The sequence below is a fragment of the Pseudomonas sp. PS01298 genome (assembly GCF_029959745.1).
Classification (GTDB): domain Bacteria; phylum Pseudomonadota; class Gammaproteobacteria; order Pseudomonadales; family Pseudomonadaceae; genus Aquipseudomonas; species Aquipseudomonas aylmerensis.
This window is the reverse complement of sequence record NZ_JASCPP010000054.1, coordinates 1-42,572: the sequence shown is the minus strand read 5'-3', so window position 1 is coordinate 42,572 and position 42,572 is coordinate 1. Positions and strand designations below refer to the sequence as shown.

38 protein-coding genes are annotated in these 42,572 nt (G+C 60.7%); 19 read left to right on the top strand and 19 right to left on the bottom strand.

The window, feature by feature from the left end; translation table 11 throughout:
- Positions 1-115 precede the first annotated feature (115 nt).
- The 5 genes from QMX97_RS18990 to QMX97_RS18970 all read right to left on the bottom strand — a co-directional run bounded on the left by QMX97_RS18990 (position 116) and on the right by QMX97_RS18970 (position 4,268).
- On the bottom strand, positions 116-862 hold the full coding sequence (locus QMX97_RS18990; RefSeq protein ID WP_065908837.1) for a YebC/PmpR family DNA-binding transcriptional regulator: 747 nt from the start codon (positions 860-862) through the stop codon (positions 116-118).
- A 135-nt stretch (positions 863-997) separates the two neighbouring features.
- Complete coding sequence (aspS, locus tag QMX97_RS18985) at positions 998-2,773, bottom strand: aspartate--tRNA ligase (protein ID WP_056858570.1); 1,776 nt, start codon at positions 2,771-2,773, stop codon at positions 998-1,000.
- 107 nt (positions 2,774-2,880) lie between these two features.
- A complete protein-coding gene (locus QMX97_RS18980) occupies positions 2,881-3,102 on the bottom strand; it encodes a zinc ribbon domain-containing protein (protein ID WP_048727052.1) in 222 nt (73 codons plus the stop codon).
- A 170-nt stretch (positions 3,103-3,272) separates the two neighbouring features.
- Entirely contained in the window at positions 3,273-3,614 is a 342-nt protein-coding gene (locus QMX97_RS18975) for a ribbon-helix-helix domain-containing protein (RefSeq protein WP_065908831.1), read from the bottom strand.
- 180 nt (positions 3,615-3,794) lie between these two features.
- A complete protein-coding gene (locus QMX97_RS18970) occupies positions 3,795-4,268 on the bottom strand; it encodes a Dps family protein (protein ID WP_003193874.1) in 474 nt (157 codons plus the stop codon).
- Positions 4,269-4,698: 430 nt separating this feature from the next.
- Between QMX97_RS18970 and QMX97_RS18965 the strand changes: the two genes are divergently transcribed.
- Entirely contained in the window at positions 4,699-5,301 is a 603-nt protein-coding gene (locus QMX97_RS18965; RefSeq protein ID WP_065908829.1) for a cold-shock protein, read from the top strand.
- A 70-nt stretch (positions 5,302-5,371) separates the two neighbouring features.
- Here QMX97_RS18965 and QMX97_RS18960 read toward each other — a convergent pair whose 3' ends face one another.
- Together QMX97_RS18960 and QMX97_RS18955 are read right to left on the bottom strand one after the other, a co-directional pair.
- Positions 5,372-5,578, bottom strand: coding sequence for a SlyX family protein (locus QMX97_RS18960; RefSeq protein WP_015885618.1), 207 nt, complete (start codon positions 5,576-5,578; stop codon positions 5,372-5,374).
- 3 nt (positions 5,579-5,581) lie between these two features.
- Positions 5,582-6,007, bottom strand: a complete 426-nt coding sequence (locus QMX97_RS18955; RefSeq protein ID WP_065908824.1) for an HIT domain-containing protein — start codon at positions 6,005-6,007, stop codon at positions 5,582-5,584.
- A gap of 741 nt (positions 6,008-6,748) precedes the next feature.
- On the opposite strand from QMX97_RS18955, the gene QMX97_RS18950 reads away from it, so the two are divergent.
- The gene (locus QMX97_RS18950) at positions 6,749-8,047 is read left to right on the top strand and encodes an OprD family porin (RefSeq protein WP_106802744.1); all 1,299 of its coding nucleotides are present in this window, start codon (positions 6,749-6,751) and stop codon (positions 8,045-8,047) included.
- A 191-nt stretch (positions 8,048-8,238) separates the two neighbouring features.
- On the opposite strand, the gene QMX97_RS18945 is transcribed toward QMX97_RS18950, so the two are convergent.
- Together QMX97_RS18945 and QMX97_RS18940 are read right to left on the bottom strand one after the other, a co-directional pair.
- Positions 8,239-9,081, bottom strand: a complete 843-nt coding sequence (locus tag QMX97_RS18945; RefSeq protein WP_106802743.1) for a mechanosensitive ion channel family protein — start codon at positions 9,079-9,081, stop codon at positions 8,239-8,241.
- A 134-nt stretch (positions 9,082-9,215) separates the two neighbouring features.
- Positions 9,216-9,701 (bottom strand): YajQ family cyclic di-GMP-binding protein, encoded by a 486-nt coding sequence (locus QMX97_RS18940; protein ID WP_003193880.1) that lies wholly within the window; start codon positions 9,699-9,701, stop codon positions 9,216-9,218.
- 123 nt (positions 9,702-9,824) lie between these two features.
- Here QMX97_RS18940 and QMX97_RS18935 point away from each other — a divergent pair, with 123 nt between their 5' ends.
- Genes QMX97_RS18935 through QMX97_RS18925 form a run of 3 tightly spaced genes read left to right on the top strand, consistent with a single transcriptional unit; the run spans position 9,825 to position 13,406 of the window.
- Positions 9,825-10,742 carry a putative 2-dehydropantoate 2-reductase gene (locus QMX97_RS18935; protein ID WP_120449727.1) on the top strand — a complete coding sequence of 306 codons (918 nt, stop codon included), beginning with the start codon at positions 9,825-9,827 and terminating at the stop codon, positions 10,740-10,742.
- Positions 10,743-10,788: 46 nt separating this feature from the next.
- A complete protein-coding gene (locus tag QMX97_RS18930; RefSeq protein WP_065908815.1) occupies positions 10,789-12,825 on the top strand; it encodes an ATP-binding protein in 2,037 nt (678 codons plus the stop codon).
- Between the two features lie 2 nt (positions 12,826-12,827).
- Positions 12,828-13,406, top strand: a complete 579-nt coding sequence (locus tag QMX97_RS18925) for a cob(I)yrinic acid a,c-diamide adenosyltransferase (RefSeq protein WP_065908812.1) — start codon at positions 12,828-12,830, stop codon at positions 13,404-13,406.
- Positions 13,407-13,533: 127 nt separating this feature from the next.
- Here QMX97_RS18925 and QMX97_RS18920 read toward each other — a convergent pair whose 3' ends face one another.
- From QMX97_RS18920 to secA, 3 genes are all read right to left on the bottom strand, one after another.
- Positions 13,534-14,478, bottom strand: coding sequence for a Nudix family hydrolase (locus QMX97_RS18920; protein ID WP_120449729.1), 945 nt, complete (start codon positions 14,476-14,478; stop codon positions 13,534-13,536).
- 19 nt (positions 14,479-14,497) lie between these two features.
- Positions 14,498-15,715 carry a bifunctional glutamate N-acetyltransferase/amino-acid acetyltransferase ArgJ gene (gene argJ / locus QMX97_RS18915; RefSeq protein WP_106802738.1) on the bottom strand — a complete coding sequence of 406 codons (1,218 nt, stop codon included), beginning with the start codon at positions 15,713-15,715 and terminating at the stop codon, positions 14,498-14,500.
- A 123-nt stretch (positions 15,716-15,838) separates the two neighbouring features.
- Positions 15,839-18,574: a preprotein translocase subunit SecA gene (gene secA / locus QMX97_RS18910; RefSeq protein ID WP_065908805.1), complete on the bottom strand. Its 2,736-nt coding sequence runs from the start codon at positions 18,572-18,574 to the stop codon at positions 15,839-15,841.
- 305 nt (positions 18,575-18,879) lie between these two features.
- Between secA and QMX97_RS18905 the strand changes: the two genes are divergently transcribed.
- Positions 18,880-19,335 (top strand): DciA family protein, encoded by a 456-nt coding sequence (locus QMX97_RS18905; RefSeq protein WP_065908804.1) that lies wholly within the window; start codon positions 18,880-18,882, stop codon positions 19,333-19,335.
- Between the two features lie 4 nt (positions 19,336-19,339).
- On the opposite strand, the gene QMX97_RS18900 is transcribed toward QMX97_RS18905, so the two are convergent.
- Complete coding sequence (locus QMX97_RS18900; RefSeq protein ID WP_065909853.1) at positions 19,340-20,818, bottom strand: helicase HerA-like domain-containing protein; 1,479 nt, start codon at positions 20,816-20,818, stop codon at positions 19,340-19,342.
- Positions 20,819-21,022: 204 nt separating this feature from the next.
- On the opposite strand from QMX97_RS18900, the gene QMX97_RS18895 reads away from it, so the two are divergent.
- From QMX97_RS18895 to QMX97_RS18880, 4 genes are all read left to right on the top strand, one after another.
- Entirely contained in the window at positions 21,023-22,912 is a 1,890-nt protein-coding gene (locus QMX97_RS18895; RefSeq protein ID WP_282397384.1) for a methyl-accepting chemotaxis protein, read from the top strand.
- 134 nt (positions 22,913-23,046) lie between these two features.
- A complete protein-coding gene (locus tag QMX97_RS18890; RefSeq protein WP_282397383.1) occupies positions 23,047-24,168 on the top strand; it encodes a glycosyltransferase family 1 protein in 1,122 nt (373 codons plus the stop codon).
- Positions 24,161-24,904 (top strand): polysaccharide deacetylase family protein, encoded by a 744-nt coding sequence (locus QMX97_RS18885; protein ID WP_282397382.1) that lies wholly within the window; start codon positions 24,161-24,163, stop codon positions 24,902-24,904. The genes QMX97_RS18890 and QMX97_RS18885 overlap by 8 nt, the downstream gene beginning before the upstream one ends.
- Positions 24,901-26,010: a lysylphosphatidylglycerol synthase transmembrane domain-containing protein gene (locus QMX97_RS18880; RefSeq protein ID WP_282397381.1), complete on the top strand. Its 1,110-nt coding sequence runs from the start codon at positions 24,901-24,903 to the stop codon at positions 26,008-26,010. Before QMX97_RS18885 ends, QMX97_RS18880 begins: the two co-directional genes overlap by 4 nt.
- Before the next feature lie 127 nt (positions 26,011-26,137).
- Here QMX97_RS18880 and purU read toward each other — a convergent pair whose 3' ends face one another.
- Positions 26,138-26,986, bottom strand: a complete 849-nt coding sequence (purU, locus tag QMX97_RS18875) for a formyltetrahydrofolate deformylase (protein WP_106802733.1) — start codon at positions 26,984-26,986, stop codon at positions 26,138-26,140.
- A 349-nt stretch (positions 26,987-27,335) separates the two neighbouring features.
- Between purU and mvaT the strand changes: the two genes are divergently transcribed.
- Positions 27,336-27,710: a histone-like nucleoid-structuring protein MvaT gene (gene mvaT / locus QMX97_RS18870; RefSeq protein WP_005790963.1), complete on the top strand. Its 375-nt coding sequence runs from the start codon at positions 27,336-27,338 to the stop codon at positions 27,708-27,710.
- A gap of 90 nt (positions 27,711-27,800) precedes the next feature.
- Here mvaT and sbcB read toward each other — a convergent pair whose 3' ends face one another.
- The gene (sbcB, locus tag QMX97_RS18865) at positions 27,801-29,228 is read right to left on the bottom strand and encodes an exodeoxyribonuclease I (RefSeq protein ID WP_106802731.1); all 1,428 of its coding nucleotides are present in this window, start codon (positions 29,226-29,228) and stop codon (positions 27,801-27,803) included.
- A gap of 167 nt (positions 29,229-29,395) precedes the next feature.
- On the opposite strand from sbcB, the gene QMX97_RS18860 reads away from it, so the two are divergent.
- Genes QMX97_RS18860 through QMX97_RS18835 form a run of 6 tightly spaced genes read left to right on the top strand, consistent with a single transcriptional unit; the run spans position 29,396 to position 36,066 of the window.
- Positions 29,396-30,088 (top strand): RDD family protein, encoded by a 693-nt coding sequence (locus tag QMX97_RS18860; RefSeq protein WP_065908793.1) that lies wholly within the window; start codon positions 29,396-29,398, stop codon positions 30,086-30,088.
- Entirely contained in the window at positions 30,085-31,065 is a 981-nt protein-coding gene (locus QMX97_RS18855; RefSeq protein WP_213553317.1) for a stage II sporulation protein M, read from the top strand. The genes QMX97_RS18860 and QMX97_RS18855 overlap by 4 nt, the downstream gene beginning before the upstream one ends.
- Positions 31,052-32,581 (top strand): DUF4129 domain-containing protein, encoded by a 1,530-nt coding sequence (locus tag QMX97_RS18850; protein ID WP_282397380.1) that lies wholly within the window; start codon positions 31,052-31,054, stop codon positions 32,579-32,581. The genes QMX97_RS18855 and QMX97_RS18850 overlap by 14 nt, the downstream gene beginning before the upstream one ends.
- The gene (locus tag QMX97_RS18845; RefSeq protein ID WP_282397379.1) at positions 32,578-33,735 is read left to right on the top strand and encodes a DUF4350 domain-containing protein; all 1,158 of its coding nucleotides are present in this window, start codon (positions 32,578-32,580) and stop codon (positions 33,733-33,735) included. The genes QMX97_RS18850 and QMX97_RS18845 overlap by 4 nt, the downstream gene beginning before the upstream one ends.
- Positions 33,732-34,727, top strand: coding sequence for a MoxR family ATPase (locus tag QMX97_RS18840; protein WP_282397378.1), 996 nt, complete (start codon positions 33,732-33,734; stop codon positions 34,725-34,727). Before QMX97_RS18845 ends, QMX97_RS18840 begins: the two co-directional genes overlap by 4 nt.
- A gap of 7 nt (positions 34,728-34,734) precedes the next feature.
- Positions 34,735-36,066: a DUF58 domain-containing protein gene (locus tag QMX97_RS18835; protein ID WP_282397377.1), complete on the top strand. Its 1,332-nt coding sequence runs from the start codon at positions 34,735-34,737 to the stop codon at positions 36,064-36,066.
- 69 nt (positions 36,067-36,135) lie between these two features.
- Here the strand turns inward: QMX97_RS18835 and QMX97_RS18830 are convergent, their stop codons facing one another.
- Together QMX97_RS18830 and QMX97_RS18825 are read right to left on the bottom strand one after the other, a co-directional pair.
- A complete protein-coding gene (locus QMX97_RS18830) occupies positions 36,136-36,495 on the bottom strand; it encodes a PilZ domain-containing protein (RefSeq protein WP_213553325.1) in 360 nt (119 codons plus the stop codon).
- A gap of 226 nt (positions 36,496-36,721) precedes the next feature.
- Entirely contained in the window at positions 36,722-37,096 is a 375-nt protein-coding gene (locus QMX97_RS18825; RefSeq protein ID WP_282397376.1) for a tetratricopeptide repeat protein, read from the bottom strand.
- A 175-nt stretch (positions 37,097-37,271) separates the two neighbouring features.
- On the opposite strand from QMX97_RS18825, the gene pyk reads away from it, so the two are divergent.
- A complete protein-coding gene (gene pyk, locus QMX97_RS18820; RefSeq protein ID WP_025854788.1) occupies positions 37,272-38,723 on the top strand; it encodes a pyruvate kinase in 1,452 nt (483 codons plus the stop codon).
- A 175-nt stretch (positions 38,724-38,898) separates the two neighbouring features.
- On the opposite strand, the gene QMX97_RS18815 is transcribed toward pyk, so the two are convergent.
- Both QMX97_RS18815 and QMX97_RS18810 read right to left on the bottom strand, forming a co-directional pair.
- Positions 38,899-39,648, bottom strand: coding sequence for an enoyl-CoA hydratase-related protein (locus tag QMX97_RS18815; protein WP_106802726.1), 750 nt, complete (start codon positions 39,646-39,648; stop codon positions 38,899-38,901).
- A gap of 30 nt (positions 39,649-39,678) precedes the next feature.
- Positions 39,679-40,611: an iron-sulfur-binding ferredoxin reductase gene (locus tag QMX97_RS18810; protein ID WP_213553327.1), complete on the bottom strand. Its 933-nt coding sequence runs from the start codon at positions 40,609-40,611 to the stop codon at positions 39,679-39,681.
- Positions 40,612-40,827: 216 nt separating this feature from the next.
- On the opposite strand from QMX97_RS18810, the gene QMX97_RS18805 reads away from it, so the two are divergent.
- On the top strand, positions 40,828-42,351 hold the full coding sequence (locus QMX97_RS18805) for a fumarate hydratase (RefSeq protein WP_010208051.1): 1,524 nt from the start codon (positions 40,828-40,830) through the stop codon (positions 42,349-42,351).
- Positions 42,352-42,572: the final 221 nt, after the last annotated feature.

Genomic DNA, 42,572 nt, shown 5'->3' with positions numbered 1-42,572 from the left:
GCATAGAACCCTGTGGGCGCTGGCTTGCCTGCGCTGCGCGCGCCCCGGTGTGTCAGTGGCACCGCGGTGATGCTTTCGCAGGCAAGCCAGCGCCTACACTGGATTTCCATGGATCTTAAGAGAGCTGTTCGGCTACTGATTCAGGGATGTCGGCGTTGGAGTACACGTTCTGCACGTCATCGAGGTCTTCGAGCATATCCAGCAGCTTCAACACTTTCTGCGCGCCGTCCAGGTCCAGCTCGGCGCTGGTGGTCGGCAACATCACGATTTCCGCGTCGGTGCCCTTGAAGCCAGCAGCTTCCAGCGCGTTACGCACGGCATAGAAGCCAGCAAAGGAGGTGAACACGTCGATGGAGCCGTCTTCGTTGCTCACCACGTCGTCGGCATCCGCCTCCATGGCAGCCTCGATCAACGCATCTTCGTCCACACCTGGCGCGAAGGAGATCTGCCCCTTGCGCTCGAACAGGTAGGCCACCGAGCCATCAGTGCCCAGGTTGCCGCCGCACTTGCTGAACGCATGGCGCACGGCAGCAGCAGTCCGGTTGCGGTTGTCGGTCATGCACTCGACCATGACGGCCACGCCGCCCGGGCCGTAGCCTTCGTAGGTCAGCTCGACCATGTCGTCGGTATCGGCTGCACCGGCGCCACGAGCCACCGCACGATCAATGATGTCGCGGCTCATGTTGGCGCCCAGCGCCTTGTCCAGCGCCAGGCGCAGGCGCGGGTTGGAACCTGGGTCGCCGCCGCCCTGGCGGGCAGCGACGGTCAGCTCGCGGATCCACTTGGTGAAGATCTTGCCTTTCTTGGCATCCTGACGCTCTTTGCGGTGCTTGATGTTCGCCCACTTGGAATGGCCAGCCATAACACAACTCCGAAATTCTGTAGAAACCTTATCAACCCCACCCCAGGTGGGATACAACCCTTGTAACGCAAAGGCGCATCCGAAGATGCGCCTTTTTAGACTGCGTAAACCTCAGTGCGCTTTCACGCAGCGGCCTTACTCAGCCTTCGGCGTCTCGCGCAGACGGATGTGCAATTCGCGCAGAGCCTTGGCATCCACCACACCTGGAGCCTGGGTCATGACGTCCGCAGCACTCTGGGTTTTCGGGAAGGCAATCACTTCACGGATCGACTGGGCGCCGGTCATCAGCATCACCAGGCGGTCCAGGCCGAAGGCCAGGCCACCGTGCGGCGGCGCGCCGTATTTCAGGGCGTCGAGCAGGAAGCCGAATTTCTCTTCCTGTTCCGCTTCGTTGATACCCAACAGGCGGAACACCGCTTGCTGCATCTCTTTGCGGTGGATGCGGATCGAACCGCCACCCAGCTCGGTGCCGTTCAACACCATGTCGTAAGCGCGCGACAACGCGCCTGCCGGGTTGGCTTCCAACTCTTCAGGCGAGCACTTCGGTGCAGTGAACGGGTGGTGCAAGGCGCTGAAGCTGCCGTCGTCGTTCTCTTCGAACATCGGGAAGTCGACAACCCACATCGGTGCCCACTTGCAGGTCAGCAGGTCCAGGTCGTGGCCCAGCTTGATCCGCAGCGCGCCCAGGGCTTCGCTGACGATCTTGGCTTTGTCGGCACCGAAGAACACGATGTCACCGTCGACCGCGCCGACGCGATCGAGGATCGCGTTGAGGTTGTCCAGCGGAATGTTTTTCACGATCGGCGATTGCAGGCCGTCAACGCCATTGGCGCGCTCGTTGACCTTGATGTAAGCCAGGCCCTTGGCGCCGTAGATGCCGACGAACTTGGTGTAGTCGTCGATCTGCTTGCGCGGCATGCTCGCGCCGCCAGGAACGCGCAGGGCGGCGATACGGCATTTAGGGTCGTTGGCCGGGCCGCTGAACACCTTGAAGTCGACTTCCTTGAGCTGGTCGGCCACGTCCACCAGTTCCAGCGGAATACGCAGGTCGGGCTTGTCGGAACCGTAGCGGCGCATGGCTTCTTCGAAGGTCATGTGCGGGAACTCGCCGAACTCCAGGTCCAGCACTTCCTTGAACAGGTTGCGGATCATTTGCTCGGTCAGGCCCATGATCTCTTTCTCATCGAGGAAGCTGGTCTCGATGTCGATCTGGGTGAATTCCGGCTGGCGGTCGGCGCGCAGGTCTTCGTCACGGAAGCACTTGGCGATCTGGTAGTAGCGGTCGAAGCCGGCGACCATCAGCAGTTGCTTGAACAGCTGTGGCGATTGCGGCAGGGCGAAGAACGAACCCGCGTGGGTACGGCTCGGCACCAGGTAGTCACGCGCACCTTCCGGGGTAGCCCGGGTGAGGATTGGCGTTTCGACGTCAAGGAAGCCGTTTTCGTCGAGGAAGCGGCGGATGCTGGTGGTCATGCGCGAACGCAGGCGCAGCTTCTCGGCCATTTCCGGACGACGCAGGTCCAGGAAGCGGTAGCGCAGGCGGGTTTCTTCGCCGACGTCGGAGTATTCGTTGAGTGGGAACGGCGGGGTTTCCGACTCGTTCAGCACTTCCAGCTCGTAGCCCAGCACTTCGATTGCGCCGGAGGCCATGTTCGCGTTCACGGCACCGGCCGGACGCAGGCGAACCTTGCCAGTGATCTTGACGACGTACTCGCTGCGCACGCGGTCGGCGGCGGCGAAGCTCTCGGCGCGGTCCGGGTCGAACACCACCTGGGCCAGACCATCACGATCACGGATATCGAGGAAGATCACCCCGCCGTGGTCGCGGCGACGGTGAACCCATCCGCAAAGGGTGATTTCCTGACCATCCAGGGTCTCGTTCAGTTGGCCGCAATAGTGGCTGCGCATCATGGTAGTGGTTTCACTTCTCGTAATTCGAAATTCGGTGGAGGCCTGCCTCGTCACCGTACATTTAAGCAGGGGACGGATAATGCAGGAGCCTGCGCATGGAGTTCAACTCAGTCTGCTTTGTCGCCGCCGGCCAGATTCTTCTTCGAGCCGGTCTTGAAATCAGTCTCGTACCAGCCGCTGCCGCTCAGGCGGAAGCCCGGCATGGACAACATCTTCTTGAGCTCTGGCGCCTTGCAGGCCGGGCAATCGACCAGCGGCGCGGCGCTGATCTTCTGAATGGCTTCCAACTGATGACCACAGGAAGCACATTGATAGTCGTACATGGGCATGGAGATGTCTCGGCGATCAGAACGTTACTGCGCCACGCCTGCCCCAGGGATAAAGCCCCGGCATGCGCAGCAAAGCGCGGGATTATATCTGGTAAATCGAGGCAGCGCAGCCGGCTTTCTGACCAGGGCCCTGCCCACCTCGACGGCAGGCCAGCCCCGGCGCCGGCCGATTACTCAGGGTTCGGCGTACTCACCCGGTCTTTCAAGGCGTGAACGACACACACCACCCTGACCAACCCGCTGAAGTTCTTCACCCCGCCATGGCGCAAGTGCACTTCCCGATCGACATAAGACAGCAACGCACTGACCGAGCAGGCGTTGATCCTGGCTATTTCCGCCAGGATGTTCCAATACACCTGCTCAAGTCGCAGGCAAGTGGAAAACCCATTGAGGCGCACCGACCGCGACAATGGCTTGGCCAGCCCCATATCAAACCCCTTCGCAAAGGGGTCGACCGTTATCCTGTGAAAACCACCGGTTTCCATTACTCCGTTACCCACTCCACGTGACATACACCTGACACTCCATTGCCAAACAGCAGCCCACGGGTTCTCCCATTGGGCAGTGGCCCTATAAAACAGCAGGCAGAGACAGGCAGCCAGAAGACGCGGAGTTGATCGACGTAGGACAACGCCAGGAAATGCACGGAAACAAGCGAGCGGCGCCAGGACGGCGCCACTCAAGGCGGGTGTTTATTGGTTTTCGAGCAGGGACCGCAGCATCCACGCGGTTTTTTCGTGAACCTGCATACGCTGGGTCAACAGATCGGCAGTCGGTTCATCGCTGACTTTGTCCAGCAACGGGAAGATACCGCGCGCGGTGCGCGTGACCGCTTCCTGACCCGCCACCAGTTGCTTGATCATCTCTTCGGCACTGGGCACACCTTCTTCTTCCTTGATCGAAGACAGGCGCGCGTAGATCGAATAAGCGCCCGGCGCCGGGAAGCCCAGGGCACGGATACGCTCGGCAATGGAGTCCACCGCCAGCGCCAGCTCGTTGTACTGCTCTTCGAACATCAAGTGCAGCGTACGGAACATCGGCCCCGTGACGTTCCAATGGAAGTTGTGGGTCTTCAGGTACAGTACATAGGTATCGGAAAGCAGTCGCGAAAGCCCGTCGACGATGGATTTACGATCTTCTTCACTGATACCGATATCGATTGCCATGTTTATCCCCTTCAATTGACAAGCATTCATTGATCAGGTGCAGCTCCACTCTAGCAAGAGTACCGGTGGTGCGCAGCCCGACACGCCCAGGTGAGGTGCGGCAAATCGCCCCTGCGTAACCTGCCAGCCGGTGCTGCGCAAGCCTTCACACGCAACGGGAAAACTTCCCCGCACGCCGCTTGAAAACCCTGCACCTGTCTAGGACAAGCGTTTGACGCAGAAATGCCGTGCCCCTTGCAACACCCGGAAATGCTTGATTTGAGTAGGCACAGCCTTTGCTGTTAAATAGGCGGCGTGTCGCTGCCGTTAATTTCCGCGGCAGCCGGCATAGGCTGATACCCGCGCACGTGCCCAACGCCTCCCATTGTTCAGAAGCGAACCGTGCCAGTCAGCTCTTCCTTGTGATCCGTCTTAACGTGAGTTAATCAAAATGTTGAAAATCGTCCACCTGCTAACGGGCGTTGCAGCTTTGCTGCTGTCCTTTATACCGAGCTTGCAACAGGGAAGCCCTCCCTACCTGGAACAACACGACGCTCTGTACCTGGCCTTGTTCGGCCTTCTTAACCTGACGCTGGCACCGGTGATCCCTTACTGGAACAAAGGCACTCGTCATCAACTGCAAAACCTGGTCAGCGCGCTGCTGGTTCTGACCGTTGTCGTACAAACCCTCACCCTCCTGGCACCTATGCCTGAAGTGGGCGGCCACCCGGCCATCCTGCTCAGCCTGGTGATTGCTGTGGTCGCCATCGTTCTTCACCTGGCCATCAGCTTCTACCGTTCGTCCCCGGCGGCCGCGTCGCAAACTTATGACATGACCAATCGGGATACCGGTACCGTCAAGTGGTTCAACACGTCCAAAGGCTTCGGCTTTATTTCCCGCGATTCGGGCGACGATATCTTCGTCCACTTCCGGGCTATTCGCGGTGAAGGCCATCGCGTCCTGGTGGAAGGCCAGCGCGTGGAGTTCTCCGTGATGAATCGCGATAAAGGCCTGCAAGCCGAAGACGTGATCGCTGCCCTGCCGCGTCGCTGATCCCAGCCTTCGCAGCAAAAAAAACCGCGATCCAGCGTTGACTGGATCGCGGTTTTTTATTGCCGGCTATTTAGTAGTGAGGCGGCGGCGCTTCTTCTTCCGAGGTTTCGAACTGCCCGCCCATTTCTTCCTGGCGCTTGAGCAGCGCGGTCATCTGCAACTGCAGGCGTTCGACGGCCCGCTGCTGGGTGACGAGGATGTCATTGAGGGTCTCGATGGTGTCGTCCTGGAAGGCCAGGCGGCTTTCCAGGTCGGTGACGCGGTCTTGCAGGTCCATGGTTCAGCCCTGGGTAAAGATGAAGTCGGCGGGCAACAGCTCGCGCAGGCGGGTGCGGATAGCGGCGACCTGCTCTGCAGTATAAGGCTGCGCCGGATGCTTGCCCCATACCGGCGCAGGCCAGGCGGCATCATCGCGTTTGCGCACGATCACATGCACGTGCAACTGGCTGACCACATTGCCGAGGGCGCCGATGTTCATCTTGTCGGCGTTCAAGCCCTCATTGAGCAACTGCGCCAACGCCGTGGTTTCCTGCCATAGACGCTGCTGGTCGGCGACATCCAGTTGAAACACTTCGCTGATACCGTTGATGCGTGGCACCAGGATGAACCACGGGTAGTTGGAATCATTGGACAGCAGCAGGCGGCATAGCGGGAAGTCCCCAATGGCCAGTGTGTCTTGTTGCAGGCGTTGATCTAAGGCGAACACGCGGGCACTCCGTTTTTGCAGGTCGATTTCAGACGCCCAGCATACCTTCGAATGCTCAAGGCTTCACGGCGAATGCGGCGAGCCGCGATGCAAGTGGAGAAAAATACGCACCCTTTCGAGGCAGCCAGATATTTGAGCTACGCTAATCCGGGCCTGAGCGGGATGCACCAAAATGACCCACTTGTGCATCAAAGGGATCCGCCGATTACCCACTCATGGGGGTGAACCGGTAACGTTTTGCCCGGACCGGGTGTTTTTGTGCCTTCTCACAGGTGTGACACCAAAGCGTCAAGGCCAAACAAAACGACGTAAAAAGCCCGTGCTTATGCGGTTTTTACACGGCCGTAACGTTTTTCACGAAAAAATGACATTCGGTTACCGCTTTGTGCACGCTTGTTGCATTCACACCCACATCGTCGGCAACGGCACCCGTTTGGAAGCAGGTGTTTCGCGATAAAAACACAAGCGTTTCAATACGCATCAAGGAAGACTTCAAACTTTGAAACGGGTTTGAAAACAGTATTGAAGTTGTCAGTCCGGTTACAGGTGGACTGTGAATTTGCGACACGGAGATAGCAATTTACGACAGCCTCGTAAAGAAGCTGAAAGGATAGATGGGCAAGTATCGTCAATAGAGTCTGCGTGATATAACTTTGCGCCGACACAAAAAAGAAAGAGCCGCCCAGATAAAAATACAGGTGGGACGGCAGTACTCTTCCTAAACCAAAGGAGCAAATCACGATGCGCGTGATGAAGTGGAGCATGATCGCCCTGGCTGTTTCAGCAGGCACCTCGCAGTTCGCAATGGCCTCTTCCCAGGACGACGCCAAGGGCTTTGTTGAAGACAGCACTTTCAGCATTAATACTCGCGCGCTGTATTTCAGCCGTGACAAGCGCAACAATGACACTGGCCAGAGCCGTAGCGAAGAAACCGGCCTGGGCTTCAACGGCCTGTACCAGTCGGGCTTTACCCAAGGCACCATCGGTGTGGGTGTCGACGCCATTGGCCTGCTGGGCGTCAAGCTCGACAGCGGCAAGGGTCGCGCCGGTACCGGCCTGTTCCCTGCCGGTTCTGACGGTCGCTCGCAAGACGACTACTCCAAGGGCGGCGCAGCCATCAAGTTCCGTATCTCCGATACCGTCTTGAAAATTGGCGACCAGTACACCACTGCTCCTGTATTCGCCTCTGACGACAGCCGCTTGCTTCCTGAGCTGCCACAGGGCGTGTCGATCACGAGCAACGAGATCAAGGGCCTGAAACTCGAAGCCGGTCACTTCACCTCGATCGTCGCACAGTCTCAAACCTACAAAGACAGTATCAGCGACAGCAACGACCCAAGCCATACAGGCCTGAAAGAAGCTAACTTCGTCGGTGGCGTCTACTCCTGGACCCCAGAGTTCACCACCAGCCTGTACTACTCGAAAGTCGAAGACTACTGGCGCAAATACTACGCCAACGTCAACTGGACTCACGCGCTCAGCGATGACCAGTCGTTGGCTTTCGACTTCAACATCTACGACACCAAGAGCGAAGGTGCCGGCCTGCAACGCGCAGAAAAAGACGGTACTACCAAGCTTGATAACCGTGCGTTCAGCCTGCAGGGTGCCTACACCATCGGCGCTCACACCTTCACCCTGGCAGCCCAGAAAGTTACCGGCGACGGCGACTATGGCTACGGCATCGACGGCGGCGGCTCGGTTTTCCTGGCCAACTCCATCGCTCGTTCCGACTTTAACGCCGAAGACGAGAAGTCCTACCAGGCACGTTACGACATCAACATGGCAACCTTTGGCGTTCCTGGCCTGAGCTTCATGACTCGTTACGTAACCGGTAGCGGCGCTAACACCGCCAGCACCTCGAACGGTAAAGAGTGGGAACGCGACATCGAAGCCAAGTACGTGATCCAGAGCGGCCCAGCCAAAGACCTGAGCCTGCGCGTACGTCAAGCAACTTACCGTTCGTCTGACGGCGTGTACTACGGTTCGGCGTCCATCGACGAACTGCGTCTGATCGCGCAATACCCGTTGAACATCTTGTAATTGGCAGTTTGATTACAGTGATGACTTAAGGCCTCGGCCTTAACTAAAAAGCCGCTCCCCTGTTTGCAGGGGAGCGGCTTTTTTATTGCAGTTTTGTTTCACCGGAAAAATAACTAGCAAGCTAACTAACGAGATTGCAGTTTCTGCATCGAACCTGACCTATCCGCCAAGTTCGACGCTGTTGTTTGTGCTTACTTAGACGCCGTTTCCTGCATCACGCGAATAACCCGCTGTGGAAACGGAATATCAATATTCGCCGCCTTCAAACGGTCGCGTGCCATTTCATTAAGCATAAACACCACGTCCCAATAATCCGCGGTCTTGGTCCAGCAACGCAGGGACACGGTGATCGAGCTGTCACCCAGGGTCGACACCACGGCCGCCGCCGCCGGATCCGCCAGTACGCGTGGATCTTTTGCCAGCTCCAGCAACACTTCACGGGCTTTCTGCAGGTCCGCGTCATAGTCCACACCCACGTCGAACACCACCTTGCGGGTTGGCTGACGGTTGGTGTTGGTGATGATGCCGTTGGACAGGATGCCGTTCGGGACGATCACCGTCTTGTTGTCGCCGGTCCGCAGCACCGTGTGGAAGATCTGGATGCTGTCGACGGTGCCCGAGGTCCCTTGGGCTTCGATCCAGTCACCAATGCGGAACGGGCGGAACAACAGGATCAGCACGCCGCCGGCAAAGTTCGCCAGGCTGCCTTGCAATGCCAGGCCGATAGCCAGGGTAGCGGCACCAATCGCGGCGACGAACGAGGTGGTCGCCACGCCGATCATCGAAGCCACGCTGACAATCAGCATCACCTTCAGCGCAATGTTCGCCAGGCTGGTGATGAAGTGCTGCAAGGCCAGGTCGGCGTTACGGATGGCCAGCAAGCGCCCCACTCGGTGGGTCAGGCGGTTGATCAGCCACCAGCCGATGGCCAGGGTGATCACGGCCAGCAACACGCGGCTGCCGTATTCCATAATCATCGGGATCCAAGACTGCGAGGTCTTGATCAAGTGATCCAGTTCAGCATTCAAATCCATCTACATTCTCCTGGTTACCGGATGTTCGGCGTAGTGAGTGCCCAAAATGCAATTGAGCCCCGGAGGGCTCAAGAGTAGGCGCAGGTTCTGGGGCGTGGGACGTCAAAAACCCCCGCAGGTTCCCCAAGGGGCCATCAGTCGCGGAAGTTATTGAACTGCAGCGGCATATCGAAGGTTTTCGCACGCAGGGCAGCAATCGCCTCTTGCAAGTCATCACGCTTCTTGCCGGTAACGCGTACCTGCTCGCCCTGGATGGCGGCCTGGACTTTGAGCTTGGCATCCTTGATATGCGCAACGATCTTCTTCGCCAGCTCCTTGTCGATGCCTTCCTTGAGCACGGCTTCCTGCTTCATCAGCTTGCCGGAGGCGTAGGCGTCCTTGACTTCAAGGCACTGCACGTCGATCTTGCGCTTGACCAGGGCCAGCTTGAGGATCTCGATCATCGCTTCCAGCTGGAAATCGGCTTCAGCGGTCAGGTTGACGGTCAGTTCCTTTTCCTTGAATTCGAAGCTGCCCTTGCCTTTCAAGTCATAGCGACGGTCCAGTTCCTTGACGGCGTTCTCGACGGCGTTGGTGACTTCGTGTTTGTCCAGTTCGGATACCACGTCGAACGAAGGCATGTCATATCTCCAATATAAGGGGCGGGCTCAGTAGAGATGGAGCGCGCCCGAGCTAAAATGCCGGGGCATTATAGCGGTTCTTTCGTCCCGTTCACTGTGAGCGATCCTACGGAGCAAAAACTGATGTCGACCACCTGGCATATTCTCGGCGCCGGCAGCCTGGGCACACTCTGGGCCACCCGACTGGCGCGCGCCGGCGTGCCCGTGCGGTTGATCCTGCGTGATGAAGCACGCCTGGCGAGCTATCAGTCGAGCAATGGGCTGACCCTGGTGGAACACGGCGTAGCACATACCTACCCGGTCAGCGCAGAAACGCCCCACAGTCCGGAGCCGATTCATCGTCTGCTGGTGGCGTGCAAGGCCTACGACGCCCAGAGCGCCGTCGCACAGCTGCAGCACCGACTGGCACCCGACGCGGAGCTGATCCTGCTGCAGAACGGCCTCGGCAGCCAGGACGCGGTGGCCGCACAACTGCCCCAGGCTCGCTGTATCTTTGCCTCCAGCACCGAGGGTGCGTTCCGCGATGGCGACTGGCGCGTGGTGTTCGCAGGCCATGGCTACACCTGGCTGGGCGACGTGAGCCAGCCGACCCCGCCGCTGTGGCTGGATGACCTGCACGCTGCCGGCATCCCCCACGAATGGAGCACCGACATTCTTACGCGCCTGTGGCGCAAACTGGCGCTCAATTGCGCGATCAACCCGCTGACCGTGCTCTACCAGTGCCGCAACGGCGAACTGCAGAGCCATCAATGTGAAGTCGCAACCTTGTGCGCCGAACTCGGCGAACTGCTCGAATGCTGCGGCCAACCGGCTGCCGCGCTGGACCTGCAGCACGAAGTCGAGCGCGTGATCCAGGCCACCGCCGCGAATTACTCCTCCATGTACCAGGACGTGGCCAACGGGCGCCGTACCGAAATCAGCTTTTTGTTGGGCTATGCTTGCCAGGCGGCAACACGTCACCAGTTGAACCTGCCCCATGTGCAACAACTGCAGGTACGCCTGGTCGACCAGTTACTTGCACGCGGATTGCCCCGCGACTGAGCCACGCGCTACCCTGCCCGCCTGTCTATCACCTGGGAAAACCCTGATGCCGCTGCGCCAGCGTCTAGAAAACCTACCGGTCGGGCAGAAACTGCTCGCCGCCTTGCTGGTGTTGCTGACCACCGTATTGCTGGTGGCCAACCTGACCTTTATCAGCGCCGCCTATTGGATCTCGCAGGAAAGCATGGCGCCCCAGGCCCTGCAGGCCATCGGCCGGCTGGTGTCCAACCCGGCCCTCGCCGCCGAGGCTCTCGAATCCCCCGCTAAAGCCGACGCGCTGCTGAATGAGCTGACCAGCTATTCGCCGTTGCGCGCCGCAGCGCTGTACGACGGCGAGGGCAACCGCCTGGCGCAGATGCAACACGGCGACCGCCTGCACCTGCCGGACAACTACCGGCATATCGAGGCCTGGCGGGTGACTGAATTTCGCAGTAACCAGATCATCACCCTGCCCCGCGCGGGCCAGCCATCAGGGCATCTGCTGCTGGTGGCCAGCAGCGAACTGCCGGTGGCCTTCTACACCGGCACGCTGACGGCCAGCCTCGGCATCCTGATTTTCAGTGTGCTGCTGTGGCTGGTCATCGCCCGGCAAATCAAACGCCTGATCACCCGGCCGATCCATGAACTGGAAGAACTCTCACGCCAGGTCACCCGCGAAGAGAACTACGCCCTGCGCGCCGGGCGCGGCAACCACGATGAAATCGGCAGCCTTGCCGAAGCCTTCAACACCATGCTGTCGCGCATCGAAGCCCGCGAGCAACAGCTCAAGCGCGCCCGCGACGACTCCCAGGCCGCCTACGATCAGGCACAGGGCCTGGCCGAAGAGACGCGCCACACCAACCGCAAGCTCGAACTGGAAGTCCAGGTTCGCAGCAAGATCGAGAAAAAGCTCACCGGCTTTCAGAATTATCTGAACAGCATCATCGACTCGATGCCGTCGGCGCTGATCGCCCTGGACGAGCAGCTCTACGTCACGCAGTGGAACCAGGAAGCCAGCGCGCTCTCCGGCACGCGCCTGGATGAAGCCTTGAACCAGCCGATCTACCTGGCCTTCCAACCGCTCAAGCCGTACCTGCCGCAGATCAAGGCCACGGTCGAACAACACACAGTGGAGCGCATCGAACGCGTCACTTGGATCAAGGACGACGAGCCCAAGCACTACGCCCTGACCTTTTACCCGCTGACCGGCGGTGCCGGGCGCGGCGTGGTGATCCGTATCGACGACATCACCCAGCGCCTGTCCCTGGAAGAAATGATGGTGCAGTCGGAGAAGATGCTTTCCGTGGGTGGCCTGGCTGCCGGCATGGCCCACGAAATCAACAATCCGCTGGGGGCAATCCTGCACAACGTGCAGAACATTCGCCGCCGGCTGTCATCCGATCTCCCCAAGAACCTGGAGCATGCGGAACAGGTGGGCATTGAGCTGGAGAGGGTCAATCGCTACCTGCAAAGTCGCGAAGTGCCGCAACTGCTCGACGGCATCCAGCAAGCGGGCGCGCGGGCGGCGAAGATCGTCACCCACATGCTCAGCTTCAGCCGCCGCAGCAACCGACAAATGGCGCCTTGCGACCTACCGGCGCTGATCGACCAGGCGGTGGAAATTGCCGGCAACGACTTCGACCTGACCATCGGTTTCGACTTCAAGGGCCAGGCCATCATCCGCCAGTTCGACCCGCAACTGGGCCCGGTACCCGGCACGGCCAACGAGCTGGAACAAGTGCTGCTCAACCTGCTGAAGAACGCCGCCCAGGCCATTCACCTGCGCGAAGACGACAGCGAGCCGGGGCGCATCATCCTGCGCACGCGCCTCAACCCGCCGTGGGCGGAGATCCAGGTCGAAGACAACGGCATCGGCATGAGCGAAAACGTGCGCAAACGGACCTTCGAGCCGTTCTTCACCACCAAGGAAATCGGCCAGGGCACCGGGCTCGGGCTGTCAGTGTCATATTTCATCATCACCAACAACCACAAGGGCCAGATGGAAGTGCATTCCACCCTCGGCCAAGGCACCTGTTTCACCCTGCGCCTGCCCTTGGCCGGCAGCCAACTGCCACCTTACGAACTAACCGAACTGGAGCACTGACCATGGGCTTTCGCCTGTCGAAGATCTACACCCGCACTGGCGACAAGGGCGAGACCGGCCTCGGCGATGGCCGCCGCGTGCCCAAGGACCACCCGCGCGTGGAGGCGATTGGCGAAGTCGATACGCTCAACAGCCAGCTGGGTTTGCTCCTCGCCAGCCTGGAAGAGCAAAGCGGCCAGCACCCGGCGCTCAAGGAGGTGATCGAGGTGCTGAGCCCGTGCCAACATCGCCTGTTTGACCTGGGCGGTGAACTGGCCATGCCGGTGTACAAGGCGCTGAATGCAGCAGAGGTGGATCGGCTGGAAGCAGCGATCGATCGCTGGAACGAGGAAGTCGGGCCGCTGGAAAACTTTATCTTGCCCGGTGGCTCGGCGTTGATCGCTCAGGCCCACGTGTGCCGTAGCCTGGCGCGCAGCGCGGAGCGGCGGTGTCAGCATCTGAATGCGATGGAGCCGCTGGAGGGGGTGGGGTTGGCGTATATCAATCGGCTGTCGGATTTGCTGTTTGTGGCAGCCAGGATAATCGCCAAGCGCCAGGGGGTAGCCGAGATTCTGTGGCAGGCAGCGGCGAAGCCACACTGATGATTATTTAGCGCCTGGTTGGCCCTGTCGCAGGCAAGCCCGCTCCCACATTTGAATGCATTCCAGCGTTGGAATCCGATCGAATGTGGGAGCGGGCTTGCTCGCGAAGAGGCCCGTCAGAACAGCTTCAAACCTGCGGCCAGAACGCCCGAATTCCAGCCACACCCTGAGCCCCGGCTTCCCAAGCTTGTTCCCGCTCAGCAGGCCCTACCCCGCCCAGCAGAAACACCGGCTTGCTGAACCCACGGATCAACTCTGCCGCCTGCTCCCAACCCAAAGGCTGGGCATCAGGATGCGTCTGCGTCGGCTGCACGGGCGACAGCGTGACAAAATCCACGTCCATCATTTCTGCCAGCGCCAACTCTTCGGCGTTGTGGCACGAGGCTGCCAACCAGCGATCCTTCGGCAGTGGCCGCCCCTTACTGGCGTACTTGCGCAGCTGCGCCGAGGTCATGTGCCAACCGGCTGCAGGGAAATCCCCCAGCCATTCAAATGGACCCTTGAGCATCAGTTGCGCCTTGCCCGCACACAGGCCCACCGCATCCACCGCCAGATCACGGTATTTAGGGTCGTAGCCGTTGGGTGCACGCAATTGGATCAGCTTGATGCCGCCAGCGATGGCTTTCTGGATGCCGCGCAGCAACGTCGGGGTTTCCAGCTCGCCCGGGGTGATCAGGTACTCGGCCGGCAAGCGCGCAGCAGCCACGATGGGCGCGTTCGCTGCGGGAAACTCATAGCTGAGCAAATCCCGCGGGGCCACCCACTCCAGCGGCTGCCCTTCAGCACCATGAGGCTCGCCGGTAAACGCCGAGACATCCCAGACATCCAGCAACACCTGCTTGTCCGGGTAGTCGTGCTGCACCTTGATCAGCGGCCGCGCCGCGGTGACCTGGATACCCAGCTCTTCCTGCAATTCGCGCGACAGCGCGGTGGCGACCGACTCATCGGCCTCCACCTTGCCCCCGGGAAACTCCCAGAGGCCGCCCTGATGCTGGGTATCGGCACGGCGCGCGAGCAGGATCCTGCCATCGACACCGCGGATCACCGCTGCTGCTACATGCACTCGTTTCACCGCGCTTTCCTCTTTGCTATCAGGTGCGGTATTCCGCATTGATCTTCACGTACTCGTGGGACAGGTCGGTGGTCCAGATGGTTTCGCTGCACGCGCCGCGCCCCAACTCGATACGGATAGTGATTTCTTCCTGCTGCATCACCGCCGAGCCCTGGGCTTCGGTGTAGGTTTCGGCGCGGGCGCCACGGCTGGCAATGCACACGTCGCCGAGGAACACGTCGATCTTGCTCACGTCCAGGTCCGGCACGCCGGCACGGCCGACGGCGGCGAGGATCCGGCCCCAGTTCGGGTCGGAAGCGAACAGCGCAGTCTTGATCAGCGGCGAGTGGGCCACGGTGTAGCCGACATCCAGGCATTCCTGGTGGTTGCCACCGCCGTTGACTTCAACTGTCACGAACTTGGTCGCACCCTCACCGTCGCGCACGATGGCCTGGGCCACGTCCATGCACACTTCGAACACGGCCTGCTTCAGGGCAGCGAACAGCGGGCCTTCGGTAGAGGTGATTTCCGGCAGGTTGGCCTGGCCGGTGGCAATCAGCATGCAGCAGTCGTTGGTCGAGGTATCGCCATCGATGGTGATGCGGTTGAACGACTTGTTGGCGCCGTCCAGCATCAGGCGCTGCAGCACGTCGCGGGAGACTTTGGCGTCGGTGGCGATGTAACCGAGCATGGTGGCCATGTTCGGGCGGATCATGCCTGCACCCTTGCTGATGCCGGTCACGGTGACGGTCACGCCATCGTGCACGAACTGGCGACTGGCGCCTTTTGGCAGGGTGTCGGTGGTCATGATGCCGGTCGCCGCTGCGGCCCAGTTATCCACAGACAGGTCGTCCAGCGCGGCTTGCAGGGCGCCTTCGATTTTTTCCACCGGCAGCGGCTCGCCGATCACACCGGTAGAGTACGGCAGCACCTGGCTGGCATCCACGCCGGTCAACTGAGCCAGCTTGGCGCAGGTACGTGCAGCGGCCACCAGGCCCGGCTCGCCGGTACCGGCGTTGGCATTCCCGGTGTTGGTCAGCAGATAACGGATCGGGCCGGCAACGCGTTGCTTGGCCAGGATCACCGGTGCAGCGCAAAAAGCGTTGAGGGTGAATACACCCGCGACAGTCGAGCCTTCGGCACAGCGCATCACCACTACATCCTTGCGCCCTGGGCGCTTGATGCCGGCCGAAGCGATACCAAGCTCAAAACCGGCAACCGGGTGCAATGTGGGCAAAGGACCAAGACCAACAGCCATGAATGCGCTCCTTAAAAATAGGTGATGTCTGTGCCGTCGCGATCGACGGTGAAATTAATGGCAAAACGCCGCGACGGCAAAAGCCGGTCGCGGCGCGAGGTGTTGCAGCGTCAGGCAAAAATCTTAGTTGATTTCGCCGTGGCAGTGTTTGAACTTCTTGCCCGAACCGCACCAGCACAGCTCATTGCGGCCCAGCTTCTGCTCGTTGCGCACCGGGGTTTGAGCCAGGGCCACATCGACCTCTTCGCCCAATACCTCAGGGGCTTCCAGGCCCGGCGCTTCGTCGTGCTGGAACTGCATGCGCGCCGCCAGTGCCTCGGCTTCCTGACGCAGGCGAGCTTCTTCCTCGATCGGGTCTTCGCGACGCACCTGAACGTGGGACAGCACGCGAATCGAATCGCGCTTGATCGAATCCAGCAGCTCGGAGAACAGCGTGAACGACTCGCGCTTGTACTCCTGCTTCGGGTTCTTCTGGGCGTAGCCACGCAGGTGGATACCGTGACGCAGGTGATCCATGGTCGACAGGTGGTCTTTCCACAGGTCGTCCAGCACGCGCAGAACGATTTGCTTCTCGAAGGTGCGCAGTGCTTCGGCACTCGCCTGCTCTTCTTTCTCGTTGTACGCGGCCAGCAATTCGGCCATCAGTTTTTCGCGCAGGGTTTCTTCATACAGGTGATCGTCTTCGTCGAGCCACTGCTGAACCGGCAAGTCGACACCGAAGTCGCTCTTCAACGCCGCTTCCAGGCCGGCGACATCCCACTGCTCAGGCAGCGATTGTGGCGGGATGTGTGCGCTGACGGTGGCGTTGAGCACGTCCTGGCGGAAATCGGCAATGGTCTCGCCAATGTTGTCGGCGGCCAGCAACGTGTTACGCATGTGATAGATCACTTTACGCTGTTCGTTGTTGACGTCATCGAACTCGAGCAGCTGCTTGCGAATGTCGAAGTTGCGGCCTTCAACCTTGCGCTGGGCCTTCTCGATGGCGTTGGTCACCATGCGGTGCTCGATCGCTTCACCGGACTGCATGCCCAGGGCCTTCATGAAGTTCTTCACCCGGTCCGAGGCGAAGATACGCATCAGGCTGTCTTCCAGGGACAGGTAGAAGCGGCTGGAACCGGCGTCACCCTGACGGCCGGCACGACCACGCAGCTGGTTGTCGATACGACGGGATTCGTGACGTTCGGACGCGATCACCTGCAAGCCACCGGATTCCAGTACGGCCTGGTGACGTTTCTGCCAGTCAGCCTTGATCTGGGCGATTTGCTCAGGGGTCGGGTTGTCCAGCGAGGCCACTTCCACTTCCCAGTTGCCGCCCAACAGAATGTCGGTACCACGACCGGCCATGTTGGTGGCGATGGTCAGTGCGCCTGGGCGACCGGCCTGGGCGATGATCTCGGCTTCTTTTTCGTGGAACTTGGCGTTGAGGACCTTGTGCTCGATGCCTTCCTTGTTGAGCAGGTTGGACACGTGCTCGGAAGTCTCGATGGTGGCGGTACCCACCAGGATCGGACGGCCCTGGGCCATGCCGTCCTTGATGTCGTTGATGATTGCCGCGTACTTCTCTTCGGCAGTCAGGAACACCAGGTCGTTGAAGTCTTTACGCGCCAGAGGCTTGTTCGGCGGAATGACCATGACGGCCAGGTTGTAGATCTGGTGGAACTCGAACGCTTCGGTGTCAGCTGTACCGGTCATGCCGGACAGTTTGTTGTACAGACGGAAGTAGTTCTGGAAGGTGGTGGACGCCAACGTCTGGCTTTCGGCCTGGATGTTGAGGTTTTCCTTCGCTTCGATGGCCTGGTGCAGGCCCTCGGACAGGCGACGACCCGGCATGGTACGACCGGTGTGTTCGTCGACCAGCACAACCTGGCCGTCCTGGACGATGTACTCGACGTTGCGATGGAACAGCTTGTGGGCGCGCAGGCCGGCATAAACGTGGGTCAACAGGCCCAGGTTGTGTGCCGAGTACAGGCTTTCACCCTCGGCCAGCTCACCGATCTGGGTCAGCATCTCTTCGACGAACTGGTGACCGGCTTCGTTGAGTTCGACCTGGCGGGTCTTCTCGTCGATGCTGAAGTGACCTTCTTTGGTCACCACGCCTTCCACTTCCTCGATGTGCTGCTCCAGGCGCGGGATCAACTTGTTGATCTCGGTGTACAGGCGCGAGCTGTCTTCGGCCTGGCCGGAGATGATCAGTGGGGTACGGGCTTCGTCGATGAGGATGGAGTCGACTTCGTCGATCACGGCAAAGTTGAGTTCGCGCTGGAATTTTTCTTCCATGCTGAACGCCATGTTGTCGCGCAGGTAGTCGAAACCGAATTCGTTGTTGGTACCGTAGGTGATGTCGGCAGCGTAGGCGGCGCGCTTCTCTTCCGGCGGCTGGAACGGCGTTACCACGCCGACGGTCAGGCCGAGGAATTCATACAGCGGGCGCATCCAGTTGGCGTCCCGGCGAGCCAGGTAGTCGTTCACCGTCACAACGTGCACGCCCTTGCCGGACAGTGCGTTGAGGTAAACGCCCAGGGTTGCCACCAGGGTCTTGCCTTCACCGGTACGCATTTCGGCAATCATGCCTTCATGCAAGGTCATGCCACCGATCAACTGGACGTCGAAGTGGCGCATGCCCATGACACGCTTACCGGCTTCACGGGCAACCGCAAAGGCTTCGGGAAGCAGCTTGTCGAGGGTTTCACCTTTGGCTATGCGGGCCTTGAACTCTTCGGTCTTGGCGCGCAATTGCTCGTCCGAAAGGGCAACCATCTGCTCTTCGAAGGCATTGACCAGCTGCACCGTCTTGAGCATGCGTTTGACTTCGCGCTCATTCTTGCTTCCAAAAAGTTTCTTTAACAAAGGCGCAAACATATCGGCAGGTTCTTCCACACATAGGGATGGAGGGCGCACCGTCAGTGGCCCGAGCAGCCCTCACGGCCGCATGCGAACGCGCATTCTACCCGGATTCGTGGGTGAGGAAAGTGGCGTTGTTCCCCGATGCTGGCATGGGGCTGTGAGAGGGCTTGTTTAAAATAAGGGCTTTTGGCGGAACTTCAACCCATCGGATGCAGAAGTTACCTATTGATTTGCCGGGCACGGCCCCGGCGATGCATTGCCTGGGGGCGTGCAGACGCTTTCTGCTAAGATGGCGGCTCTGTTACTTAAGGTGTCTAATCATGGCATTTCGCCCTCTTACAGCCCGCGCTCCCGGCGTGTTGCTTCGCGAAGCCAAGCCGTTGAAAGCCATCTTTGGCCACGCGCAACGCTTGGGCCATTTGCAACGCCTGCTCGAAAGCCAACTGCAACCGGCCGCACGTGAACATTGTCATGTGGCGTCCTGGCGTGAAGGTAATTTGCTTTTAATCGTCACTGACGGCCATTGGGCGACCCGTTTGCGCTATCAGCAAAAACGCCTGCAGCGTCAATTGATGGCGTTTGATGAGTTCGCCAGCCTGATGCGCATCCAGTTCAAGGTGCAACCGCCCACCGTCCAGCAAGGCGCGGTGGGGCATACCATGGATTTGTCGGCCAATGCCGCCGAAACCATTCAGGCAACGGCCGACGGCATCAGCGACCCGGGCCTGCGCGCTGCGCTTGAGCGCCTGGCCGCCCACGCCAAGCCCAAGGCCTGAGCCGTTACTTGCGCTTGCTGCCGCCCAGCAACGAGCCCAACAACCCACGTACCAACTGCCGCCCCATCTGATTGGCGGCTTGCTGCATGGCCGATTTCAGCGCTTTGCCTGCCGTGGTCCCCAGGAACGCGCCGGCCTTGTCGGTAAAGCTCGGCTCCTCGGCGGCGGGCTTGGCCTCTTCGGTCGGCCCCAGCTCCTTGCGCGCCATCAACACTTCGTAGGCAGACTCCCGGTCGATCGGCTTGTCGTAGCGCCCCAGCAGCGGTGAACTGGCGACCAGCGCGGCGCGCTCGGCCTCGCTCAGTGGTCCGATCCGCGATTGCGGCGGCGCGACCAGCACACGCTGGACGACTTCCGGCGTGCCCTTTTCCTGCAAGGTGCCCACCAAGGCCTCACCCGTGCCCAACTCCGTCAACACCGCCAAGGCATCGAATGCCGGGTTTGGCCGGAAACCCTCCGCGACGGCGCGCAGGGATTTTTGCTCTTTGGTGGTGAACGCCCGTAAGCCATGCTGGATGCGCAGGCCGAGCTGGGCCAGCACGCTGTCCGGCAGGTCGCCCGGCGACTGGGTGACAAAATACACGCCAACGCCTTTGGAACGAATCAGTCGCACGACCTGCTCCAGGCGGTCCTGCAAGGCCTTGGGCGTATCGGCGAAGAGTAAATGCGCCTCATCGAAAAACAGCGCCAGCAGCGGTTTGTCCGCATCACCGCGTTCGGGCAGTTGCTCGAACAGTTCCGCCAGCAGCCACAACAGGAACGTCGCGTACACCTTCGGCGCCTCATGCACCAGGCGGCTGGCATCCAGCAGATGAATGCGCCCGCGCCCGTCGCCCGTGGGCTGCAGGATATCTTCAAGCTGCAGCGCCGGTTCGCCGAACAACGCCTCCGCGCCCTGCTGCTCCAGCACCGCCAGGCGCCGCAACAGGGCCTGGCTGGAACCGGTGGTCATCAATGCTGCGTCTTCGCCGAGCAGTTCCGGGTGATAACGCAGGTGGTTGAGCAGTGCCTTGAGGTCCTTGAGGTCCAGCAACAACAAGCCTTCGCGGTCGGCCACTTTAAAGGCCGCGTAAAGCGCCGACTGCTGGCTGTCGGTGAGTTCCAGCAAACTGCCGAGCAGCAACGGCCCCATTTCGCTGATGGTCGTACGCAACGGATGACCGGACTGCCCGTGGATATCCCACAACGTCACCGGATAGGCCTTGGCCGTGTAATGGAGGAACGGCATCCCGGCGATCCGCTCAGCCACCTTGCCCTGGGGGTTCGCCGCCGCACCCAGGCCACACAGGTCGCCTTTGATATCTGCGGCAAACACCGCAACGCCCGCGTCACTGAAAGCCTCAGCCAGGCGTTGCAACGTGACGGTCTTGCCCGTGCCGGTAGCGCCGGCGATCAGCCCGTGGCGGTTGGCCAGGCGCATGGCCTGGGCAATCGGCTGGCCAGACAGGTCTGCGCCAATGAGGAGTTGCGAGGAGTCAGGCATTTCGTCACCCATGGTTAATCTTTAGTGTCGCCAGGTCGATACAGGCAAGTGTGAGACCCACAAAGTCCAAAAATAGGTCAGATAGTTCCTACAGGGACCCTTAGCGCTACCGCAAGAAGTATCACACCTTTTTTGACGCTGCCATTTTGCGCCTCCCATAAGGACGCGCTTCGGATATTAAGACCTTAGCGGACCCTACAAGCCATGAATAAAAATCTGCGTTTCAGCCACAAAATCCTGCTTGCAGCCTCCCTTATCGTCATCGCCGCGTTCGCGGTGTTTACCCTCTACAACGACTACCTGCAGCGCAACGCCATTCGCGACAATCTCAACAATTACCTGCATGAGATGGGAAATGTCACTGCCAGCAACATCCAGACCTGGCTGAACGGGCGCATCGCCCTGGTGGAAAACGCCGCACAGAACATCGCCACCAACCCCGAACCATCTGTGGTCGCCAGCCTGCTGGAGCAGAAAGCACTGACGAGCGCCTTCATGGCAACCTACGTCGGCGACAGCCAGGGCGCGTTCACCATCCGCCCCGACACCAAGATGCCGGACGGCTTCGATCCGCGCGTGCGGCCTTGGTACAAAGGTGCGCAGAGCAGCAACGGCTCGACCTTGACCGAGCCCTACATCGATGCCGCCACCGGCAAGTTGATCATTTCCGTGGCCACCCCAAGCAACCGGGGCAGCCAGAGCATCGGCGTGGTCGGCGGCGACCTGAGCCTGCAGACACTGGTGGATAACATTGGCGCGCTGAACTTCGGCGGCACAGGCTATGCGTTCCTGGTGAGTGCCGACGGCAAGGTGCTGGTGCACCCGAACAAAGACCTGGTGATGAAAACCCTGGCCGATGTGTATCCAAAAAACACGCCGAAAATCAGCAGCGATTTCAGCGAAGTCGAGGCCAACGGCAAAGACAACATCGTGACCTTCATCCCGATCAAGGGCCTGCCCTCGGTGAACTGGTACCTGGGTATTTCGGTGGATAAAGACAAATCCTTCGCCATGCTCAGCGAATTCCGCACCTCGGCGGTGATCGCGACGATCATTGCGGTGGCGATCATCATCGCCCTGCTGGGCATGCTGATCCGCGTACTCCTGCAACCGCTGCACGTGATGACCCGCGCCATGCAGGACATTGCCGACGGCGAAGGTGACTTGACCCGCCGCCTGGCGATCCAGAACAACGACGAGTTCGGCACCCTGGGTAACGCGTTCAACCGCTTCGTGGAGCGGATTCACACATCAATCCGCGAAGTGTCCTCGGCCACCGAACAGGTCAATGAAGTGGCACTGCGGGTGGTCAGCGCGTCCAACTCCTCGATGGTCAACTCCGATGAACAGGCCAACCGCACCAACAGTGTGGCCGCCGCCATCAATGAACTCGGGGCCGCCGCCCAGGAAATCGCGCGCAACGCCGCACAGGCCTCCAGCCAGGCCAGCGACGCCAGGCACCTGGCCGAGGACGGCCAACAGGTGGTGGAGCGCAATATCAAGGCGATGACAGAGCTGTCGGCGATGATCAGCGCCTCCAGCGGCAACATCGAAGCGCTCAACAGCAAGACCGTGAATATCGGCCAGATTCTTGAGGTCATCACCAGCATTTCCCAGCAAACCAACCTGCTGGCCCTCAACGCGGCCATCGAAGCCGCCCGCGCAGGCGAGGCTGGCCGTGGTTTTGCGGTGGTGGCCGATGAAGTGCGCAACCTGGCGCATCGCACTCAGGAATCGGCACAGCAAGTGCAAAAAATGATCGAGGAGCTTCAAGTCGGGGCCCGCGACTCGGTCAGCACCATGAGCCAAAGCCAGCGCCACAGTAATGACAGCGTGGAAATCGCCAACCTGGCCGGTGAGCGCTTGAACAGCGTGACGCAGCGCATCGGCGAGATTGATGGCATGAACCAGTCGGTGGCGACTGCGACCGAGGAACAGACCTCGGTGGTAGAGTCGATCAATATGGACATTACCGAGATCAACACGCTTAACCAGGAGGGTGTGGAAAACCTGCACTCGACCCTGCGCGCCTGTGCCGACCTCGAACAGCAGGCGGCCAGGCTGAAGCAACTGGTTGGCAGCTTCCGGATCTGACAGAAATCCTCCAACCCCTGCAGGAGCGGGCTTGCCCGCTCCTGCGTGGTCGTTGTCTGCGACGACACACTCATCCCGATCGAACATCTATCCTTACCTCAGGTCCACGTTAAGGAGAGCAATGGATCGGAGGGATGTTCATCGTGCATATCGCTGACATAACCATGTTCTACGCCCCAGCCAGCGGCGGCGTGCGGACTTATCTGGACGCCAAGCACCGACGCTTGACGCTCAAGCCCGGCATTCGCCACAGCCTGTTGATCCCCGGCGCCCACTTGAGCGAACAGGATGGGGTGTACCAGGTACCGGCCCCCGCCCTGCCCTTCGGCAAAGGCTATCGATTCCCGCTGCGCCTGGCGCCATGGCGAAACGTCCTGCACGATTTACAGCCCGATCTGATCGAAGTCGGCGATCCCTATCTCACCGCGTGGGCTGCACTGGATGCTCGGCGCCAGCTGGATGTACCGGTCATCGGCTTTTATCACTCCGATCTGCCGTTGCTGGTCAGCAACCGCATGGGGCCGTGGTTTACCCCGAACGTTGAAGCCTATGTCAGCAAACTCTATGGGAACTTTGACCGGGTACTGGCTCCCAGCCAGGTGATGGCCGACAAACTCACCGGGCTTGGCGTGAAGAACGTCTTCGTTCAGCCGTTGGGCGTGGACCTGCAAACCTTCACACCCGAGGTCCGCGATCCCGGCTTGCGCGCCGAACTGGGGATCAGTGAAGACACGCGCCTGCTGATCTTCGCCGGGCGCGGTTCGAAGGAGAAAAACCTGCCGGTGCTGCTCAACTGCATGAAGCGCCTGGGCGATGGCTACCACCTGCTGTTGGTCGGGTCTGGCATGCCCGCGAGCGTGCCGGACAACGTTACGGTGATCGACGGCTTCCGCCCGGCCGCGCATGTCGCGCGCTTGATGGCCAGCGCCGATGCGCTGCTGCATGGCGGCGATCAGGAAACCTTTGGCCTGGTCATCCTCGAAGCGATGGCCTGCGGTATCCCGGTAATCGCCGTGGCCGCCGGGGCCTTCAATGAAATCGTCGACGAGCGCTGCGGCCTGCTGTGCGCGCCGAACAATCCTAAGGCGATGGCCGACGCGGTGCGCGAACTGTTCAGCGTTGACAGCCAACGCCTGGGTGCGCAGGCCCGGCGGCACGTGGAACACCATTACGCGTGGGATACGGTGGTCGACAGCCTGCTCGGCCATTACTGCGCGGTACTCGGTACCCACAAGCCGATGCTCTGCCATGGCTGAGCGTTCGGTCTTGCTGGTATTGCACGATGTGGCGCCGCACAACTGGGTCGACTACCGCCCCTTTGTCGAAGCGGTGGATGCGCTGGGCGCGGTGCCCATCACTTGGCTGGTGGTGCCGGACTTTCATCATCAGGATGCCTTGCCCGCCGCAGGCGAGTTTCGGCGACTGCTCGACAGCCGCGTCGCCAGGGGCGATGAACTGGCGCTGCATGGATACTCCCATAGCGACGACCAACCGTCGCCGCGCACGCCAAAAGACTGGTTCATGCGACGCATCTATACCCACGAAGGTGAGTTTTACCAGCTGTCAGAAGCCCAAGCCCTGGAACGTCTGCATAAAGGTATCGAGGTATTTCGCGAAAACCACTGGCCCCTCCACGGCTTCGTCGCACCGGCCTGGTTGATGAGCCCAGGCACCCGTGAAGCCTTGCGCCAATTACCCCTGAGCTACACCAGTGATCCGCAACACCTGTATCGGCTGCCGGATTTCACCCCGGTGGCGGCTCCCGGCCTGGTGTGGAGTGCGCGCAGCAGCTGGCGCCGGGGCGTGTCCAAAATCCTCAGCGACCGCCGCGAGCAACGCTGGCAAAACGCCCCGGTGATTCGCCTGGGCCTGCATCCGGTGGACATGCGCCACGACTTTTCCCGCCGCTATTGGCTCGAAACGCTGCAACGCCTGCTGGACACGGGTCGCACGCCTATGACCAAAGTAGGCTGGCTGGCTTCCCAACCATGAGCCGCTTGCTCTGGCTGTTGCTGGCGCTGATCGTCGCGCTGATTATTCCGGCGTGGCTGGGCGGCGGTGAAACCGTGGCGCGCCTGGTGCAATTCCCCTGGCAACTGTTACTGGCCATGTTCGCCATGATCGTAGTGTGCTGGGTGATCAACAGCCTGCGCCTGCGCCTGCTGCTGGGTGAGCACATCGGCCAACTGAGCCGTGCGAAAAGCCTCGGTGTCGTGATGTCGACCGAGTTCGCCATGTGCGCCACCCCCGGCGGCAGTGGCGGCCCACTGACCTTGATGGCGTTGCTCGCGCGCAACGGCATACGACCAGCCCATGGCAGCGCGGTGTTTGCCATGGACCAGTTGAGCGATTTGCTGTTCTTTTTATGCGCACTGACGGGCATTGCGCTGTATGCCCTTTTCCACACCCTGAACCCCCGACTGGAATGGCTGCTGGAGCTCAGCGCTGTATCGATGGTGGGTGGGCTGTTCTGTGGCGTATTGCTGGTGCGCTTTCACCGCCAGGCCATCCGCCTGACGGGCGCGGTCCTCAAGCAACTACGGGTGCGCCCAAAGGTTCGTCGACGCTGGGCGCGCAGGCTGTTGCGCTTCCTGGCGGCATTCACCGACACGCTGAAATTGCCGTGGTCTACGTTGATAAGCGTATTTTTTCTCACGAGCGCGCACTGGACCCTGCGCTACAGCGTGCTCTATCTGGCGTTACGCGGATTGGGCGGGGATGTGCAATGGGCCTGGAGCTTTCTGATCCAGATGCTTTCATTGACGGCCGGGCAATTCAGCCTGTTGCCTGGCGGGGCGGGGGCTGCGGAATTGACCTCGGCAGCGTTACTGGCGCCCATGGTCGGCAAATCCACCGCAGCGGCGGCAATCCTGATCTGGCGGGCCGTAACGTATTACTTTTATCTGCTGGCCGGCGGGCCGGTATTTCTACTGATGGTTGGCAAGCCTTTGCTCAAGCGTCTTTTTCAGCGGGCCCAGGCGGCGCGTCCGGGGTCTGCAACTGCTCCCACAACTGGGCGGCCCCAGGAAAGTCAGTACCGTCCTCCGCATCCAGCGCGTCCGGGTCATAGCGACTCAGACAGCCTTCGCCCAAGGTAGCGGGCGCCTTGGAGGTAGCTTTATCGAGTGGATCGCTCATGGTCAAAATCCTCAACGGCAGGCAAAGAAAAAGGGCCTGGGACGATTTAACGCCCAGGCCCGTCATTCTTCAATCACAACGCGTCAATCAGAACACGACGGTCTTATTGCCGTGCACCAGCACGCGGTCTTCCAGGTGGTAGCGCAGCCCTCGGGCCAGCACCATCTTCTCGACATCGCGGCCGAAGCGCACCATGTCTTCAATGCTGTCGCTGTGGCTGACACGCACCACGTCCTGCTCGATGATCGGGCCGGCGTCCAGCTCTTCGGTGACGTAGTGGCAGGTTGCGCCGATCAGCTTGACCCCACGCAGGGAAGCCTGATGGTACGGTTTGGCACCGACGAACGATGGCAGGAAACTGTGGTGAATGTTGATCACCTTGCCAGCGTATTCGCTGCACAGTTCCGGCGGCAGGATTTGCATGTAGCGCGCCAGGACCACGACATCGGCCTCGTGCTGTTTGACCAGGCGAGACACCTCGGCGAACGCCGGTTCCTTGTCCTGCGGGTTGACCGGTACGTGGTAGTACGGGATGCCATGCCATTCGACCATGCTGCGCAGGTCGTCATGGTTGGAAATAACGCAGGCAATATCACAGTCCAACTCGTCGCTGTGCCAGCGGTGCAGCAAGTCCGCCAGGCAATGGGACTCACGACTGGCCATCAGCACCACGCGTTTTTTCTGCTCGGTGTCGGTGATGCGCCAGGTCATCGAAAACTCTTCGGCGATCGGCGCAAAGGCCTCGCGAAAAGCCTCGAGACCAAACGGCAGCGTGTCGGCACGGATTTCGTGACGCATGAAGAACCAACCGCTGAGATTATCCGAGTGATGGCTCGCCTCGGTAATCCAGCCATTGTGGGAAGCCAGAAAGTTACTGACTTTGGCAACGATGCCGACCCGGTCCGGGCAAGCAATCACCAGCCGAAAAGTGCGCATTAGGGGAAAACTCCAGAACTTCGCAAAGGCCGCCATTCTAGCGATTGCGCAGGAAAACTGCAGTATTCGTTAACGCTTATTCTGATCGCCGGCCTGGCCCTTGCCCCTTAATCGCCTAAGGTTTTACCACCTTAATATGAATCTACTGCGTCACCTTGGATTCTTCCACGGTTTGTCAGGCGATTACCTTAAGGTCTACGACCTAGTAATTAACTCGATTGCGTAGGTTTGTTAAAAACATTCAACGCAATTCACATAAATGCACGCTTAAATGTTTACTTGGGCAAACCGCCTGACTATTATTAGGTCACTGTCCCTGTCAATCAGCGCTCTACATAAGGTAGTCCACATGTCTCTGATCAACGAATACCGTGCCACCGAAGAAGCTATCAAAGAGCTGCAAGCCCGTTTGAAGAACCTGTCCCAAGACGACAAACTGCAAACCGAGCTGGAATTCGAAGGCAAATTGCGCACCCTGATGGGCGAATACTCCAAATCCCTGCGTGACATCATCGCACTGCTGGATCCAGAGTCGAAAGTTAAAGCACCGCGTGGCGCCGTGAAAACTACCGGCACCAAACGTGCTCGCAAAGTCAAACAATACAAAAACCCGCACAACGGCGAAGTGATTGAAACCAAAGGTGGCAACCACAAAACCCTGAAAGAGTGGAAAGCCAAGTGGGGCGGTGACGTGGTTGAAGGCTGGGCTACCCTGCTGGGCTAAGCTTCGCCAGGCTTGCGCCTGATCCGCGACACATTAAAAACGCCAGCTTGCTGGCGTTTTTTATTGTCTGCAGGTTCTCCATGAAACGGACTACACATTTACCCGAGCGGCCAAATCATCGGCATATTGCTGCCACTGCTCCAGCACCTCACACTGAAACGGTGTAGCACTTACAGCCAACTCCTGCCGGGCCTGCTTAAATGCTTCGAGGGTATTCGGAGCCCCGCATTCAGGGTCGGACAAACGCTGCTGACAAAAAAGTTTCCAACGTTGTTGCTCCTCGCTATTCAAGGTCTCGGGGAAGTTACGTGCACGGTAGCGAAATAATAATTCAGGCAAACGCTGATCATCAAAAGGCCACTGCTGGCGTGCTAATTGCGCAGGCTCGGCTGCCCGGACTTGTTCACATAAACGTCGATCACGATCGCCGATAAAACCGTCATAAAGCTGCTGTTCAGGGTCGGCACTCGGGGCAAAATCTTCCTCGGCATAAATGAGCGCCAACTTATCGCGCCAAAGTTCCTGTGCGTCAGTTAGCCGCAGCGCCCGTTCCTGATAAACAGTCATATCCAAGTGCAGGCGTTCTCGATCTTCAGCCCGCAGCACATTCAGGGGGGCGACCACCGGGCAACGATTGATATGCACCAACTTGAGCGGCACCGGCAATTCGCCCTCGGCAAGCTCGTCACGCCGGGTGTAGAGGCGCTGGCGCAAGGCCTGGGCATCAAGGTCGAGCAGCCCTTGGGGGTCGAGCCCAAGGTCGCAGACGATCAACGCATTGCGATTGCGCGGGTGCCAGGCCAGCGGCAGTACAACGCCCAGGTAATGACGCTCGGCGGAAAAGCGCCCGGAGATATGGACCATGGGTTGTAACAGGCGCACCTGGTCCATCACCCGCTGTTTACTGCGCAACTGGAACAACCATTCGTAGAGCTTCGGTTGTTTTTCACGCACCAGCCGCGCCAGCGCAATCGTGGCGCGCACGTCGGACAATGCGTCGTGCGCCTGGCCATGATCGATGCCGTTGGCGGCCGTCAGGCGCTCCAACTTGAGCGTGACGCGCCCCTCCTGTTGTGGCCACTCGATACCTTCCGGGCGCAGGGCGTAAGCGGTGCGAACGACGTCGATCAAATCCCAGCGGCTGTTACCGCCCTGCCACTCGCGCGCATAAGGGTCGAAAAAATTGCGATACAGGCTGTAGCGCGTCATTTCATCGTCAAACCGCAAGGTGTTGTAACCGGCGCCGCAGGTCCCTGGGGCGGCCAGTTCGGCGTGTACACGAGTCATGAAGTCCGCCTCGGCCAGGCCTTTTTCCGCGAGAATTGCCGGGGTAATGCCAGTAATCGCGCACGCGGCGGGATGTGGCAGGATATCGTCGCTGGGTTGGCAATAAAGATTGACCGGCGCGCCGATTTCGTTGAGGTCCAGGTCCGTACGGATACCGGCTACCTGAAGGGGGCGGTCATTGCGCGGGTTGATGCCGGTGGTTTCATAGTCGTACCAGAAAATGGAGGTCACGGGCTATTCCTGTACTGAAGATCGGCAAAGTCTAGGCGCTGAACCGCCTTCGAGGCCAGCACGCATTGCACTGTACAAACATCCAGCAAAACCTTGAGTGGTTGCTTCCATCGTCGACGCTGCTAGCATCCCTGTCTCTGAGCCACTCTGCACTGCCAAGGATCGCGATGCCATCAACCCCACTGGACACCCGCTACCAGATCGAGACCCCGGAGGGCATCGACCTGCCCCTGCGCCCTGCCGGCCTGGTGCCGCGTGCGCTGGCCTTTGCCTTCGACCTGGGCTTGCGAGGAGTGGTCATGGGCGTCCTGCTGGTGCCATTGGCCTTGCTGGGCAACATCGGCATTGGCCTGGGTTCACTGCTGCTGTTCCTGATCAGTTGGTGGTACATGGTGCTCTTCGAAGTGCTCAACCAGGGTTGCTCACCGGGCAAACAGGTGATGGGCCTACGCGTCGTCCAGGACGACGGCACCCCGATCGGCTGGTCCTCATCACTGATCCGCAACCTGCTGCGGTTTGTCGACATGCTGCCGTTTGGCTATTTTCTCGGCGCAATCAGTTGCCTGCAGCACCCTCACTTCAAGCGCCTCGGCGACCTGGCCGCCGGCACGCTGGTGATCTACCGCGAACAGCCACTTGCCCGCCCCCGGGTGCCTCAAGCGCCGGCATTGCGCTTGCCCTTTGCCCTGGACCTGAGCGAGCAACGGGCCATCCTTGCCTTTGCGGAACGCCAGGGAGAACTCTCCGCCGAGCGCGTTCACGAATTGGCCGCGATCCTCGCCACGCCTTTGCAGGTATCCCCGGCCCGCGCCGTCGAACAACTCAATGGCGTGGCCCGTGGCCTGTTGGGGCCCGCATGAAGCAGAGCCTGTTCGAAAGCCGTCACCAGCCCCAGTGGCAAGCCTTTGCCGAACAACTGAAACAGTTGGAACAAGGCCAGGCAAAATCCAGTGACGTGGCGGACTTCCCCCATCAATACCGGCGTCTGTGCCAGCACCTGGCATTGGCCCAGGAGCGTGGCTATAGCAGCTATCTGGTGGACCCACTGCAACAACTGGCACTGCGCGGACATCAACAGCTGTACCGGCATCGCAGCCAGTTGGCGGCCAATATCCTGAGTTTCGTACTCGCCGACTTTCCGCGGCTGGTGCGGGAGCAATGGCGTTTCGTACTGGCTGCCAGCCTGCTGTTCTTCGGTAGCCTGGCGGGCATTGCCCTGCTGGTCTTGCTGTTTCCCGACCTGATCTACAGCATCGTCAGCCCCCAGCAGGTGGCCGAGATGCAGGGTATGTACGACCCCGACGCCAGCCGACTGGGTCGCGCCGCCGAACGTGCGTCCAGTGAAGACTGGATGATGTTCGGCTACTACGTGATGCATAACATCGGCATCGCGTTCCAGACGTTCGCGGCTGGCTTGCTGTTCGGCCTGGGCAGCGTGTTCTTTCTGATTTTCAACGGCCTGGTCATCGGCGCAGTCTCCGGACACCTGACCGAAATCGGCTACGGGCAGACCTTCTGGTCCTTCGTCATCGGTCATGGGGCCTTCGAGCTGACCGCCATCGCCCTAGCCGGCGCTGCCGGGCTGCAACTGGGCTGGGCACTGATCGCCCCCGGGTGCCTGACCCGCGGCGAATCCTTGCGGCTCGCCGCCCATAAAAGCGTGCAGATGATGTGCGGGGTCATGGTGTTCCTGCTGATCGCGGCCTTTATCGAGGCCTACTGGTCGTCCACCACGGGGATAGCCCTTTGGGTCAAGTACCTGGTGGGCGCGGCCCTGTGGCTGCTGGTGATCGCTTACCTGAGCCTTGCAGGAAGGAGTCATCATGCGCCTGAGTGATGCCAGCGTGGTGATCCGCCCACGCACCGCCTGGGAAGCCATGGACCTGGGTGCATTGATGGCCCGCGAACATCGCCAGCTACTGATGAGCAGTTGGGCGCTGATAACCCTGCCTGTGTTCGCCCTGCTCACCGCGCTGCTGTGGAACTACCCGTCTACCGCCATATTCCTGTTCTGGTGGTTCAAGCCCGCATTCGATCGCCTGCCGCTGTATATCCTGTCCAAGGCCCTGTTTGGTGAAACGCCCAGCCTCAAGCAGGCCGTTCGCCAATGGCCGCGGCTGCTCAAGGGCCAACTGCTGGCCAGCCTGACCTGGCGGCGGCTCAGCCTCAGTCGCAGCTTCGTCATGCCGGTCAGTCAACTCGAAGGCCTGGATGGCCAGGCGCGCCAGAAACGCCTGGGTGTACTGCAGCAACGTAACGCCGGTGCCGCACGCTGGCTGACCATCGTCGGGGTGCATCTGGAAATCGGCCTGTGGTTCGGCTGCATGGCGTTGTTCTACCTGTTTATCCCCCAGGACGTCGAAATGCAGTGGGACTGGCAACGCCTGGCACTGGCCTCTAGTTCGGAAGGGCTGTGGCTGACACATCTGGGCAATGCCTTCTACGCCTTGATCCTGGTGTTTTGGGAGCCCATCTACGTGGCCTGCGGATTCAGCCTCTACCTCAACCGCCGCACAGTGCTGGAAGCCTGGGACCTGGAGCTGGTGTTCCGCCGTCTTCGGCAGCGCCTGAGCAGTGCGGCCATGCTGCTCGTGCTGGTCGCCGGGCTGATACTGCTGCCTGTCAGCCCGCCCGTCATGGCCGAGACATCCCCTGCGCCAAAACCATTGAGCACCCAAGGCGCGAGTCATTCCATCCAGTCGCTGCTCGACAAGCCGCCGTTCAAAAACCCGGAAACCGTCACCCGCTACCACTTTGGCGAAGACAAACCCGTGGTTAAAAACAAGGCCCACGGCGATGGCAAGCTTCCGGCCTGGCTGCAGGCATTCCTGGATAACCTCAACAGCGACACCTTCAAGCACATCGCCCAAGGCCTGGAAGTGCTTTTATGGGGACTTTTGATCGGTGGCCTGGCCCTGCTGGCATGGCGATACCGTGACTGGCTACGCACGTTTGCCCGCCGGCGCGGGCCAGGCAAAATCAACGTGGCCAAGCCCGTACCGACACAGTTGTTCGGCCTGGAACTGGGCGCTGAGACCTTGCCCGAGGATATTGCCAGCACCGCCGAGCAACTGTGGGCGACGCGACCGAGGGACGCTCTGGGCCTTCTGTATCGCGGCCTGCTCAGCCGGTTACTGCATGACTTCAACCTGCCGCTGAAAAGCGCAGACACCGAGGGCCAGGTGCTGGAGCGTGTTCATCAGTTGCAGCAACCGCAGCTTCTGGCCTTCAGCGATGAATTGACCCGGCACTGGCAAAACCTCGCCTACGGTCATCTCCTTCCGCCCACCTCGGCCCAGCAAAAACTCTGCAGTGATTGGCGTACGCTATTCAGTCCGGAGGGCCGCCCATGAACCGGCCATTAGTGTGGGTGGCGTTACTGCTGGCCTGCCTGCTGGGGGCTGGCGGTTTTTACGCGTGGAGCAAAGCGACGCCCTACGAGGTCGTGGTGGATCGCGGCCCTTCACCCGAGGCCACGGCCAACCCCTATCTGGCAGCCGAACACTTCCTGCGCCAGCAGGGCCTGGCCGTGGAACATGCCAATAGCCTGGAGCGGCTGGCTACCCTCCCCGCCAAGGGCAACAGCCTGTTGTTACTGGGCGACCGAAGCACGATGTCGCCACGCCAGGTCGAACAACTGCTGGCGTGGGCGAAGTCCGGCGGTCATCTGTTGCTGGTGGCACAGGCACTCTGGGATGAAGAGGCCGGCAAAAGCGGCGACCTGCTGCTTGATCGCCTGTCCATCCACCAGGCCTTGAGTGACGACCCTGAAGAACCGGCCCCGGCCCGCAAAAAGAAAGCGCCGGACCTGACCAAGCTCTATGTCGACAATGAAACCGCCCCGGCCTATTTCAGTTTCGACACCCACTTCAACCTCGTCGACCCCAGGCACCTGGCACAATTTTCAGCCAATAGCGCCGACTCAAGCCACCTGATGCAACTTGACCTCGGGCAAGGCCGCGTCACGGTGATCACCGACAGCGACCTGTGGAAAACTCCAGCAATCGGCGAGCACGACAATGCCTGGCTGCTGTGGTACCTGAATCAGGGCACGACCGTCACCCTGCTGTTCAACAGCGACTTCGACAACTTGTTCACCCTGCTGATACGGTATTTCCCCCAAGCGTTGGTAGCCCTCATTGCCCTGATCGCATTAGGACTCTGGCACGCCGGCATGCGCCAAGGCCCGATCCAGGCAGCCGCTCCCAAGGCGCGCCGACAGTTGCAGGAGCACTTGAAAGCCAGTGCCGACTTCCTGCTACGCCGCAGCGGCCAGGGCACCCTGTTGCAGGCTTTGCAGCGCGATATCCTGCGCGCCGCGCGGCGCCGCCACCCTGGCTTTGAACACCTCGACAACGCAGAACAGTGGCGGGTGCTTGAGCACCTGACGCGCCAACCCTCTCACGTCATCAGCCAGGCCCTTGGCCCACCTGCGGCGAAACGGCTTTCCAGTGCCGATTTCAGCCGACAGGTGGCGTGCCTGCAAACTCTCAGGAATGCCCTATGAGCGATTTTCCAAGCGCCACTGCCGTGAACCGCGAAGCCTTGCACCGTGCCAGCCAGCAAGCCCAGGCCTTGCGCGTCGAGCTGCGCAAGGCAGTGATTGGCCAGGACCAGGTGATCGATGATGTGCTGACCGCGCTGATTGCCGGCGGCCATGTGTTGCTCGAAGGGGTGCCGGGACTGGGTAAAACCCTGCTGGTACGTGCCCTGGCGCGTTGTTTTGACGGCGAGTTCGCACGCATCCAGTTCACCCCCGACCTGATGCCCAGCGATGTTACCGGGCACGCTGTGTACGACCAGCGCACCGAACAATTCAAGCTGCGCAAGGGACCGGTGTTCACCCACCTGCTGCTCGCCGACGAAATCAACCGCGCCCCGGCCAAGACCCAGGCAGCCCTGCTCGAAGCCATGCAGGAGCGCCAAGTTACCCTCGAAGGCGAAGCGCTGCCCATCAGCCAGCCGTTCATGGTGCTGGCGACCCAGAACCCCATCGAACAGGAAGGCACCTATCCGTTGCCGGAAGCTGAGCTGGACCGTTTCATGCTGAAGGTCCGCATGGATTATCCGGATGCGCAGCAGGAGCTGGACATGGTGCGCGAAGTAACGCGCTCGTCCCGTGCCGACATGCTGGATGTGCAGCCATTGCGCAGGGTCCTGGTGGCCGACGATGTACTGCTGTTACAGCAGATCGCCAGTGAATTGGCCCTGGATGAACAAGTTCTCGACTATGCCGTGCGCCTGGCGCGTGCCACCCGCAGTTGGCCAGGCCTCGCCATCGGTGCCGGCCCTCGGGCTTCGATTGCACTGGTCCGCGGCGCCCGCGCGCGGGCACTGCTGCGCGGTGCGGAGTTCGTCACCCCGGATGACATCAAGGGATGCGCCCTCGCAGTGCTGCGCCATCGGGTGCGTATCGCGCCCGAGTTGGACATTGACGGATTGGAGGTCGACCAGGTGCTCAAGCAACTGCTGGACCAGATCCCGGCCCCACGCCAATGACCCGCCCATGAAACCGACTCGTCTGTTACTGGCCTGGCTTGGCGTGCTGCTGGGCCTGAATACTCTGCTGGGCATCGCAGTGGCGCTGGCGCTCAAAGTGCCTGACACCCTGCACTCGATTGCATGGGGCTTGCTCCTCGCGTTGTTGCTGCTGGCCGTGCTGGACGCCCTGCGCCAGCATCGACGCCCGTCCCCCCGTGTACAACGGCAGATGCCCGGCAGCCTGGCGCTCGGCCGCTGGGGCGAGGTCCGCCTGACACTGGAGCATGCCTACGCGCAGCCGTTGACGGTACAGGTGTTCGATCATGCGCCGGACGGGTTGATGGTGGAGAACATGCCCCAGTCCATAGCACTGCGGCCGGGTGAGCGCAGTGAACTGGGGTATCGCCTTCGCCCCCTGCGGCGTGGGCACTTCAGCTTCAGCCGTTGCGAAATACACCTGCCGAGCCCCTTCGGGTTATGGTCGACACGGCGTTTTGTCGAGATCAGCGATGTCACCCGCGTCTATCCGGATTTCGCCCGTCTCTACGGCGCGCAGTTGCTGGGTGTGGATAACTGGCTGAGCCAACTGGGTGTGCGGCAACGCCAGCGGAGAGGGTTAGGGCTGGAGTTTCATCAACTGCGCGAGTTTCGCGAGGGCGACAGCCTGCGCCAGATCGACTGGAAGGCCACGGCACGACAACGCACGCCCATCGCCCGCGAGTATCAGGATGAGCGCGACCAGCAGATTGTATTCATGCTCGATTGCGGCCGGCGCATGCGCAGCCAGGATGACGAGCTGTCCCACTTTGACCATGCCCTCAACGCCTGCCTGCTGCTCAGCTATGTCGCCTTGCGCCAGGGCGATGCCGTGGGGCTGTGTACTTTCGCCGGCGACCAGCCGCGCTACCTGGCGCCGGTCAAGGGCAGCAGCCAGTTGAATCTGTTGCTCAACACGGTGTACGACCTGGACACCACCCGACGCACGGCCGATTACCAGGCGGCGGCCAGCCAACTGCTGGCCCGGCAAAAACGCCGCGCATTGGTGATTGTGGTTACCAACCTGCGGGATGAGGACGATGAAGCGCTACTGTCCGCCGTCAAGCGTATCGGCCGCCAGCATCGCGTGCTGGTGGCCAGTTTGCGTGAGGAAGTACTCGATCAACTGCGCCAGTCCCCGGTACAGACCCTGCCGGAAGCGTTGGCCTATAGCGGCACCGTCGATTACCTCAATACCCGCGAAGAACTGCACGAACGCTTGAGTGCCCACGGCCTGTCGGTCATCGATACCTCACCCTCACAGCTGGGAGCGTGCCTGGTGACACGCTACCTGAGCTGGAAAAAAGCCGGGGTGTTCTAGGTCCAGCTGAAAAAGGCGCACGGTCACGGCGGGGACGATCCCTCAAACCAGGCCGACAACGCGCTATAGCTAGGCTGAGGCCTGCAAGGGATCAAAGCTGAAGTAATGCAACAAGACATTGATCAATTGCCCATATTCCTCGGGGGCCTGCTGCACACTGAACCCCGAATCATAATGCTGAGGATTGATATCTTCATGGCTCCACAAGCAGGTCGCCGTGAGGTCGATTGCATGGAAGGTATCGTCCGCCCCTGGGATTTTCAGGCGTAGCTCGAAGTCTACGCCCACCATCAAGGGCAACTGACTGATCAACATCAGCCCGTCTTCAGAGACGTTCCCTAAAAAGCCAATGGGTTTGTCGGTAAGACGGTTAAACACTTGCAGGAAGTAAGGAAGATGATGCCGCTCGATCCGTCGGTCGGTAAACATGGTGAGATCGCCATCCAGTGGCCATGATCTGGCCGCGCCAGTGATTCGGAACGAGCAGAAATCGCTCGCTCTCCCTGAAACTCGGTGTGACAACAAACACCTTTTTGGTCACTAAACAGCTGTCGAGTCCGGGCCTTGCATCCATTCGAATAGAAACTTGTACAAATGAACATTCGAAGAATAGCCCAAGACTGGCGGCAGGCCAGTCATGACATGATGAATATCATCACAACGACGCAGGACGTGGCTGGGCGGTGCTTGCGCCGGGGTAATGCCCCAGTTGTTGCAGGGTATCCAGCCGTGCGCGAGCCCGGTACGCATACTCACTGGAAGGGTACTGATTGATGATGAATTGATAGGTCTGCACCGCATCGACGAACAGTTTCTGGCGTTCCAGGCATTGGCCGCGCAGCATCGAGACCTCCGGTTGCACATAACGCCGGGTGCGGCTTTCGCGGTCGACCTGGGATAACTCCAGGGTGACGCGCTGGCAATCGCCGACCCCGTAGGCGCGGTAGGCGTTGTTCAAATGGTGGTCCATCGACCAGCGGGTGCAGCCGACAACACTGACGGCCAGGGCAGCAACGAGCAAAATTCGCATGAGGGTTCTCCTGTCTTGTGCAGTGTATCGACCCCTCGTCGAAAATCTTCAAGGGTCTTCGTCTATTCAACCGCAGCAAAAACAAGCCGATCGTCGATAAGTAGTGCAAACGAACAATGACTACAACGAAAGAGCATAGTAGCCTTCCTCAGCGCTTGAACTCAGGAGTCTGTGCATGTCCGTCCGTCGTACCAAAATCGTCGCCACCCTTGGCCCGGCCAGCAACTCGCCGGAAGTCCTCGAACAGCTGATTCTGGCTGGTTTGGACGTTGCCCGTCTGAACTTCTCCCACGGCACCCCGGACGAGCACAAGGCTCGCGCCAAGCTGGTGCGTGACCTGGCCGCCAAGCACGGCCGCTTCGTGGCACTGCTGGGTGACCTGCAAGGCCCGAAAATCCGCATCGCCAAATTCGCCAACAAGCGTATCGAGCTGAAGATCGGTGACACCTTCACCTTCTCCACCAGCCATCCGCTGACCGAAGGCAACCAGCAAGTCGTGGGTATCGACTACCCGGACCTGGTCAAGGATTGCGGCGTCGGTGACGAACTGCTGCTGGACGACGGCCGCGTGGTCATGCGCGTCGACACTGCCACCGGCACCGAACTGATCTGCACCGTGACCATCGGCGGCCCGCTGTCCGACCACAAAGGCATCAACCGTCGTGGTGGTGGCCTGACGGCGCCGGCGCTGACTGAAAAAGACAAGGCTGACATCAAGCTCGCCGCCGAAATGGAAGTGGACTACCTCGCTGTGTCCTTCCCGCGCGACGCCGCCGACATGGAATACGCCCGCAAGCTGCGCGACGAGGCCGGCGGCACCGCCTGGCTGGTGGCGAAGATCGAACGCGCCGAAGCCGTGGCCGATGACGAAACCCTCGACGGCCTGATCAAGGCATCCGACGCCGTGATGGTGGCCCGTGGTGACCTGGGCGTGGAAATCGGCGATGCCGAGCTGATCGGTATCCAGAAGAAGATCATCCTGCACGCACGCCGCCACAACAAGGCAGTGATCGTGGCGACCCAGATGATGGAGTCGATGATCCAGAACCCGATGCCGACCCGTGCCGAAGTGTCCGACGTGGCCAACGCCGTGCTCGACTACACCGACGCCGTGATGCTCTCGGCTGAAAGTGCCGCGGGTCCGTACCCGCTGGAAGCCGTCCAGGCCATGGCGCGTATCTGTGTCGGTGCCGAGAAGCACCCGACCAGCAAGACCTCCAGCCACCGCATCGGCAAAGTGTTCGAAAGCTGCGACCAGAGCATCGCCCTGGCGGCCATGTACACCGCCAACCACTTCCCGGGCGTGAAGGCGATCATCGCCTTGACCGAAAGTGGCTACACGCCGTTGATCATGTCGCGCATCCGTTCGTCGGTGCCGATCTACGCGTTCACCCCGCACCGCGAAGCCCAGGCCCGCGCGGCGCTGTTCCGTGGTGTGTACACCATTCCGTTCGACCCGGCTTCGCTGGCACCGAACGAAGTCAGCCAGAAAGCTATCGACGAGTTGGTCAAGCGCGGCGTCGTAGAGCAAGGCGATTGGGTCATCCTCACCAAGGGCGACAGCTACCACACCACCGGTGGCACCAATGGCATGAAGATCCTGCACGTGGGCGACCCGCAGTACTGAGTGACACGCTGAAAAACAAAAGCCCCGCCATGTGAATGGCGGGGCTTTTTGCATTTCAGAGTGACCGGCTGGCTGTCACGACTTCGTCGCGGGCAAGGCCGGCTCCCACAGTTGACTGCACTCCGATGTGCAAGCCGGGCTTGCCCGCGATCAGGCCAGACCAATCAACCTACTTTCAGCGCCGAGTGATGAAAGCCGACAACGCCGCAATCGCCTCCGGTGATTTCAGACGCTGCACAAACAACGCCCCCTCCTCCTCGATCACCTGCCGCAACTGCTCACGATCAACACTCTTCATCAATTGCTTGGTCACCTGCACGGCTCCCGGCGCCAGGTTTTCAAAGCGCTCGGCCATTTCCCGAGCCTTGGCCAGCGCCGCTTCGCCACTGCCCAACGCTTCGGTAGCAATCCCCCATGCCGCCGCTTGTTCGCCGCTAAAGCCCTCGCCCAACAGCAACAGTTCAGCGGCTTTAGCGTGCCCCAGCAGGCGCGGCAGGATCAGGCTCGAGCCAAACTCCGGGCACAATCCCAGGTTGACGAACGGCATGCGCAACCGCGCGTCCCGGCTGATGTACACCAGGTCGCAGTGCAGCAGCAGCGTCGTACCAATACCCACCGCCGCCCCTGCCACGGCAGCAATTACCGGCTTGCGACAGTTGAGCAGGCTTTTCATGAAGTGAAACGGAGGGCTGTCGAGGTCGCTGGGCGGCTGCTCGAGGAAGTCGGCGATGTCGTTGCCAGCAGTGAAACATTCGCTGCTGCCCTGGATGAGCACGGATCGCACATCCGCATCCGCATCCGCCTGCTCCAGCGCCTCGGCCAGCAGCGTGTACATGGCGCGGGTCAGGGCGTTTTTCTTGTCCGGGCGATTAAGCTGCAAGGTCAGCAGCCCACGTTCGCGGTACTGCAGGATGGCATCGGTCATGGCGAATCTCGCGGCGGTAGAATTCAGCGCTCAACCACGCGGCAGGAACACGTCGGCCAGCAGTTGATTGCGCGGCAAGCCAGCCAGGAACAGACGCTTGGAAAACGCCTCGACACTGGCAGGGTGTCCGCAGAGTAAGGCCAGAGTTTGCCGCGAAACAAGCCGCAGTTGCGCCAATGCCTGGGCCGACTCAGCCGCCGTCCACAGCTCGACAGTCAGGTTGGGATGCTGCGCAGCCAGTTCCGCCAGCGGCTCGGCCAGGTAATGGCTGCCGGCGTCATGAGCCAGGTGAATCACGCGGATAGCGCCCTGGTGATCCTGGCGCAGCGCCTCGCGCAACACGCCCCACAACGGTCCCAGGCCGGTGCCGGAGGCCAGCAGCCATAACGGCCGAGCCTGCCAGTCGGGATCATACTGCAGTGCCCCGCCCCGCAATTCGCCCAGTCGCAGGCCATCGCCCACCTGCAACTGCCGGGCAAGATCGCTGAACTCACCGGGCTGGCGGCAATCCAGGTGAAACTCCAGGAACGACTCCTCCTGCGGCAAGCTCGCCAGGGAATACGGGCGTGCGACGTGCCCCGCCCACAGCACCAGGTGCTGCCCGGCCCGGTAACGCAGGCCCCGCTCCGGTTGCAGGCGCAGGCGCAGCACCGTCGGGTTCAGCCAATCGACACCCACCACCTGGGCTGGCAATCCATCACGCGTCGGGTCAAACGCTTCGACGCGCAGATCCCCGCTGACCTGGCACTGGCAAGCCAACCGCCAGCCGTCCTGGCGTTGCGCGAGGCTCAAGGCCTCGGGTTGCTGGTCCTCGACCTCGCCCTGGCAACGCACCAGGCAGGCATGGCAACTGCCGGCGCGGCAACTGTAGGGCACGGCGACACCTGCCTGGTTCAAGGCGTCCAACAGGTTGCTGCCGGCAGATACCGACCAATGGCGTTCGCCGACGTACAGTTCAGGCATATAAGGACTCAATCACAAGGGGCGCGCACAGGGAATCACGCCTGCGACAGTTTGACCATAGTCGGGTGTATCGGCCACCGCGTCGGGTTATACTGCCGCGCCTTTTTAGCGTCGCGCCTGCACCACTTTGGCGTGCCTTGGAAAGGTGAGCTCAGCCGACCGATGCAACACTGAGCCCACCTTTATTGAATGTTCCCTTATAGAGGAGCGCGACTCATGACCGTGATCAAGCAAGACGACCTGATTCAGAGCGTTGCCGACGCCCTGCAATTCATTTCCTACTACCACCCCGTTGACTTCATCCAGGCGATGCACGAGGCCTACCTGCGCGAAGAATCGCCGGCAGCCCGTGACTCCATCGCGCAGATCCTGATCAACTCGCGCATGTGCGCCACCGGCCATCGCCCGATCTGCCAGGACACCGGTATCGTTACCGTGTTCGTGCGCGTGGGCATGGACGTGCGTTGGGATGGCGCCACCATGGGCCTGGACGACATGATCAACGAAGGCGTGCGTCGCGCCTACAACCTGCCGGAAAACGTCCTGCGTGCATCGATCCTCGCCGACCCGGCTGGTGCGCGTAAAAACACCAAGGACAACACCCCGGCCGTGATCCATTACTCCATCGTCCCGGGTAACACCGTGGAAGTGGACGTGGCGGCCAAGGGCGGCGGTTCCGAGAACAAGTCGAAAATGGCCATGCTCAACCCGTCCGACTCGATCGTCGACTGGGTGCTCAAGACCGTTCCGACCATGGGCGCCGGCTGGTGCCCACCGGGCATGCTCGGCATCGGCATCGGCGGCACCGCCGAGAAAGCTGCCGTGATGGCCAAGGAAGTGTTGATGGAATCCATCGACATCCACGAGCTGAAAAAGCGCGGCCCGCAGAACCGTATCGAAGAGATGCGCCTGGAGCTGTTCGAGAAGGTCAACCAACTGGGCATCGGCGCCCAGGGCCTGGGTGGCCTGACCACCGTGCTCGACGTGAAGATCATGGACTACCCGACCCACGCCGCCTCGCTGCCGGTGTGCATGATCCCCAACTGCGCCGCCACCCGTCACGCACACTTCGTGCTCGACGGTTCGGGCCCGGCGTCGCTGGAAGCGCCACCGTTGGACGCCTACCCGGAGATCGTCTGGGAAGCTGGCCCGTCGGCCCGTCGCGTCAACCTCGACACCCTGACCCCGGAAGAAGTGCAGAGCTGGAAGCCGGGCGAAACCGTGTTGCTCAACGGCAAGATGCTCACCGGTCGTGACGCCGCGCACAAGCGCATGGTCGAAATGCTGAACAAGGGTGAAACCCTGCCGGTGGACCTCAAGGGTCGCTTTATCTACTACGTCGGCCCGGTTGATCCGGTGCGCGAAGAAGTGGTTGGCCCAGCCGGTCCTACCACCGCCACGCGGATGGACAAGTTCACCCGTCAGATCCTCGAGCAAACCGGCCTGCTGGGCATGATCGGCAAATCCGAGCGCGGCCCGACCGCAATCGAAGCGATCAAGGACCACAAGGCCGTGTACCTGATGGCCGTGGGCGGCGCTGCTTACCTGGTGGCGCAAGCCATCAAGAAGTCGCGCGTTGTCGCCTTCGCCGAGCTGGGCATGGAAGCGATCTACGAGTTCGACGTCAAGGACATGCCGGTCACCGTTGCGGTGGACAGCAAGGGCGAATCCGTCCATATCACCGGTCCTGCCATCTGGCAGAAAAAGATCAGTGAAAGCCTGGCGGTAGAAGTGCAGTAAGCACCCTCCCGCAAGACTGAAGCGACCGCGGCCCCATGGCCCGGTCGCTTTTTTATTGCCTGCTGTTTCACCTGTGGCAAGCGGGCTTGTCATGCCTGGCACGCGCGTCTTGGCAACTGCGTTTATTGTGGCGAGCGGGCTTGCCCCGCGTTGGGCTGCGAAGCGGCCCCATAAAGATCATCGCATTCCTTCAGGTCAAACCGCATTGCCTGGTTTTGGGG

What these genes read in the sequence shown, in the direction of transcription:
- QMX97_RS18975 (WP_065908831.1), bottom strand. Translation starts at nt 3,614, where the DNA reads ATGTCACGTGGAGTGGGTAACGGAGTAATGGAAACCGGTGGTTTTCAC.
- aspS (WP_056858570.1), bottom strand. Translation starts at nt 2,773, where the DNA reads ATGATGCGCAGCCACTATTGCGGCCAACTGAACGAGACCCTGGATGGT.
- QMX97_RS18950 (WP_106802744.1), top strand. Translation starts at nt 6,749, where the DNA reads ATGCGCGTGATGAAGTGGAGCATGATCGCCCTGGCTGTTTCAGCAGGC.
- QMX97_RS18810 (WP_213553327.1), bottom strand. Translation starts at nt 40,611, where the DNA reads ATGCCTGAACTGTACGTCGGCGAACGCCATTGGTCGGTATCTGCCGGC.
- QMX97_RS18845 (WP_282397379.1), top strand. Translation starts at nt 32,578, where the DNA reads ATGAACCGGCCATTAGTGTGGGTGGCGTTACTGCTGGCCTGCCTGCTG.
- QMX97_RS18935 (WP_120449727.1), top strand. Translation starts at nt 9,825, where the DNA reads ATGTCGACCACCTGGCATATTCTCGGCGCCGGCAGCCTGGGCACACTC.
- QMX97_RS18805 (WP_010208051.1), top strand. Translation starts at nt 40,828, where the DNA reads ATGACCGTGATCAAGCAAGACGACCTGATTCAGAGCGTTGCCGACGCC.
- QMX97_RS18925 (WP_065908812.1), top strand. Translation starts at nt 12,828, where the DNA reads ATGGGCTTTCGCCTGTCGAAGATCTACACCCGCACTGGCGACAAGGGC.
- QMX97_RS18970 (WP_003193874.1), bottom strand. Translation starts at nt 4,268, where the DNA reads ATGGCAATCGATATCGGTATCAGTGAAGAAGATCGTAAATCCATCGTC.
- pyk (WP_025854788.1), top strand. Translation starts at nt 37,272, where the DNA reads ATGTCCGTCCGTCGTACCAAAATCGTCGCCACCCTTGGCCCGGCCAGC.
- QMX97_RS18860 (WP_065908793.1), top strand. Translation starts at nt 29,396, where the DNA reads ATGCCATCAACCCCACTGGACACCCGCTACCAGATCGAGACCCCGGAG.
- secA (WP_065908805.1), bottom strand. Translation starts at nt 18,574, where the DNA reads ATGTTTGCGCCTTTGTTAAAGAAACTTTTTGGAAGCAAGAATGAGCGC.
- QMX97_RS18990 (WP_065908837.1), bottom strand. Translation starts at nt 862, where the DNA reads ATGGCTGGCCATTCCAAGTGGGCGAACATCAAGCACCGCAAAGAGCGT.
- QMX97_RS18830 (WP_213553325.1), bottom strand. Translation starts at nt 36,495, where the DNA reads ATGTTTACCGACCGACGGATCGAGCGGCATCATCTTCCTTACTTCCTG.
- QMX97_RS18890 (WP_282397383.1), top strand. Translation starts at nt 23,047, where the DNA reads ATGTTCATCGTGCATATCGCTGACATAACCATGTTCTACGCCCCAGCC.
- QMX97_RS18930 (WP_065908815.1), top strand. Translation starts at nt 10,789, where the DNA reads ATGCCGCTGCGCCAGCGTCTAGAAAACCTACCGGTCGGGCAGAAACTG.
- QMX97_RS18855 (WP_213553317.1), top strand. Translation starts at nt 30,085, where the DNA reads ATGAAGCAGAGCCTGTTCGAAAGCCGTCACCAGCCCCAGTGGCAAGCC.
- QMX97_RS18825 (WP_282397376.1), bottom strand. Translation starts at nt 37,096, where the DNA reads ATGCGAATTTTGCTCGTTGCTGCCCTGGCCGTCAGTGTTGTCGGCTGC.
- QMX97_RS18850 (WP_282397380.1), top strand. Translation starts at nt 31,052, where the DNA reads ATGCGCCTGAGTGATGCCAGCGTGGTGATCCGCCCACGCACCGCCTGG.
- QMX97_RS18840 (WP_282397378.1), top strand. Translation starts at nt 33,732, where the DNA reads ATGAGCGATTTTCCAAGCGCCACTGCCGTGAACCGCGAAGCCTTGCAC.
- QMX97_RS18965 (WP_065908829.1), top strand. Translation starts at nt 4,699, where the DNA reads ATGTTGAAAATCGTCCACCTGCTAACGGGCGTTGCAGCTTTGCTGCTG.
- argJ (WP_106802738.1), bottom strand. Translation starts at nt 15,715, where the DNA reads ATGGCTGTTGGTCTTGGTCCTTTGCCCACATTGCACCCGGTTGCCGGT.
- QMX97_RS18895 (WP_282397384.1), top strand. Translation starts at nt 21,023, where the DNA reads ATGAATAAAAATCTGCGTTTCAGCCACAAAATCCTGCTTGCAGCCTCC.
- QMX97_RS18905 (WP_065908804.1), top strand. Translation starts at nt 18,880, where the DNA reads ATGGCATTTCGCCCTCTTACAGCCCGCGCTCCCGGCGTGTTGCTTCGC.
- mvaT (WP_005790963.1), top strand. Translation starts at nt 27,336, where the DNA reads ATGTCTCTGATCAACGAATACCGTGCCACCGAAGAAGCTATCAAAGAG.
- QMX97_RS18960 (WP_015885618.1), bottom strand. Translation starts at nt 5,578, where the DNA reads ATGGACCTGCAAGACCGCGTCACCGACCTGGAAAGCCGCCTGGCCTTC.
- QMX97_RS18815 (WP_106802726.1), bottom strand. Translation starts at nt 39,648, where the DNA reads ATGACCGATGCCATCCTGCAGTACCGCGAACGTGGGCTGCTGACCTTG.
- QMX97_RS18940 (WP_003193880.1), bottom strand. Translation starts at nt 9,701, where the DNA reads ATGCCTTCGTTCGACGTGGTATCCGAACTGGACAAACACGAAGTCACC.
- QMX97_RS18885 (WP_282397382.1), top strand. Translation starts at nt 24,161, where the DNA reads ATGGCTGAGCGTTCGGTCTTGCTGGTATTGCACGATGTGGCGCCGCAC.
- QMX97_RS18945 (WP_106802743.1), bottom strand. Translation starts at nt 9,081, where the DNA reads ATGGATTTGAATGCTGAACTGGATCACTTGATCAAGACCTCGCAGTCT.
- QMX97_RS18980 (WP_048727052.1), bottom strand. Translation starts at nt 3,102, where the DNA reads ATGCCCATGTACGACTATCAATGTGCTTCCTGTGGTCATCAGTTGGAA.
- QMX97_RS18835 (WP_282397377.1), top strand. Translation starts at nt 34,735, where the DNA reads ATGAAACCGACTCGTCTGTTACTGGCCTGGCTTGGCGTGCTGCTGGGC.
- QMX97_RS18880 (WP_282397381.1), top strand. Translation starts at nt 24,901, where the DNA reads ATGAGCCGCTTGCTCTGGCTGTTGCTGGCGCTGATCGTCGCGCTGATT.
- purU (WP_106802733.1), bottom strand. Translation starts at nt 26,986, where the DNA reads ATGCGCACTTTTCGGCTGGTGATTGCTTGCCCGGACCGGGTCGGCATC.
- QMX97_RS18900 (WP_065909853.1), bottom strand. Translation starts at nt 20,818, where the DNA reads ATGCCTGACTCCTCGCAACTCCTCATTGGCGCAGACCTGTCTGGCCAG.